General features: G+C 52.8%; 58 protein-coding genes, 1 pseudogene and 1 CRISPR repeat array (2 of these 60 only partly in view). Of the genes and pseudogenes, 21 read left to right on the top strand and 38 right to left on the bottom strand.

Annotation, left to right across the window (positions count from 1 at the left end):
* The 11 genes from D9597_RS02535 to hycA all read right to left on the bottom strand — a co-directional run.
* A protein-coding gene (locus D9597_RS02535; RefSeq protein ID WP_000547557.1) for a type II toxin-antitoxin system HigB family toxin crosses the window boundary here: on the bottom strand, positions 1 to 77 show its 5' end (the start). 235 nt of this gene lie to the left of the window's left edge; only the first 77 of its 312 coding nucleotides appear in the window; the start codon lies at positions 75 to 77; its stop codon lies off the left edge, out of view.
* 161 nt (positions 78 to 238) lie between these two features.
* Positions 239 to 994, bottom strand: a complete 756-nt coding sequence (locus D9597_RS02530) for a hypothetical protein (RefSeq protein ID WP_130221587.1) — start codon at positions 992 to 994, stop codon at positions 239 to 241.
* A gap of 42 nt (positions 995 to 1,036) precedes the next feature.
* Positions 1,037 to 1,504: a hydrogenase maturation peptidase HycI gene (hycI, locus tag D9597_RS02525; RefSeq protein ID WP_130221547.1), complete on the bottom strand. Its 468-nt coding sequence runs from the start codon at positions 1,502 to 1,504 to the stop codon at positions 1,037 to 1,039.
* Entirely contained in the window at positions 1,497 to 1,907 is a 411-nt protein-coding gene (gene hycH, locus D9597_RS02520) for a formate hydrogenlyase assembly protein HycH (RefSeq protein ID WP_130221546.1), read from the bottom strand. Before hycH ends, hycI begins: the two co-directional genes overlap by 8 nt.
* Complete coding sequence (hycG, locus tag D9597_RS02515) at positions 1,904 to 2,671, bottom strand: formate hydrogenlyase subunit HycG (protein WP_000067399.1); 768 nt, start codon at positions 2,669 to 2,671, stop codon at positions 1,904 to 1,906. Before hycG ends, hycH begins: the two co-directional genes overlap by 4 nt.
* The gene (hycF, locus tag D9597_RS02510; RefSeq protein ID WP_000493785.1) at positions 2,671 to 3,213 is read right to left on the bottom strand and encodes a formate hydrogenlyase subunit HycF; all 543 of its coding nucleotides are present in this window, start codon (positions 3,211 to 3,213) and stop codon (positions 2,671 to 2,673) included. The genes hycG and hycF overlap by 1 nt, the downstream gene beginning before the upstream one ends.
* A gap of 9 nt (positions 3,214 to 3,222) precedes the next feature.
* Positions 3,223 to 4,932, bottom strand: a complete 1,710-nt coding sequence (gene hycE, locus D9597_RS02505; protein ID WP_001288122.1) for a formate hydrogenlyase subunit HycE — start codon at positions 4,930 to 4,932, stop codon at positions 3,223 to 3,225.
* A 17-nt stretch (positions 4,933 to 4,949) separates the two neighbouring features.
* On the bottom strand, positions 4,950 to 5,873 hold the full coding sequence (gene hycD / locus D9597_RS02500; protein WP_130221545.1) for a formate hydrogenlyase subunit HycD: 924 nt from the start codon (positions 5,871 to 5,873) through the stop codon (positions 4,950 to 4,952).
* A 2-nt stretch (positions 5,874 to 5,875) separates the two neighbouring features.
* Complete coding sequence (gene hycC, locus D9597_RS02495; RefSeq protein WP_130221544.1) at positions 5,876 to 7,702, bottom strand: formate hydrogenlyase subunit 3; 1,827 nt, start codon at positions 7,700 to 7,702, stop codon at positions 5,876 to 5,878.
* Complete coding sequence (gene hycB / locus D9597_RS02490; protein ID WP_059268566.1) at positions 7,699 to 8,310, bottom strand: formate hydrogenlyase subunit HycB; 612 nt, start codon at positions 8,308 to 8,310, stop codon at positions 7,699 to 7,701. The genes hycC and hycB overlap by 4 nt, the downstream gene beginning before the upstream one ends.
* A 124-nt stretch (positions 8,311 to 8,434) precedes the next feature.
* Entirely contained in the window at positions 8,435 to 8,896 is a 462-nt protein-coding gene (gene hycA, locus D9597_RS02485) for a formate hydrogenlyase regulator HycA (RefSeq protein ID WP_130207632.1), read from the bottom strand.
* Positions 8,897 to 9,107: 211 nt separating this feature from the next.
* Between hycA and hypA the strand changes: the two genes are divergently transcribed.
* From hypA to D9597_RS02450, 7 genes are all read left to right on the top strand, one after another.
* Complete coding sequence (gene hypA / locus D9597_RS02480) at positions 9,108 to 9,458, top strand: hydrogenase maturation nickel metallochaperone HypA (protein WP_130207634.1); 351 nt, start codon at positions 9,108 to 9,110, stop codon at positions 9,456 to 9,458.
* A 3-nt stretch (positions 9,459 to 9,461) separates the two neighbouring features.
* A complete protein-coding gene (gene hypB / locus D9597_RS02475) occupies positions 9,462 to 10,334 on the top strand; it encodes a hydrogenase nickel incorporation protein HypB (protein ID WP_064528082.1) in 873 nt (290 codons plus the stop codon).
* Positions 10,325 to 10,597 (top strand): hydrogenase 3 maturation protein HypC, encoded by a 273-nt coding sequence (gene hypC / locus D9597_RS02470; protein WP_000334874.1) that lies wholly within the window; start codon positions 10,325 to 10,327, stop codon positions 10,595 to 10,597. The genes hypB and hypC overlap by 10 nt, the downstream gene beginning before the upstream one ends.
* A complete protein-coding gene (hypD, locus tag D9597_RS02465; RefSeq protein ID WP_130214459.1) occupies positions 10,597 to 11,718 on the top strand; it encodes a hydrogenase formation protein HypD in 1,122 nt (373 codons plus the stop codon). Before hypC ends, hypD begins: the two co-directional genes overlap by 1 nt.
* Entirely contained in the window at positions 11,715 to 12,725 is a 1,011-nt protein-coding gene (gene hypE, locus D9597_RS02460; protein ID WP_130207638.1) for a hydrogenase maturation carbamoyl dehydratase HypE, read from the top strand. Before hypD ends, hypE begins: the two co-directional genes overlap by 4 nt.
* Before the next feature lie 71 nt (positions 12,726 to 12,796).
* Positions 12,797 to 14,875, top strand: coding sequence for a formate hydrogenlyase transcriptional activator FlhA (gene flhA, locus D9597_RS02455; protein ID WP_130221543.1), 2,079 nt, complete (start codon positions 12,797 to 12,799; stop codon positions 14,873 to 14,875).
* A 44-nt stretch (positions 14,876 to 14,919) separates the two neighbouring features.
* Complete coding sequence (locus D9597_RS02450) at positions 14,920 to 15,348, top strand: TOBE domain-containing protein (protein WP_130221542.1); 429 nt, start codon at positions 14,920 to 14,922, stop codon at positions 15,346 to 15,348.
* A 40-nt stretch (positions 15,349 to 15,388) separates the two neighbouring features.
* Here the strand turns inward: D9597_RS02450 and D9597_RS02445 are convergent, their stop codons facing one another.
* Positions 15,389 to 15,733 carry a nitrous oxide-stimulated promoter family protein gene (locus D9597_RS02445; RefSeq protein WP_021560470.1) on the bottom strand — a complete coding sequence of 115 codons (345 nt, stop codon included), beginning with the start codon at positions 15,731 to 15,733 and terminating at the stop codon, positions 15,389 to 15,391.
* A 286-nt stretch (positions 15,734 to 16,019) separates the two neighbouring features.
* Here D9597_RS02445 and mutS point away from each other — a divergent pair, with 286 nt between their 5' ends.
* Both mutS and pphB read left to right on the top strand, forming a co-directional pair.
* Positions 16,020 to 18,581: a DNA mismatch repair protein MutS gene (mutS, locus tag D9597_RS02435; RefSeq protein WP_130221540.1), complete on the top strand. Its 2,562-nt coding sequence runs from the start codon at positions 16,020 to 16,022 to the stop codon at positions 18,579 to 18,581.
* Positions 18,582 to 18,686: 105 nt separating this feature from the next.
* Positions 18,687 to 19,343: a protein-serine/threonine phosphatase gene (gene pphB, locus D9597_RS02430; RefSeq protein ID WP_130221539.1), complete on the top strand. Its 657-nt coding sequence runs from the start codon at positions 18,687 to 18,689 to the stop codon at positions 19,341 to 19,343.
* A gap of 50 nt (positions 19,344 to 19,393) precedes the next feature.
* On the opposite strand, the gene ygbI is transcribed toward pphB, so the two are convergent.
* A complete protein-coding gene (ygbI, locus tag D9597_RS02425; protein ID WP_130214467.1) occupies positions 19,394 to 20,161 on the bottom strand; it encodes a DNA-binding transcriptional repressor YgbI in 768 nt (255 codons plus the stop codon).
* A 195-nt stretch (positions 20,162 to 20,356) separates the two neighbouring features.
* On the opposite strand from ygbI, the gene ltnD reads away from it, so the two are divergent.
* From ltnD to D9597_RS02400, 5 genes are all read left to right on the top strand, one after another.
* Complete coding sequence (gene ltnD, locus D9597_RS02420) at positions 20,357 to 21,265, top strand: L-threonate dehydrogenase (protein ID WP_130214469.1); 909 nt, start codon at positions 20,357 to 20,359, stop codon at positions 21,263 to 21,265.
* Positions 21,262 to 22,524 (top strand): 3-oxo-tetronate kinase, encoded by a 1,263-nt coding sequence (otnK, locus tag D9597_RS02415; RefSeq protein ID WP_130221538.1) that lies wholly within the window; start codon positions 21,262 to 21,264, stop codon positions 22,522 to 22,524. Before ltnD ends, otnK begins: the two co-directional genes overlap by 4 nt.
* Positions 22,521 to 23,159: an aldolase gene (locus D9597_RS02410; protein ID WP_130221537.1), complete on the top strand. Its 639-nt coding sequence runs from the start codon at positions 22,521 to 22,523 to the stop codon at positions 23,157 to 23,159. The genes otnK and D9597_RS02410 overlap by 4 nt, the downstream gene beginning before the upstream one ends.
* Positions 23,160 to 23,163: 4 nt before the next feature.
* Positions 23,164 to 23,940: an HPr family phosphocarrier protein gene (locus D9597_RS02405; protein ID WP_130221536.1), complete on the top strand. Its 777-nt coding sequence runs from the start codon at positions 23,164 to 23,166 to the stop codon at positions 23,938 to 23,940.
* Positions 23,941 to 24,028: 88 nt separating this feature from the next.
* A complete protein-coding gene (locus D9597_RS02400; RefSeq protein WP_130221535.1) occupies positions 24,029 to 25,393 on the top strand; it encodes a GntP family transporter in 1,365 nt (454 codons plus the stop codon).
* A gap of 38 nt (positions 25,394 to 25,431) precedes the next feature.
* Here the strand turns inward: D9597_RS02400 and D9597_RS02395 are convergent, their stop codons facing one another.
* From D9597_RS02395 to D9597_RS02385, 3 genes are read right to left on the bottom strand one after another with little or no spacing between them, the layout of a single operon-like run.
* Positions 25,432 to 25,668 carry a non-oxidative hydroxyarylic acid decarboxylases subunit D gene (locus tag D9597_RS02395; RefSeq protein ID WP_130221534.1) on the bottom strand — a complete coding sequence of 79 codons (237 nt, stop codon included), beginning with the start codon at positions 25,666 to 25,668 and terminating at the stop codon, positions 25,432 to 25,434.
* 10 nt (positions 25,669 to 25,678) lie between these two features.
* Complete coding sequence (locus tag D9597_RS02390; protein WP_046081190.1) at positions 25,679 to 27,106, bottom strand: non-oxidative hydroxyarylic acid decarboxylases subunit C; 1,428 nt, start codon at positions 27,104 to 27,106, stop codon at positions 25,679 to 25,681.
* A complete protein-coding gene (locus D9597_RS02385) occupies positions 27,106 to 27,699 on the bottom strand; it encodes a non-oxidative hydroxyarylic acid decarboxylases subunit B (protein WP_130221533.1) in 594 nt (197 codons plus the stop codon). Before D9597_RS02385 ends, D9597_RS02390 begins: the two co-directional genes overlap by 1 nt.
* A 146-nt stretch (positions 27,700 to 27,845) precedes the next feature.
* Between D9597_RS02385 and D9597_RS02380 the strand changes: the two genes are divergently transcribed.
* Entirely contained in the window at positions 27,846 to 28,253 is a 408-nt protein-coding gene (locus tag D9597_RS02380; protein WP_130221532.1) for a MarR family transcriptional regulator, read from the top strand.
* Between the two features lie 119 nt (positions 28,254 to 28,372).
* On the opposite strand, the gene rpoS is transcribed toward D9597_RS02380, so the two are convergent.
* The 12 genes from rpoS to cysD form a co-directional block, all read right to left on the bottom strand.
* Positions 28,373 to 29,365, bottom strand: coding sequence for an RNA polymerase sigma factor RpoS (gene rpoS, locus D9597_RS02375; protein ID WP_000081550.1), 993 nt, complete (start codon positions 29,363 to 29,365; stop codon positions 28,373 to 28,375).
* A gap of 62 nt (positions 29,366 to 29,427) precedes the next feature.
* Positions 29,428 to 30,567 carry a murein hydrolase activator NlpD gene (gene nlpD / locus D9597_RS02370; RefSeq protein WP_130214482.1) on the bottom strand — a complete coding sequence of 380 codons (1,140 nt, stop codon included), beginning with the start codon at positions 30,565 to 30,567 and terminating at the stop codon, positions 29,428 to 29,430.
* 141 nt (positions 30,568 to 30,708) lie between these two features.
* Entirely contained in the window at positions 30,709 to 31,335 is a 627-nt protein-coding gene (gene pcm, locus D9597_RS02365; RefSeq protein ID WP_130221531.1) for a protein-L-isoaspartate O-methyltransferase, read from the bottom strand.
* A complete protein-coding gene (gene surE, locus D9597_RS02360; protein WP_001516955.1) occupies positions 31,329 to 32,090 on the bottom strand; it encodes a 5'/3'-nucleotidase SurE in 762 nt (253 codons plus the stop codon). The genes pcm and surE overlap by 7 nt, the downstream gene beginning before the upstream one ends.
* Positions 32,071 to 33,120, bottom strand: coding sequence for a tRNA pseudouridine(13) synthase TruD (gene truD / locus D9597_RS02355; RefSeq protein ID WP_130214484.1), 1,050 nt, complete (start codon positions 33,118 to 33,120; stop codon positions 32,071 to 32,073). The genes surE and truD overlap by 20 nt, the downstream gene beginning before the upstream one ends.
* Positions 33,117 to 33,596, bottom strand: a complete 480-nt coding sequence (gene ispF / locus D9597_RS02350; protein ID WP_001219242.1) for a 2-C-methyl-D-erythritol 2,4-cyclodiphosphate synthase — start codon at positions 33,594 to 33,596, stop codon at positions 33,117 to 33,119. Before ispF ends, truD begins: the two co-directional genes overlap by 4 nt.
* Positions 33,596 to 34,306 (bottom strand): 2-C-methyl-D-erythritol 4-phosphate cytidylyltransferase, encoded by a 711-nt coding sequence (ispD, locus tag D9597_RS02345; RefSeq protein ID WP_130221530.1) that lies wholly within the window; start codon positions 34,304 to 34,306, stop codon positions 33,596 to 33,598. Before ispD ends, ispF begins: the two co-directional genes overlap by 1 nt.
* Before the next feature lie 18 nt (positions 34,307 to 34,324).
* The gene (gene ftsB, locus D9597_RS02340) at positions 34,325 to 34,636 is read right to left on the bottom strand and encodes a cell division protein FtsB (protein ID WP_000517476.1); all 312 of its coding nucleotides are present in this window, start codon (positions 34,634 to 34,636) and stop codon (positions 34,325 to 34,327) included.
* A gap of 193 nt (positions 34,637 to 34,829) precedes the next feature.
* Positions 34,830 to 35,153: a DUF3561 family protein gene (locus D9597_RS02335; RefSeq protein WP_130221529.1), complete on the bottom strand. Its 324-nt coding sequence runs from the start codon at positions 35,151 to 35,153 to the stop codon at positions 34,830 to 34,832.
* A gap of 49 nt (positions 35,154 to 35,202) precedes the next feature.
* The gene (gene cysC / locus D9597_RS02330) at positions 35,203 to 35,808 is read right to left on the bottom strand and encodes an adenylyl-sulfate kinase (protein ID WP_130221586.1); all 606 of its coding nucleotides are present in this window, start codon (positions 35,806 to 35,808) and stop codon (positions 35,203 to 35,205) included.
* On the bottom strand, positions 35,808 to 37,235 hold the full coding sequence (gene cysN / locus D9597_RS02325) for a sulfate adenylyltransferase subunit CysN (RefSeq protein WP_130221528.1): 1,428 nt from the start codon (positions 37,233 to 37,235) through the stop codon (positions 35,808 to 35,810). The genes cysC and cysN overlap by 1 nt, the downstream gene beginning before the upstream one ends.
* A gap of 1 nt (position 37,236) precedes the next feature.
* On the bottom strand, positions 37,237 to 38,145 hold the full coding sequence (cysD, locus tag D9597_RS02320) for a sulfate adenylyltransferase subunit CysD (protein WP_130214490.1): 909 nt from the start codon (positions 38,143 to 38,145) through the stop codon (positions 37,237 to 37,239).
* Positions 38,146 to 38,395: 250 nt separating this feature from the next.
* On the opposite strand from cysD, the gene iap reads away from it, so the two are divergent.
* Entirely contained in the window at positions 38,396 to 39,433 is a 1,038-nt protein-coding gene (gene iap, locus D9597_RS02315; RefSeq protein ID WP_130214491.1) for an alkaline phosphatase isozyme conversion aminopeptidase, read from the top strand.
* 82 nt (positions 39,434 to 39,515) lie between these two features.
* Positions 39,516 to 40,399: direct repeats of the CRISPR family, unit length 27 nt; unit sequence GTTTATCCCCGCTGGCGCGGGGAACAC.
* Between the two features lies 1 nt (position 40,400).
* Here iap and cas3 read toward each other — a convergent pair.
* The 5 genes and pseudogenes from cas3 to cysJ all read right to left on the bottom strand — a co-directional run.
* Positions 40,401 to 42,531: pseudogene (gene cas3 / locus D9597_RS02310) on the bottom strand (CRISPR-associated helicase Cas3'); the annotation flags it as partial.
* A gap of 194 nt (positions 42,532 to 42,725) precedes the next feature.
* The gene (locus D9597_RS02305; protein ID WP_000956458.1) at positions 42,726 to 42,878 is read right to left on the bottom strand and encodes a Hok/Gef family protein; all 153 of its coding nucleotides are present in this window, start codon (positions 42,876 to 42,878) and stop codon (positions 42,726 to 42,728) included.
* A 264-nt stretch (positions 42,879 to 43,142) separates the two neighbouring features.
* Positions 43,143 to 43,877 (bottom strand): phosphoadenosine phosphosulfate reductase, encoded by a 735-nt coding sequence (gene cysH / locus D9597_RS02295; protein WP_032222508.1) that lies wholly within the window; start codon positions 43,875 to 43,877, stop codon positions 43,143 to 43,145.
* A gap of 84 nt (positions 43,878 to 43,961) precedes the next feature.
* Positions 43,962 to 45,674, bottom strand: a complete 1,713-nt coding sequence (gene cysI / locus D9597_RS02285; protein ID WP_130221527.1) for an assimilatory sulfite reductase (NADPH) hemoprotein subunit — start codon at positions 45,672 to 45,674, stop codon at positions 43,962 to 43,964.
* Positions 45,674 to 47,473: an NADPH-dependent assimilatory sulfite reductase flavoprotein subunit gene (cysJ, locus tag D9597_RS02280; protein ID WP_130221526.1), complete on the bottom strand. Its 1,800-nt coding sequence runs from the start codon at positions 47,471 to 47,473 to the stop codon at positions 45,674 to 45,676. Before cysJ ends, cysI begins: the two co-directional genes overlap by 1 nt.
* A 315-nt stretch (positions 47,474 to 47,788) precedes the next feature.
* On the opposite strand from cysJ, the gene queD reads away from it, so the two are divergent.
* From queD to D9597_RS02260, 4 genes are all read left to right on the top strand, one after another.
* A complete protein-coding gene (queD, locus tag D9597_RS02275; RefSeq protein WP_016159619.1) occupies positions 47,789 to 48,154 on the top strand; it encodes a 6-carboxytetrahydropterin synthase QueD in 366 nt (121 codons plus the stop codon).
* A gap of 77 nt (positions 48,155 to 48,231) precedes the next feature.
* Entirely contained in the window at positions 48,232 to 49,503 is a 1,272-nt protein-coding gene (locus D9597_RS02270) for an FAD-dependent oxidoreductase (RefSeq protein WP_130221525.1), read from the top strand.
* Positions 49,494 to 49,754 carry a ferredoxin family protein gene (locus tag D9597_RS02265; protein WP_130214503.1) on the top strand — a complete coding sequence of 87 codons (261 nt, stop codon included), beginning with the start codon at positions 49,494 to 49,496 and terminating at the stop codon, positions 49,752 to 49,754. Before D9597_RS02270 ends, D9597_RS02265 begins: the two co-directional genes overlap by 10 nt.
* 16 nt (positions 49,755 to 49,770) lie before the next feature.
* On the top strand, positions 49,771 to 50,346 hold the full coding sequence (locus D9597_RS02260) for a glycerol-3-phosphate responsive antiterminator (protein WP_130221524.1): 576 nt from the start codon (positions 49,771 to 49,773) through the stop codon (positions 50,344 to 50,346).
* Between the two features lie 139 nt (positions 50,347 to 50,485).
* Here D9597_RS02260 and D9597_RS02255 read toward each other — a convergent pair whose 3' ends face one another.
* The 5 genes from D9597_RS02255 to D9597_RS02235 all read right to left on the bottom strand — a co-directional run bounded on the left by D9597_RS02255 (position 50,486) and on the right by D9597_RS02235 (position 55,840).
* A complete protein-coding gene (locus D9597_RS02255; RefSeq protein WP_130221523.1) occupies positions 50,486 to 51,346 on the bottom strand; it encodes an electron transfer flavoprotein subunit alpha/FixB family protein in 861 nt (286 codons plus the stop codon).
* On the bottom strand, positions 51,343 to 52,122 hold the full coding sequence (locus tag D9597_RS02250; protein ID WP_130221522.1) for an electron transfer flavoprotein subunit beta/FixA family protein: 780 nt from the start codon (positions 52,120 to 52,122) through the stop codon (positions 51,343 to 51,345). Before D9597_RS02250 ends, D9597_RS02255 begins: the two co-directional genes overlap by 4 nt.
* Positions 52,100 to 53,509: an MFS transporter gene (locus D9597_RS02245; RefSeq protein ID WP_165383526.1), complete on the bottom strand. Its 1,410-nt coding sequence runs from the start codon at positions 53,507 to 53,509 to the stop codon at positions 52,100 to 52,102. Before D9597_RS02245 ends, D9597_RS02250 begins: the two co-directional genes overlap by 23 nt.
* Before the next feature lie 21 nt (positions 53,510 to 53,530).
* Positions 53,531 to 54,985 (bottom strand): FAD-binding oxidoreductase, encoded by a 1,455-nt coding sequence (locus D9597_RS02240; protein ID WP_000059300.1) that lies wholly within the window; start codon positions 54,983 to 54,985, stop codon positions 53,531 to 53,533.
* Positions 54,986 to 55,054: 69 nt separating this feature from the next.
* Positions 55,055 to 55,840, bottom strand: a complete 786-nt coding sequence (locus D9597_RS02235) for an SDR family oxidoreductase (RefSeq protein ID WP_000021321.1) — start codon at positions 55,838 to 55,840, stop codon at positions 55,055 to 55,057.
* A gap of 318 nt (positions 55,841 to 56,158) precedes the next feature.
* Between D9597_RS02235 and D9597_RS02230 the strand changes: the two genes are divergently transcribed.
* Positions 56,159 to 56,613, top strand: the start of a protein-coding gene (locus D9597_RS02230; RefSeq protein ID WP_130221520.1) for an MFS transporter. It continues 823 nt past the right edge of the window; only the first 455 of its 1,278 coding nucleotides appear in the window; the start codon lies at positions 56,159 to 56,161; its stop codon lies beyond the right edge, outside the window.

The raw sequence follows: 56,613 nt of genomic DNA, 5'->3' as shown, positions 1-56,613 counted from the left end.
AATGAGTGTAGAGCCAGAGCGTCGTTAGGATATTTGCGCGCACACTCTTCAAATGGCGCTTTAGAAATGATGTGCATTTTTAAGTTTTAACTTCCTTATAGTAAGTAAACAGCCACATCTGCGAGTTCTATCCTTATGTGTTCGGAAACTATAGCTCATCAAATCCAAGTTCACAATATGTAAACACTTGTGCGCTATATAATTACCCCCAAAATCCTCATAGCCACTCTGCAAAACGTCAGTTCTGGTTCACCCCATCAAGCACATCCCCCTTTATCAAGCAACGCTGCGTCTGCGCCAGATCCTCCGTTTGCGGATCGCGCCCGGCGATGGGTTTGAGGACGAGTTTACGGTTGGGGGTATAAGTAAAACGCGTGAGCGCGGGATAGCTTAACTTGCCAAACCAGCCGTGAACATGCTGCCATTTGGCGTCTTTTACCTGATACAGACTGGTTATCCAGTAACCGGAATCAAACTGCATATCCAGCAATTGCGTGTGACCATTGCCTTGTAAATCCAGCAAATCATCTACGCCAGTTTTGCTTGCGGTGTAGAATCCCCAGGGTTCAAAGACACAGGGACGACCTTCGCGCGTGAACGTCATGAGAATTAAATGTGCATAAGGAGCCAGACCATTACCGGCACTTGGCAACCAGATAACCAGATCCTGGATGCCGTTACGATCCAGATCGGCGCGATAGAGCTGCCCTTTGCCCGCTATGTTTGCCAGCATACCCACAGGCACAGCCCAGGATTTACCGGCGCGGTCTTTAGCGGTTAATTGCCAGTAATCTTCTTCATTTGGCATCTTCTCAAGCGTCACGCCAGCAACGCCCACTTTCCTAAAATGCCAGTTTTGATCGGTAAAATAAGGCATGGTCAGGAGAGGTTTAAGCACCCGCTTTTGCGCGTATTCGCTGTCACTCATCGGCAGATATTCGGTAAAGCTGGTGGCCTGTGCAGGCAGCACTAAGCTCAATAAAAAAGCGCACATCCCTGTTTTGATGTTCAATTCCCTGAATTCCCTAATGAAGAATTATTCTTCCACCGCTAACTGCGTAAATCCGCCGTTCCCTTCCCAGCCTTCCAGTCGTTGATAAACGGTTTCAACCGCATCTTTAATCGGCTGGGTCATCGGGTAGTAAAAGCCGACGATATCCGGCTGGATGCCGAGAAAAATCACTTCGCCAATATCTTCTTTCAACTGGTCGATAAGGTAGTTCAGAGGCATGTTATGGGTAGTCATCATAAACATCTCGGCGATATCATCCGGGTCGATGATGCGGATCTCGCCGGGGTTTAACCCCATATCCGTGGCGTCGACAATCAGTAACCGCGTAGGGCGCAGTTCACGGATGGCGACGATGTCGTTTTCCGGTGCGCTACCGCCGTCAATCACCACCCAGTTACCTTTCGGCGCGGCGGCGCACTTTTCCGCCAGCAGCGGGCCAGCGCCATCATCGCCCATCATGCTATTGCCAACACAGAGTAAAACGTCAGTCACGCAGTCTCCTCACCATCAAATAGATGGCGTTTTCCTGATGAATATCATGCAGCATACTTAACAACATTGTACTCCATTCTTTCTGCTGCGAAGTTTGCGCTGACCGGGCTTTATCGAATGCGTTGGCCAGCATCGGCACATGGTTAATGTCGATGACGATCTCACCATATTTCGGCACGCCTTCCATTTTGCGGCGGGCTTCGCTGCCCGCCTCCAGAGTGGCAATCCATGCCAGATAGTCATCCCACGGGCAGGTGAGCGCCGCTTCCAGGCAATCGATAACCCCAAGGTGGTGACCAATCGCCAGGCTGTAATAGACCACCTGCTGCGCCTCAGCGGGCGTGGCATCGTTCTCATCAATAAATTTACGGCTCAGTTGACTGAACACCACCTTTTCACTCATCGGATACGCGCCTCTTCAACAACATGATTCAGATGGCTGACAATCTCGTTCAGACGCGGATCGTTTTCCGCTTCCAGCCAGCGTGCAACCTGTTCTTCGCCCTGCCCTAACTGTGTCAGGAAATCATCGGCAATCTGGCGACCGTAACGGTAACCTGCCAGGCGGCGTGCTTCGCGATCCACTTTCACGCGCAGCGGCTGCACCATATCGCCATGCAGGATCTCAGCCGGTTGTTCATCCTGCTCACCCGGGCCACGGGCGTGAATTTTCTGCTCCAGCAGGCCGAGTGCCATTGCAAAGCCGTACAGCGTGGCGGCTGGTGTTGGCGGGCAGCCAGGGATATAAACATCCACCGGGACGATTTTATCCGTACCGCCCCACACGCAGTAAAGATCGTGGAAAATGCCGCCGCTGTTGCCGCAGGCACCGTAGGAGATACAGATTTTCGGGTCCGGCGCGGACTGCCACGCACGTAGCGCAGGGGATCGCATTGCACGGGTGACCGCGCCGGTAAACAGTAAAATATCCGCATGACGCGGTGACGGAACGACTTTAATGCCGAAGCGTTCTGCATCGAAAAGTGGCGAAAGCGTGGCAAAAATTTCGATTTCGCAGCCGTTGCAGCCGCCGCAGTCCACGCGGTAAACGTAGGCAGAACGTTTGATTTTTTTCAGTAACGACGCCTTCATGCTGGCGATGGACTCATCCACCGTCATCGGGACCGGAATGCCGTTGGCGTCACGGGGGCCTAATAAATTGCTCATCAGATGGCCTCTTTCATATGGCGAGTCAGTTCAATACGGTCGGACGGCACCAGGCATTTCTGGCGCTTACATTCCGGGCAAGTCTCAAAGCTTTCGCGGTGGTTTTCCGCGCGGCTGTCGCCGTTGTGCTTAAGCAGCGCAATGGCGTAGTCGATCTCTTTCTGAACGGCGAAAGGACGATTGCAGACGCGGCAGTTGCACAGCGCAAAGCGGGACTGTTGCAGGAAATCTTCTTTCTTCCACACCGCCAGTTCGTACTCTTGCGACAGTTTGATCGCCGCCGTCGGGCAAACTTCTTCGCAGCGTCCACAGAAGATGCAACGCCCGAGATTAAACTCCCACGCAAGCTCTCCTGTGGCGAGGTCAGTTTCAACCGTTAAGGCGTTTGACGGGCAGGCATTGACGCAGGCCGCGCAGCCGATGCACTGCTGCGGGTTCTGCTCTGGCTTACCACGGAAGTTTTTATCAACCGCAATCGGCTCCAGCGGATAAGACGAGGTCGCCGTGCCGGTTTTGATGACTTTTTTGATAAAGGTAAACATGGCGATTCCTTATTTCAGCGGCGAGTTTTTACGCTCAATGCTGTAGCGCTCGAGTTCTTTATACGGCACCACTTTGCTCTTCTTCTTACGGACATCGACCACGGTCATGCGGTCGGTACAGGAGTAGCAAGGGTCGAGGCTACCGATAATCAGCGGCGCATCGGAAACGGTATTGCCACGCAGCATGTAGCGCAGGGTCGGCCAGTTCGCGTAAGTCGCGGCACGGCAGCGCCAGCGGTACAGCTTCTGGTTGTCGCCGGTCATGCTCCAGTGGATATCGTCGCCGCGCGGCGCTTCGGCAAAGCCCAGCGCGAAACGGTGCGGAATGTAGGTAAAGCCTTCCACCATCAGCGGACCGCCCGGCAGGTTATCCAGACCGTAGTCGATCATGTTCAGCGCGGTATAGACTTCGTTGATACGCACTTTCAGACGGGAAATCACGTCGCAGCCCTGCTCGCTGTGCACTTCCATTGGCAGCAGGCCATAACCAACAAACGGATGATCGGCGCGGGTATCGCGGGCGTGACCGCTGGCACGGACCATCGGGCCGACGTTACTGAAGTCGCGAGCGATTTCCGGGTCCAGACGACCAATGCCGACAGTGCGCTGTTCCATGTTCGGTGTGCTCAGCAGCACATCCACCAGCTCCTGCACTTCACGACGCATCTGTTGCGCCAGCTGGCGGGTCTGGATCATGTCATCTTTCAGCAGATCGCGACGAATCCCGCCGATCAGGTTCAGGCCGTAGGTTTTACGCGCACCGGTGAGGATCTCTGCCATTTTCATGGAGGTTTCACGCACGCGGAAGAACTGCATAAAGCCGGAGTCGAAGCCGGTAAAGTGACAGGCGAGGCCGAGGTTGAGCAGATGCGAGTGCAGGCGTTCCACCTCCAGCAGAATGGCGCGGATCATCTGTGCGCGTTCTGGCACCTGAATACCCATCGCGTTTTCCACCGACGTGGTGTAGGCGGTGCTGTGAGCAAAGCCGCAGATCCCGCACACACGGTCAGAGAGGAAGGTCACTTCGTTGTAACCCATGCGGGTTTCCGCCAGTTTTTCCATGCCGCGATGGACGTAGAACAGGCGGTAGTCGGCGTCGATAATGTTTTCGCCATCGACGAACAGACGGAAGTGACCCGGTTCGTCGGAAGTGACGTGCAGCGGACCAATCGGCACGACGTTGTTTTTCTTGTCGCCCAGTTCGTTGATGAACTCGTAGGTTTCAGCATCGGTGGTCGGCGCCGGACGCTGACGATAATCCATGCTGTCTTTACGCAGCGGATAAAGTTCATCCGGCCAGTCATCCGGCAGCACCAGACGACGTTCATCAGGTAAACCAACCGGAATCAAACCGTACATATCGCGCACTTCGCGCTCGCCCCACACCGCCGCCGGAACGCGTGGCGTCACGGACGGATACTCCGGTTTGTTGGCGTCAACTTCGACGCGAACCGTAATCCAACATTTGGTGCCCTTCTCCATCGACAGCACGTAGTAAACGGCGTAATGACCGTTCAGTTTGCGTTCGTCGTTACCAAACAGCACCGACAGCCAGCCGCCCTGTTTGTAGTAGAGGAACTCCACCACTTCCGGCAGATAGTTCACCTTCACGGTGACAGTCAGCTGATCTTTGGTCTGCCAGGCGTGGTCCAGCACGACGCCCGGAAATGCCTCATTCAGCGCGGCGAGATAATGTTGACCTAATTTTTCTTCAGACATGCTCAAACTCTCTTTAATCACGCCGCCAGCAAGGAGACGAACGCTAAAAATGCAAAACCAAAACCAGCCCAGGTAATGCGCGGAGTAATATCAAGACGCAGACGGGCCATGCTGTTTTCGAATAGCGCGATAACCAGTACGCCGACCACCAGTTTGACGATGGCAATCACCAGCGCCAGCAGCAGCCCACCAGCGGTGAAGGTTTCCATTTGTCCCCACGGAATAAACACCCCGACGAACATCTGCAACACCACCAGCTGTTTCAGGCTGATACCCCATTTCATTACGCAAAAACCGCTACCGCTGTATTCAGAGAGCGGGCCTTCCTGCAACTCCTGCTCGGCTTCCGCCAGGTCGAACGGCAGTTTGCCCATTTCGATAAAAGTGGCGAACGCACAGGCACAAAGCGCCAGCACCAGCGGGATGCTCTGACTCAGCGGCCAGTGATAAACGGTGTCGGTGATGTTGCTGACGTTGGTGGAACCGGCAACCTGTGCGGCAACCCACAGACCAAGCAACAGCATCGGCTCAACCAGCACACCCAGCATCGCTTCACGGCTCGCGCCGATAGCGGTAAACGGGCTACCGGTATCCAGACCGGAAATGGCAAAGAAGAAACGCGCGATGGCAAAGAGATACAGTAAAGTGATCAAATCGCCCAGTTGCGGCAGCGGAGAACCGACGGTCACCACCGGCAGCGCAGTAGCGATAGTCAGCATGACGCCCACCATCACATACGGCGTCAGGCGGAACACCCAGCCGGAGGCATCCGGGCCAACGCTCTGACGCCCCAGCAGTTTGATAATGTCGCGATACTCCTGCAACACGCCCGGCCCGCGACGGTTATGTAAGCGGGCGCGCGCCACGCGGGTTATACCGGAGAGCAGCGGCGCAACGGCAAATAACACCAGCGCCTGAATTAACGGATATAAAACACTCATTCTCAGGCTCCTCGTGAAACAATAATCACCACCAGTACCGCCAGTTCAACCAGCGCCATCCGGCGGAACAGCAACGCACTGCCTTCGCACTGCCAGCCCGGCACCAGCGACACCGGATTCAGCCATTTGCGCAGTTTCAGCACTGGCGCAAACGCCTGTTTAACCGGCATGGCAAAACCGTGAGCGGTAATCACCATTGATTTTTCGTGGTCGTAGCCGCACACCCAGGCCGCACCGCGGGAACGCGGCGGCAAACGATCGCCTTTGCAAATCACCATAATGATGAATGGCAGCAGCGGGCAGGCAATCAGCAGCAACGTGATCATTGGTTGAGAAACGGTGGTGTTAGCAGGCTCCAGCGGCAGAGGTACAGCAGCAGACAGCATCGGCAGCAGCCACGGCGCAGCAACACCGCCAATTACGCAGCAAATCGCCAGTGCCACTACGCTTACGCTCATCAGGAGTGGCGCACAGGTGGCGTTTTCGGCTTCTTTGGTACGCGGCGCACCGAGGAACGTGACGCCATAGACTTTCGCCATACACATCACCGCCAGCGCACCGGTAATTGCCAGACCCACAGCGAGCAGCGGCCCCAGCAGACGGGCAACAAACGCGCCACTATTGCTCAATTTGAAGAAGGATTGATAGATAACCCATTCCCCGGCAAAACCGTTCAGCGGCGGCAGCGCAGCCATTGCCATCAGCCCGACTAACATGGCGATGGAGATAACCGGCATTTTCTTGCCAATACCACCGAGTTTTTCGATATCGCGATGACCGGTACGGAACCAGACGCTCCCCGCCCCGAGGAACAGTACGCTTTTGAACAGGCTATGGTTAAGCAGATGGTACAGACCACCGACCAGGCCAAGAGCAATCAGCGCCGGTTGTTCGAGCGCGATACCCGTTACGCCAGCTCCCAGCCCCAGCAGGATAATGCCGATATTCTCCAGGGTGTGGTAAGCCAGCAGACGTTGGATATTGTGTTCCATCAACGCATACAGACCGCCGACGAACGCGGTGATCATGCCGAGCACCAGCAGCGCGATCCCCCACCACAGCGGCGCGTTACCGCCCAGCAGCGACAGGGTTAAAATGCCCAGCAGGCCAATTTTCATGACTACCGTAGAAAACAGCGCGGCAGCTGGCGCAGAGGCGTTAGCATGTGCCTGTGGCACCCAGCCGTGCAGCGGGATAATCCCGGCCAACAGGCCAAAACCAATCACGCCGAGCAGCCAGATATCGGAACCGAGCGGCAGTTGCTGCACACGCATATCCAGCAGGCGCAGATCCAGCGTGCCGTAACGCTGCCAGACCAGCCAGCAGGCAATCGCCAGCAGCAAAGTACCAAGACGCCCCAGCGCAAACCACAGTTTGCCCTCTTTACTGTTGCTGGTGAGGAACACCGCGCACAGGGCCATGATTTCGGCCATTACCACGAACATGCCGAGGTTGCTGGCGATGACGGCGCAGACGGCGGCAGCCATCAACATATTGATCTGCAAGCCGTTGCACTTCACCTGCGCGTGGCGATGCCAGTCAATGTTGTAGAGGCTGACAAACAGACCGCACAGGCCGAGCGTAATCAGCCAAATCGCATTAAGCGGAGAGATTTGCACATCGTAGCTTACCAGTGACAGCGCACCGCTCACGCCGACCGCGCCAGTCAGCACAATGAAGCCCGCTGCTGCCGTGTACAGGCTACCGACTGCGCCACCAATTCCGGCAATCCAGCCGCTTAGTGCCTTATGAAAAGAAAAGAGAAATGCCAGAACAGCGGCGGCGGCAAACCACGCCACGCCACTATTGATCAGGGAAATTGCGCTCATTTAGCCTCTCCACTTTGAGCCTGCTGAAACAAGGTGAGATCGCCAAAGTCCGTGTTAAAGGTCAGCTCACGCTTACGTTTGCTAACGCGGGCGATATCGGTGTTATCCACCAGATGCAGGGCTTTGGTTGGGCACATCCGCACGCAGGCCGGACCTTGTTCATCAAAGCTACAAAGGTCACATTTGACGGCGATCGCGCGAATACCCGGCACCCAGTCAAGCAATGTGCTGACACGCGCCGGAGCAGGCGGTGCCGGTGGCGCTTTCGGGGTATTGGCATTTGCAGGAATATCCAGCGGACGGCTACCGGAAAATTCGATTGCGCCGAACGGACAGGCGATGCCGCACAGTTTGCAGCTTACGCACAGGCTTTCATTCAGCTGCACGGCCCCATCAACGCGGGTGATGGCGTTAACCGGGCAGACCACCGCGCAGGGTGCATCTTCACAGTGGTGACAGAGCTGCGGCGCAGATTCTTTATCATTTAGCATCACTCTCAGGCGCGGCATAGACTGAAGGCCGTGCTGGCGATGCGTCTCTGAACAGGCGGCCTCACAGGTGTGGCAGCCGATACAGAGCGTGGAGTCAGCAATTACAAAACGATTCACCGGGCATTCCTCAGGTGATTGTCATTTTTGACGAAAACATGCCGATGAAATGTCATTTTCGACACTCATCGACACGCCCATCCCCAAACAGGCATGATGCCTGCAAACCGGACAAAGCCTCAGCTCATGCTGCTGAGCTTTGTCCCTTTACCAGTTGGCTTAAATTCACCGGCGTGTTGTTCTCAATGGCGGTGTATAAGTTGTCGTAAACACCAGCGATTTTTTCGAGATAGTGTTCCAGAACCTGTTCGCGATTGCGGATGTTGACCTTGCCATCAATCATGCCGTCAATGCTTAACTGAGCCTGTGCAATCAGCTGCTTGTCTTCGCCGTCTTTCGTTTCGACGTAGTACTCGATGGTGTGGCTGTTAAAACCATCCGCCAGGGTGACGTAGATGCGAAAATGTTCAAAAAGTACGAAACAGAGTTCTTTATCTGGCGCGCAACTCATGGCGTGGTGCAGACGCGCTTTTGATAACGTGATCCCCTGAACCAGCGAATTGCAGTAGATATGCCACTGGTCCTGTAGGCGACGATGCCGCTGTGCGATGTAATCGGCTTTCTCGCTTATTTCCCAAATAGTCATTGTCAGGTTACCCGTTTAACAGAGATGCCTGCCTTAAGCATTTTTTGTGCCAATTTTTATCTCATTGTTATTTATATATTTTTCATAAGACAACCGACTTTCGACGCCATGACGACGTGTCATTTCGACATCATCGACATTGTTCACATCAGGGATAATCAACACTGGCATAATTATTGCTTGTCACGGGCAACAGTTAATGGGAGGCGATATGCACGAAATAACCCTCTGCCAGCGGGCACTGGAATTGATCGAACAGCAGGCCATACAGCACGGCGCAAAACGCGTAACTGCGGTCTGGCTCAAAATTGGCGCATTTTCTTGTGTCGAAACCAGCTCTCTTGCCTTTTGTTTTGATCTGGTTTGCCGCGGCAGCGTGGCAGAAGGTTGTAAACTGCACCTCGAAGAACAAGAGGCCGAGTGCTGGTGTGAAACATGCCAGCAGTATGTGACGCTACTGACCCAGCGCGTCCGCCGCTGTCCACAGTGTCATGGCGACATGCTGCGCATTGTGGCAGACGACGGTTTACAGATTCGGCGGATAGAAATAGACCAGGAGTGAGCGATGTGTACAACATGCGGTTGCGGTGAAGGCAACCTGTATATCGAGGGTGATGAACATAACCCTCATTCCGCGTTTCGTAGCGCGCCATTTGCCCCGGCGGCACGGCCGAAGATGAAAATCACCGGCATTAAAGCGCCTGAATTTACCCCGAGCCAGACCGAAGAAGGCGACCTGCATTATGGTCACGGCGAAGCGGGCACTCATGCGCCAGGTATGAGCCAGCGTCGGATGCTGGAAGTCGAAATTGACGTACTGGACAAAAACAACCGTCTGGCTGAACGCAACCGCGCGCGCTTTGCTGCCCGCAATCAGTTGGTACTCAACCTGGTTTCCAGCCCTGGTTCCGGTAAAACCACCCTGCTGACGGAAACTTTAATGCGCCTGAAAGATAGCGTTCCGTGTGCGGTGATTGAAGGCGACCAGCAAACTGTGAACGATGCCGCCCGCATTCGCGCTACCGGCACACCAGCGATTCAAGTGAATACCGGTAAAGGCTGCCATCTTGATGCCCAGATGATCGCTGATGCCGCACCGCGCCTGCCACTGGACGATAACGGTATTCTGTTTATCGAAAACGTTGGCAACCTGGTATGCCCGGCCAGCTTCGATCTCGGTGAAAAACACAAAGTGGCGGTGCTTTCCGTTACCGAAGGTGAAGACAAACCGCTGAAATATCCGCATATGTTTGCCGCCGCCTCGCTGATGCTGCTCAACAAAGTTGACTTGCTGCCGTATCTCAATTTCGACGTTGAGAAGTGCATCGCCTGCGCCCGCGAAGTCAATCCAGAAATTGAAATCATCCTTATTTCCGCCACCAGCGGCGAAGGGATGGACCAGTGGCTGAACTGGCTGGAGGCACAGCGATGTGCATAGGCGTTCCTGGCCAGATTCGCACCATTGACGGCAACCTGGCGAAAGTCGACGTCTGCGGCATTCAGCGCGATGTCGATTTAACGCTAGTCGGCAGCTGCGATGAAAACGGTCAGCCACGCGTGGGCCAGTGGGTACTGGTTCACGTTGGCTTTGCCATGAGCGTAATTAATGAAGCCGAAGCGCGCGACACTCTCGACGCCTTACAAAATATGTTTGATGTTGAGCCGGATGTCGGTGCGCTGTTGTATGGCGAGGAAAAATAATGCGTTTTGTTGATGAATATCGCGCGCCGGAACAGGTGATGCAGTTAATTGAGCATCTGCGCGAACGTGCTTCACATCTCTCTTACACCGCCGAACGCCCTCTGCGGATTATGGAAGTGTGCGGCGGTCATACCCACGCCATCTTTAAATTCGGCCTCGACCAGTTACTGCCGGAAAACGTTGAGTTTATCCACGGACCTGGTTGCCCGGTGTGCGTACTGCCGATGGGCAGAATCGACACCTGCGTGGAAATTGCCAGCCATCCGGAAGTCATCTTCTGTACCTTTGGCGACGCCATGCGCGTACCGGGGAAACAGGGGTCGTTGTTGCAGGCAAAAGCACGCGGTGCTGATGTGCGCATCGTCTACTCGCCAATGGATGCGTTGAAACTGGCGCAGGAGAATCCAACTCGTAAAGTGGTGTTCTTCGGCTTAGGGTTTGAAACCACCATGCCGACCACCGCAATCACGCTGCAACAGGCAAAAGCCCGCAATGTGCAGAATTTTTACTTCTTCTGCCAGCACATTACGCTGATCCCCACGCTGCGCAGTTTGCTGGAACAGCCGGACAATGGCATCGACGCGTTCCTCGCGCCGGGCCACGTCAGTATGGTAATTGGCACCGACGCCTATAATTTTATCGCCAGCGATTTTCATCGCCCGCTGGTGGTCGCTGGTTTCGAACCACTTGATCTACTGCAAGGCGTGGTGATGCTGGTAGAGCAGAAAATAGCGGCCCACAGCAAGGTAGAGAATCAGTACCGGCGAGTGGTGCCAGATGCGGGTAATTTGCTGGCACAACAGGCGATTGCTGACGTCTTCTGCGTCAATGGCGACAGCGAATGGCGCGGCTTAGGCGTGATTGAATCTTCTGGTGTGCACCTGACGCCGGATTATCAACGATTCGATGCCGAAGCACATTTCCGCCCGGCACCGCAGCAGGTTTGCGATGACCCGCGCGCACGTTGTGGTGAAGTATTGACCGGCAAATGTAAGCCGCATCAATGCCCGCTGTTTGGTAACACCTGTAATCCTCAAACCGCGTTCGGCGCACTTATGGTTTCCTCCGAAGGAGCATGTGCCGCATGGTATCAGTATCGTCAGCAGGAGAGTGAAGTGTGAATAATATCCAACTCGCCCACGGCAGCGGCGGCCAGGCGATGCAGCAATTAATCAATAGCCTGTTTATGGAGGCGTTTGCTAATCCGTGGCTGGCAGAACAGGAAGATCAGGCTCGTCTTGACCTGGCGCAATTAATGGCAGAAGGCGATCGTCTGGCCTTCTCCACTGACAGCTACGTCATCGACCCGCTGTTCTTCCCTGGCGGTAATATCGGCAAGCTGGCGATTTGCGGCACGGCCAATGACGTTGCGGTCAGCGGCGCTATCCCACGTTATCTCTCCTGTGGATTTATCCTCGAAGAAGGATTGCCGATGGAGACGCTGAAAGCGGTAGTGACCAGCATGGCAGAAACCGCCCGCGCGGCAGGAATCGCCATCGTCACTGGCGATACTAAAGTGGTACAGCGTGGGGCGGCAGATAAACTGTTTATCAACACCGCAGGCATGGGCGCAATTCCGGCGAATATTCACTGGGGAGCACAAACTCTCACCGCAGGCGATGTTCTGCTGGTTAGCGGTACGCTCGGCGACCACGGAGCAACTATCCTTAACCTGCGCGAGCAGCTGGGGCTGGACGGCGAACTGGTCAGCGATTGCGCGGTACTGACGCCGCTGATTCAGACGCTGCGCGACATTCCCGGCGTGAAAGCGCTGCGCGATGCTACCCGTGGTGGAGTGAACGCGGTAGTTCATGAGTTCGCGGCAGCCTGCGGTTGCGGTATTGAACTTTCAGAAGCAGCGCTGCCGGTTAAACCTGCCGTGCGTGGCGTTTGCGAATTGCTGGGCCTGGATGCCCTCAACTTTGCCAACGAAGGTAAGCTGGTGATTGCTGTAGAGCGTAACGCGGCAGAGCAAGTGCTGGCGGCGCTGCGTTCCCACCCACTGGGACAAGATGCGGCATTAATTGGCGAAGTGGTTGAGCGTAAAGGTGTTCGTCTCGCTGGGCTTTATGGCGTGAAACGAACTCTCGATCTACCACACGCCGAACCGCTACCTCGTATATGCTAATAAAAATCTAGCCCCTGGAATTTGTCATTTACCTTTTGCACCGCTTAGCGGTGCTTTCCTGGAAGAACAACATGTCGTATACACCGATGAGTGATCTCGGGCAACAAGGGTTGTTCGACATCACTCGGACACTATTGCAGCAGCCCGATCTGGCCTCGCTGTGTGAGGCTCTTTCGCAACTGGTAAAGCGTTCTGCGCTCGCCGACAACGCAGCTATTGTGTTGTGGCAAGCGCAGACTCAACGTGCGACTTATTACGCGTCGCGTGACAAAGACAATCCCATTAAATACGAAGACGAAACCATTCTGGCACATGGTCCGGTGCGCAGCATTTTATCGCGCCCTGACACACTGCACTGCAGCTACGAAGAATTTTGTGACACCTGGCCGCAACTGGCTACGAGTGGGCTATACCCCAAATTTGGTCACTATTGCCTGATGCCGCAGGCCGCGGAAGGACATATTTTTGGCGGTTGTGAATTTATTCGTTATGACGATCGCCCGTGGAGCGAAAAAGAGTTCAATCGACTGCAAACATTTACGCAGATTGTTTCTGTTGTCAGCGAGCAAATTCAGAGCCGCGTCATCAACAATGTCGACTACGAACTGCTATGCCGGGAACGGGATAACTTCCGCATCCTGGTTGCCATCACCAACGCGGTACTTTCTCGCCTGGACATGGACGAGCTGGTCAGCGAAGTGGCTAAAGAAATCCACTACTACTTCGATATCGACGATATCAGCATCGTTTTACGCAGCCACCGCAAAAACAAACTCAACGTTTACTCTACTCACTATCTCGATAAACAGCATCCCACTCACGAACAGAGTGAAGTTGATGAGGCGGGAACCCTCACTGAGCGCGTATTTAAAAGCAAAGAGATGCTGCTGCTTAATCTCCACGAGCGAGACGATTTAGCCCCCTACGAACGCATGTTGTTCGACACCTGGGGCAACCAGATCCAGACGCTGTGCCTGCTACCATTGATGTCTGGCAACACCATGCTGGGCGTGCTGAAACTGGCGCAGTGCGAAGAGAAAACCTTTACCACCACTAACCTGAGTTTGCTGCGCCAGATTGCGGAACGTGTGGCGATTGCCGTGGATAACGCCCTCGCCTATCAGGAAATCCACCGTCTGAAAGAGCGCCTGGTTGACGAAAACCTTGCTCTGACCGAACAGCTCAATAATGTGGATAGCGAATTTGGCGAGATTATTGGTCGCAGCGAAGCCATGTATAGCGTGCTCAAGCAGGTTGAGATGGTAGCGCAAAGCGACAGTACCGTACTCATTCTCGGTGAAACGGGGACGGGTAAGGAACTGATTGCCCGCGCGATCCACAATCTTAGCAACCGCAATGGTCGGCGAATGGTGAAGATGAACTGCGCCGCCATGCCTGCGGGATTACTGGAAAGTGACCTGTTTGGTCATGAGCGTGGTGCCTTTACTGGTGCCAGCGCTCAGCGCATTGGTCGTTTTGAACTGGCGGATAAAAGCTCGCTGTTCCTCGATGAAGTGGGCGATATGCCGCTGGAGTTACAGCCGAAGTTGCTGCGCGTATTGCAGGAACAGGAGTTTGAACGCCTCGGGAGCAATAAAATCATTCAGACGGACGTGCGTTTAATCGCCGCGACTAACCGCGATCTGAAAAAAATGGTCGCCGACCGCGAGTTCCGTAGCGATCTCTACTACCGCCTGAACGTCTTCCCGATTCATCTGCCGCCGCTGCGCGAGCGCCCGGAAGATATTCCGCTGCTGGCTAAAGCCTTTACATTTAAAATTGCCCGCCGCCTGGGTCGTAATATTGACAGCATTCCTGCCGAGACTCTACGCGCATTGAGCAATATGGAATGGCCAGGTAACGTGCGCGAACTGGAAAACGTCATTGAGCGCGCGGTGTTGCTGACTCGCGGTAACGTTCTACAACTCTCTTTACCAGATATCCCTCTGTCAGAACCTGAAACACCACCGACCGCGACGGTCGTCGCCCAGGAAGGCGAGGATGAATATCAACTGATTGTCCGCGTATTAAAAGAGACGAACGGCGTGGTTGCCGGGCCAAAAGGCGCTGCACAACGTCTGGGGTTAAAACGCACCACTCTGCTGTCACGGATGAAGCGGCTGGGGATAGATAAAGCGGCATTGGTTTAACAGATGTGGTTATACTCGATCAACATTCAATGAAAGGAGGCAGTATGGCAGTTTCAGCAAGAAATCAATTAACCGGAACAGTTAGCGCAGTCGCAATGGGCGCGGTGAATGATGAAGTAGAACTGACGCTGGCAGGTGGTGCAAAGCTGGTGGCAATTGTTACACACAGTAGCCAGCAAGCCCTGGGGCTGGCAAAAGGGAAAGAAGCGATTGCCCTGATTAAAGCCCCGTGGGTAACGCTGGCAACGGAAGACTGTGGACTGAAATTCTCCGCTCGCAACCAGTTTGCTGGCAGCGTGTCGAAAATCACCGAAGGCGCAGTGAATGCCACTGTCCATATCAAAACAGATGCGGGTTTTGAAATTGTGGCTGTGGTAACCAATGAAAGCCAGGATGAAATGAAACTCACCACAGGATCGCGCGTTATTGCATTGATCAAGGCATCAGCAATCCTGATTGCGACCAAAGCGTAAGCGCCGTATTTGCCGGAGAGAATAAATTCCTCCGGCAAATTTATTTCTTCCGGCGATATTTTTCCGGCAGTTCTGGCACTGGACGTTTATCATCAATCAGATGACGCACGGTTAAGATCGGATGACGCCACAGCATTCTCGGCCCCGCCCACCGCATAATCTGCTTCATCTCTTCACGCTTCGCAGGCTGGTAACAGTGCACCGGACACTGTTTACAGGCAGGTTTCTCTTCGCCAAACACACATTTATCCAGCCGCTTTTGCGCGTAAGCAAACAACGCCTCGTAATGCTCCGGCTCCGCTGACGCCTGCGGGCATTTCGCTTGATAAAGATCGATCATTTTTTTAATCGTCAGTTTTTCACGAGAGATACGCTTGCCGGACATGCTGCCTCCATACTCTTAAGGTGCATTTATATTACAACTTAATTTTAAAGGGGACTATGGCTCTGAAGGAGGAGGTTTCTTCAACCGATGTAATTTTGCGATCTTGTTTCATAGTCATCACGCAAAAGCTGCAAAGCAGCATTTTTCGCGGAACCGGCATCAAGAACTGACCTTTCGCGTCTTCCCCTGAAATGATTAACTCCGGTATCATGTGCGCCTTATGTGATTACAACGAAAATAAAAACCATCACACTACATTTAACATCAGGGAACCGGATCTATTTCCATGAGTGTAATAGAAAATTTCGATGCCCATACACCAATGATGCAGCAGTATCTCAAGCTGAAAGCCCAGCATCCGGAGATCCTGCTGTTCTACCGGATGGGTGACTTTTACGAGCTGTTTTATGACGACGCAAAACGGGCGTCGCAGCTGCTGGATATTTCGCTGACCAAACGCGGCGCGTCTGCGGGCGAGCCGATCCCGATGGCGGGTATTCCCTACCATGCAGTGGAAAACTATCTCGCCAAACTGGTGAATCAGGGCGAGTCCGTCGCTATATGCGAACAGATTGGCGACCCGGCGACCAGCAAAGGTCCGGTTGAGCGCAAAGTTGTCCGTATCGTTACGCCAGGCACCATCAGCGATGAAGCCCTGTTGCAGGAGCGTCAGGATAACCTGCTGGCGGCTATCTGGCAGGACAGCAAAGGTTTCGGCTACGCGACGCTGGATATCAGTTCCGGTCGTTTTCGTCTGAGCGAACCGGCTGACCGCGAAACGATGGCGGCAGAGTTGCAACGCACCAATCCGGCGGAACTGCTGTATGCAGAAGATTTCGCCGAGATGTCGCTGATTGAAGGTCGTCGCGGCCTGCGTCGTCGCCCGCTGTGGGAGTTTGAAATCGACACCGCGCGCCAGCAGTTGAACCTGCAATTTGGCACTCGTGATCTGATTGGTTTCGGCGTCGAGAACGCGCCACGCGGGCTTTGTGCTGCCGGTTGCCTGTTGCAGTATGCGAAAGATACCCAACGTACGACTCTGCCGCATATTCGTTCTATCACCATGGAACGTGAGCAGGACAGCATCATTATGGATGCCGCGACGCGCCGTAATCTGGAAATTACCCAGAACCTGGCAGGCGGTGCGGAAAATACGCTGGCTTCTGTGCTTGATTGCACCGTCACGCCGATGGGTAGCCGTATGCTGAAACGCTGGCTGCATATGCCAGTGCGCGATACCCGCGTGTTACTAGAGCGCCAGCAAACTATTGGCGCATTGCAGGATTTTACCGCTGAGTTACAGCCTGTGCTGCGTCAGGTGGGCGACCTGGAGCGTATTCTGGCACGTCTGGCGTTGCGTACCGCTCGCCCGCGCGATCTGGCCCGTATGCGTCACGCTTTCCAACAACTGCCGGAACTGCGCGCGCAGTTAGAAACTGTCGATAGTGCACCGGTACAGGCGCTGCGTGAGAAGATGGGCGAGTTTGCCGAGCTGCGCGATCTGCTGGAGCGGGCAATCATCGACACACCGCCAGTGCTGGTACGCGACGGCGGTGTTATCGCACCGGGCTATAACGAAGAGCTGGATGAGTGGCGGGCGCTGGCTGACGGCGCGACCGATTATCTGGAGCGTCTGGAAGTCCGCGAGCGTGAACGTACCGGCCTGGACACGCTAAAAGTTGGCTTTAACGCGGTTCATGGTTATTACATTCAGATCAGCCGTGGACAAAGCCATCTGGCACCAATCAACTACATGCGTCGCCAGACGCTGAAAAACGCTGAACGTTACATTATTCCAGAGCTGAAAGAGTACGAAGATAAAGTTCTCACCTCAAAAGGCAAAGCACTGGCACTGGAAAAACAGCTTTATGAAGAGTTGTTCGACCTGCTGTTGCCGCATCTGGAAGCGCTGCAACAGAGCGCGAGCGCGCTGGCGGAACTCGACGTGCTGGTGAACCTGGCGGAACGGGCCTATACCCTGAACTACACCTGCCCGACCTTCATTGATAAACCGGGCATTCGCATTACCGAAGGCCGCCATCCGGTGGTTGAACAGGTACTGAATGAGCCGTTTATCGCTAACCCGCTGAACCTGTCGCCACAGCGTCGGATGTTGATTATTACCGGTCCGAACATGGGCGGTAAAAGTACCTATATGCGCCAGACCGCACTGATTGCGCTGATGGCCTATATCGGCAGCTATGTACCGGCACAAAAAGTCGAGATTGGCCCGATTGACCGTATCTTTACCCGTGTGGGCGCGGCAGACGATCTGGCATCCGGGCGTTCAACCTTTATGGTGGAGATGACCGAAACCGCTAATATTCTGCATAACGCCACCGAGTACAGTCTGGTGTTGATGGATGAGATCGGGCGCGGGACGTCCACTTACGATGGTCTGTCGCTGGCATGGGCGTGCGCGGAAAATCTGGCGAATAAGATTAAGGCATTGACGCTGTTTGCCACCCACTATTTCGAGCTGACCCAGCTACCGGAGAAAATGGAAGGCGTCGCCAACGTGCATCTCGATGCGCTGGAGCACGGCGACACCATCGCCTTTATGCACAGCGTGCAGGACGGCGCGGCGAGCAAAAGCTACGGCCTGGCGGTTGCTGCTCTGGCGGGCGTGCCAAAAGAGGTTATTAAGCGCGCACGGCAAAAACTGCGTGAGCTGGAAAGTATTTCGCCGAACGCCGCCGCGACGCAGGTAGATGGTACGCAAATGTCTTTGCTGTCAGTACCGGAAGAAACCTCGCCAGCGGTCGAAGCTCTGGAAAATCTCGACCCGGATTCACTGACTCCGCGTCAGGCGCTGGAATGGATTTATCGCTTGAAGAGTCTGGTGTAATAACAATTCCCGATAGTCTTTTGCTATCGGGAGTATTAACGACAACTGACGAATCAAATAAAAATACCCTGTATAATAGTAGATATTATTTTACAGGGTAAAACCATGCCATCTACACGCTATCAAAAAATCAATGCCCATCACTATCGCCATATATGGGCCGTTGGTGATATTCATGGGGATTATCAATTATTACAATCCCGTTTACATCAATTATCTTTTTGTCCCGAAACTGACTTGCTTATTTCCACAGGCGATAACATTGATCGTGGGCCTGAGAGTCTTAATGTGCTGCGCATGTTAAACCAGCCCTGGTTTACCACCGTAAAAGGCAACCACGAAGCGATGGCGCTTGATGCGTTCGCTACAGGTGATGGTAATATGTGGTTAGCCAGCGGCGGCGACTGGTTTTTTGATTTAAATGATTCAGAGCAACAAGAGGCAATAGATCTGTTACTGAAATTTCATCACCTTCCGCATATTATTGAAATCACTAACGACATAATAAAATATGTCATCGCACATGCGGATTATCCGGGTGATGAATATCTCTTTGGTAAAGAAATAGCGGAAAGTGAATTACTCTGGCCTGTTGAACGTGTGCAGAAATCGCTTAATGGCGAGTTACAAGAAATAAACGGCGCTGATTATTTTATATTTGGACATATGATGTTTGATAACATTCAGACGTTCGCTAACCAGATTTACATTGATACCGGATCGCCGAAAAGCGGACACCTGTCATTTTATAAAATAAAGTAGTCTCATGCTTCTTCTGTGAAGCATGAGTAACCCGGTGTTATTGCAGGCCATTATTCATTTTTCGCTACCAGCAAAGAGAGATCCTGCTTCGCCAGCGCGCGACTGGCACTCTCCGGCAGACCGTCGTCAGTAATGATCTGATCAAACTCGCTTAATGGTAACGCCAGCCATGTCGCCACCTGACCATATTTCGTCGCATCACAGACCAAAACTCGCTGGCGGCTGGCACTGGCAATCGCCCGTTTCACCGTGACTTTATCTTCTGCTGGCGTAGAGATCCCCCGCACACTCCATGACGATGCAGAAATAAAAGCCTGATCAATCATCAGGCTGCGCAGCATGGTCGCAGCGGCTTCCCCGACACAGGAACGGTTTTCCCGACACACTGCACCGCCAGTGTGAATAATTGTGCAATTACTGTTGTCGAGCAAGTAGTCCGCAATAACGAAGTCGTTAGTAACCACTGTGAGTGGCTCCATGTGAATCAGATGCTGTGCTATCGCTAACGTGGTCGTTCCCGCATCCAGATAGATACAACTTCCCGGCTGAACAAGACTTGCCGCCAGCTTGCCAATCGCCGCTTTTTGCGTCATTGCCAGCGCAGTTTTTACCTGATGAGAAGGTTCATGCGCCACGCGTCCCGGAGACTGAACGCCTCCGGACACCAGCACAACGGCGCCCTGCTGCTCCAGTTTTTGTAAATCCCGACGAATGGTCATATGTGACACATTCATTCTGTCCGTCAGTTCAGCAATACTGACAATGCCTTTTTCAGCTACCATCTCAAGGATGATTTGGCGACGCTCTACGGGTATCAACTTTTGCTCCTTCCTTTGTCCTGCGGACATTCTACGCTATTTGCCTGCGAAACATGCGCAGCGCAACTATCGCTTAGTTCACATAAAATAACACACATTGTTAATTTTTGTGAATCAGCTCACCATATCGTTATCTCCTGGCGCTTATATTCACAATATCAAACAAAATATCACTTAAATTAACAAGGAGAGCAGATGAAGACGGGATCTGAGTTTCATGTCGGAATCGTTGGTTTGGGATCAATGGGAATGGGAGCGGCGCTGTCATGTGTCCGCGCAGGTCTTTCTACCTGGGGCGCAGACCTGAACAGCAATGCCTGCGCTACGTTGAAAGAGGCTGGTGCTTGCGGGGTTTCTGATAACGCCGCGACGTTTGCCGAAAAACTGGACGCTCTTCTGGTGCTGGTGGTCAATGCGGCCCAGGTTAAACAGGTGCTGTTTGGTGAAAAAGGTGTTGCACAACATCTGAAACCCGGTACGGCAGTAATGGTTTCTTCCACTATCGCCAGTGCTGATGCGCAAGAAATTGCTACCGCTTTAGCTGGGTTCAATCTGGAAATGCTGGATGCGCCGGTTTCTGGTGGTGCGGTAAAAGCTGCTAACGGTGAAATGACCGTCATGGCCTCCGGTAGCGATGTTGCCTTTGAACGCCTGGCTCCCGTGCTGGAAGCCGTTGCCGGAAAAGTTTATCGCATTGGCGCAGAACCGGGACTAGGTTCGACCGTAAAAATTATCCACCAGCTGTTAGCGGGCGTGCATATTGCGGCCGGAGCCGAAGCGATGGCGCTTGCTGCCCGTGCGGGAATCCCACTGGATGTCATGTATGACGTCGTGACCAATGCCGCCGGAAATTCCTGGATGTTCGAAAACCGGATGCGTCATGTGGTGGATGGCGATTACACCCCGCATTCAGCCGTCGATATTTTTGTTAAGGATCTTGGTCTGGTTGCCGATACCGCCAAAGCCCTGCACTTCCCGCTGCCATTGGCCTCGACAGCATTGAATATGTTCACCAGCGCCAGCAACGCGGGTTACGGGAAAGAAGACGATAGCGCAGTCATCAAGATTTTCTCTGGCATAACCCTACCGGGAGCGAAATCATGATCAAGATTGGCGTTATCGCCGATGATTTTACCGGCGCGACGGATATCGCCAGTTTTCTGATGGAAAACGGTCTACCAACGGTACAAATCAACGGTGTTCCAACAGGTGAAATGCCGGAGGCAATCGACGCGCTGGTAATCAGTCTGAAAACACGCTCCTGTCCGGTGGCTGAAGCTACACAGCAATCGCTGGCAGCTCTACGCTGGTTGCAACAGCAAGGCTGCAAACAGGTCTATTTCAAATACTGCTCCACTTTCGACAGTACGGCGAAAGGTAATATCGGCCCGGTTACCGATGCATTAATGGATGCTCTCGACACGCCGTTTTCGGTCTTCTCTCCGGCTCTGCCGGTCAATGGACGCACGGTTTATCAGGGGTATTTGTTCGTGATGAATCAACTGCTGGCCGAATCCGGGATGCGCCATCATCCGGTAAATCCCATGACCGACAGCTATCTTCCCCGTCTGGTTGAAGCACAATCCACAGGTCGCTGCGGCGTCGTTTCGGCACATGTTTTCGAACAAGGTGTGGAAGCCGTTCGTCAGGAACTGGCCCGTTTACAGCAAGAGGGCTATCGCTACGCGGTGCTTGATGCACTGACCGAGCGCCATCTGGAAATTCAGGGAGAAGCTTTGCGCGATGCCCCACTGGTAACAGGCGGTTCTGGTCTGGCTATTGGCCTGGCCCGGCAGTGGGCGCAAGAAAACGGTAACCAGGCTCGCGAAGCAGGGCGTCCACTCGCAGGGCGCGGCGTAGTGCTCTCCGGTTCATGCTCACAAATGACCAACCGCCAGGTGGCACATTACCGCCAAATTGCTCCAGCTCGTGAAGTTGATGTGGCTCGTTGCCTCTCTACGGAAACTCTGGCCGCTTATGCACACGAACTGGCGGAGTGGGTTCTGGGTCAGGAAAGTGAACTTGCTCCTCTGGTTTTTGCTACCGCCAGTACTGACGAACTGGCAACAATTCAACAGCAATATGGCGCACAAAAAGCCAGTCAGGCGGTAGAAGCGTTGTTTTCGCAACTGGCTGCCCGGTTAGCGGCGAAAGGAGTGACGCGCTTTATTGTCGCAGGCGGTGAAACATCTGGCGTAGTCACGCAGAGCCTGGACATAAAAGGGTTTCATATTGGTCCAACAATTTCTCCCGGCGTGCCGTGGGTCAATGCGCTCGATAAACCTGTCTCACTCGCCCTTAAATCCGGCAACTTCGGCGATGAAGCCTTTTTTTCACGAGCCCAGAGAGAGTTTTTATCATGAGCGATTTCGCAAAAGCAGAGCAGTCTTTGCGAGAAGAGATGACGCGGATTGCCAGTTCATTCTTTCAGCGCGGCTATGCCACCGGTTCGGCAGGCAATCTTTCGCTGCTTTTACCTGACGGGAATTTACTGGCGACACCGACAGGTTCATGCCTGGGCAATCTCGATCCGCAGCGGCTTTCCAAAGTTACCGCTGATGGTGATTGGCTAAGTGGTGACAAACCATCAAAAGAAGTGCTCTTTCATCTGGCGCTGTATCGCAACAATCCGCGCTGTAAAGCGGTGGTGCATTTGCATAGCACATGGTCGACGGCGTTGTCCTGCCTGCAAGGGTTGGACAGCAATAACGTTATTCGCCCGTTCACGCCATACGTCGTGATGCGGATGGGAAACGTCCCACTAGTGCCCTATTACCGCCCGGGCGATAAACGCATCGCGCAGGATCTGGCGGAACTAGCAGCAGATAATCAGGCTTTTTTACTGGCAAATCATGGCCCAGTCGTTTGCGGTGAAAGCCTGCAAGAAGCCGCCAACAATATGGAAGAACTGGAGGAAACGGCAAAGCTGATTTTTATTCTCGGTGACCGCCCGATCCGTTATCTGACCGCAGGTGAAATTGCGGAATTAAGGAGTTAATGCAATGCCTCGTTTTGCAGCTAATTTATCCATGATGTTCACCGAAGTGCCTTTTATTGAACGCTTCGCCGCAGCGCGAAAAGCCGGGTTTGATGCTGTGGAATTTCTGTTTCCCTATGACTACTCCACCCAGCAAATCCGGCAGCAACTGGCGCAAAATCATCTGACGCTGGCGCTGTTCAATACCGCTCCCGGAGATGTTAATGCGGGGGAATGGGGATTATCCGCCTTTCCCGGACGTGAGCACGAAGCACGCGCAGACATCGACCTGGCACTGGAATATGCATTGGCGCTCAATTGTGAACAAGTCCATGTGATGGCAGGCGTCGTGCCCGCAGGCGAAGACGCTGAACGGTATCGGGCTGTTTTTATCGATAATCTCCGCTACGCTGCCGACCGCTTTGCGCCGCACGGCAAGCGAGTTTTGGTTGAAGCACTCAGCCCCGGCGTTAAACCTCATTATCTCTTCTCCAGCCAGTATCAGGCACTGGCTATTGTTGAAGAGGTTGCGCGAGATAACGTGTTTATTCAACTAGATACTTTCCATGCGCAAAAAGTGGATGGCGACCTGACGCATTTAATCCGTGATTACGCCGGGAAATATGCCCACGTACAAATTGCCGGACTGCCCGATCGACATGAACCGGACGATGGTGAGATCAACTATCCGTGGCTGTTCCGCCTGTTCGATGAGGTGGGATATCAGGGCTGGATCGGTTGTGAATACAAACCTCGTGGCCTCACCGAAGAAGGGCTTGGCTGGTTTGACGCCTGGCGCTAATTCGCTCAATCCATAATTACAACGTACCCATACATCCCCCCATCTACGGATGGGGTAGGTTAACTATAACTTTCAGACAGGGTTTTCCATGTCCACAATTACATTGTTATGCATTGCGTTAGCTGGCGTAATCATGCTGTTGCTGCTGGTCATCAAGGCAAAGGTACAACCATTCGTTGCTCTGCTTCTCGTCAGCCTGTTAGTCGCACTTGCGGCGGGTATCCCGGCGGGCGAAGTGGGTAAAGTGATGATCGCCGGGATGGGCGGTGTGCTTGGCTCCGTCACCATCATTATCGGCCTTGGTGCCATGCTGGGTCGCATGATTGAACACTCTGGCGGTGCAGAGTCGCTGGCTAATTATTTCAGCCGCAAGTTAGGAGACAAACGGACTATTGCCGCACTGACTCTGGCAGCGTTCTTCCTCGGTATTCCTGTTTTCTTTGATGTCGGCTTTATTATTCTTGCGCCAATCATTTACGGTTTTGCCAAGGTTGCCAAAATATCGCCGCTTAAATTTGGCCTGCCGGTCGCCGGGATAATGCTTACTGTTCACGTGGCAGTACCGCCGCATCCAGGCCCCGTTGCCGCTGCCGGGCTACTCCACGCAGACATCGGCTGGCTGACCATAATCGGTATCGCAATTTCTATTCCTGTAGGCATTGTCGGCTATTTTGCAGCGAAAATAATCAATAAGCGCCAATATGCGATGTCGGTGGAAGTACTGGAACAGATGCAGCTGGCACCAGCCAGTGAGGAAGGCGAGACAAAATTAAGCGATAAAATAAATCCGCCGGGCGTCGCGCTGGTCACCTCATTAATTGTTATTCCTATCGCGATTATTATGGCGGGTACGGTTTCCGCAACGCTAATGCCAGCCTCGCATCCCCTGCTTGGTACGCTGCAACTGCTCGGCTCACCGATGGTGGCTCTGATGATTGCGCTGGTGCTGGCATTCTGGTTACTGGCCTTACGTCGCGGCTGGAGCTTACAACACACCAGCGACATTATGGGCTCAGCCCTTCCCACTGCGGCGGTAGTGATTCTGGTTACTGGTGCCGGTGGGGTATTTGGCAAAGTGCTGGTGGAGTCTGGCGTCGGTAAAGCCCTTGCCAATATGTTACAAATGATTGACCTGCCTCTGTTGCCTGCGGCATTTATTATTTCTCTGGCGCTGCGCGCATCGCAGGGTTCAGCCACCGTAGCAATCCTGACAACCGGTGGATTACTCTCGGAAGCGGTGATGGGATTGAATCCGATTCAGTGCGTACTGGTGACACTGGCGGCCTGCTTTGGTGGGCTTGGCGCGTCACATATTAATGACTCAGGGTTCTGGATTGTGACCAAATATCTGGGGTTGTCGGTAGCAGACGGTCTGAAAACCTGGACAGTGTTAACGACCATTCTCGGTTTTACCGGATTCTTAATTACCTGGTGCGTATGGGCGGTAATTTGACCTTAATAAAAAGGTCCGATGGGCATCGGACCTTTTATTTAGCGCTTATCTTCCGCCAGCAGCGGCGGAATGCTCGGCACCATCGGCGCGTCATCAATATCTTTTTGCGTCATGTGGAACGCTTCCGGATAATGTTCACGGCTGGTGCGGCGTAGCGGTTCTGTATCGCGCCAGGTATAAAGGCAATGCTGGCACTGGTAGACCGTCCAGACATCTTTCACGGGCGATTTTGCCATCACTTCAATCTGTTCATCGGCACAACGTGGACAAATCATCTTGTTCTCCTTATTTACGTGCGGCCAGCATAGCGGTCAGTTTTTCAGCCCAGGCTTTAGTTTCCGGCAAATCCACCACCGGCTGGCTGTAGTGACCACGGTTGTCCGGGGCGACAGGCGTGGTAGCGTCGATAATCAGCTTGTCGGTGATCCCCGCCGGGCTTGAGCCTGGGTCGAGTTCCAGCACGGACATATTCGGCAACTGCACCAGGTCGCCCGCCGGGTTCACTTTCGAGGAGAGCGCCCACATCACCTGCGGCAGGTTGAACGGGTCAACGTCTTCATCGACCATAATCACCATCTTCACGTAGCCCAGACCGTGCGGCGTGGTCATCGCACGCAGGCCCACCGCGCGGGCAAAGCCGCCGTAGCGTTTTTTGGTGGAGATAATCGCCAGCAGGCCGTGGGTGTACATTGCGTTTACCGCCTGCACTTCCGGGAACTCGGCTTTCAGTTGTTGATACAGCGGCACGCAGGTGGCAGGCCCCATCAGGTAGTCGATTTCGGTCCACGGCATACCGAGATAGAGCGATTCGAAAATCGGTTTCGTGCGGTAAGAGACTTTATCGATGCGCACCACGGTCATGTTACGCCCGCCGGAGTAGTGGCCGGTAAACTCACCGAACGGCCCTTCAATCTCGCGTTTGCGGCTTTCGATAACCCCTTCGAGGATTACTTCCGAGCCCCACGGCACATCAAAACCGGTCAGCGGGGCGGTAGCGATCGGGTATGGGCTTTCGCGCAGTGCGCCCGCCATTTCGTACTCAGACTGATCGTATTTCAGCGGTGTAGCGCCCATCAGCGTGATGATCGGATCGTTACCAAGGGTGATGGCAATCGGCAAATCTTCGCCACGCTCTTCCGCTTTATGCAGATGCAGGGCGATATCGTGCATTGGCACCGGTTGCAGGCCGAGCTTACGCTTGCCCTTCACTTCCATACGGTAGATGCCGACATTCTGCTTGCCGAAGTTATCCGGGTCGAGCGGATCGCGGGAAACCACGCAGGCTTTATCGAGATAGAAACCGCCATCGCCATCGTTCAGGCGAAACAGCGGCAGAATATCGAACAGGTTAATCTCTTCGCCATCGACAGTGTTCTGCGCCCAGGCTGGATTCGCGCGGCGCTCCGGGGCAATCGGGAAGTTATCCCAGCGGCGGATAAACTCATCAATCTGTTTTTTAACCGGCGTGTTCGGCGGCAGGCCGAGGGAAATCGCGTGGTTCTGCCAGGAACCGATGGTGTTCATCGCCACTCGCGCATCGGTAAAGCCGCGAATATTATCAAACCACAGCGCGGGTGCGCCGTCGCCGATACGCCCGGTGGCGTTGGCAGCAGCGGCCAGATCTGGCTCGGCGTTAACCTCTTCACTGATTTTCAGCAATTGCCCCTGGTCGTCGAGTGCCTGTAAAAAGCTGCGTAAATCATCAAAAGCCATTATTCATTCTCCAGAGAAAAACTCCCGGACTGCGGCAATCCTTGCCAGCGCCTGGCTTGAGGATGTTCGAGGCCAAACTGATCCATCACGCGGGCAACCACGTGGTGGACAATGTCATCTACCGTTTCGGGATGGTTATAGAAGGCAGGCATGGGCGGTATCATCGCCACGCCCATACGGGAAAGCGCGAGCATATTTTCAAGGTGGATAGTACTGAGCGGCATTTCACGCGGCACCAGCACCAGCTTGCGCCCTTCTTTGAGAACAACATCAGCAGCGCGCCCCACCAGCCCATCGGCATAGCCAGCACGGATACCAGCCAGCGTCTTCATGCTGCACGGAATAACGATCATGCCATCGGTACGAAAGGAACCTGAGGAGATAGTCGCCGCCTGATCCGCCGGGTTATGGCAATAGTCTGCCAGGGCAGCGACATCGTGGACGCTGTAGGGCGTTTCCAGTTCAATGGTAGTTTTCGCCCACTTCGACATCACGAGATGTGTTTCAACACCGGGCATCTTCTTTAGTGCTTGCAGTAATGCCACACCAAGAGGCGCACCTGTAGCCCCAGTCATCCCGACGATCAGTCTCATTTTTTATTCCCTTAATTGTTCGTACACGAACGTTATTATTAACATACCCTTCTATTCACGTAGCGGCAAGTGCAGAAAAGTAACAACATCTTCTTCGTCACTAAAAAACCGCTATGATAACGGCAGAGAATTAGCCCGGAGTTTACATGGCGTTACGAAATAAAGCGTTCCATCAGTTACGACAGCTTTTTCAGCAACACACGTCTCGCTGGCAGCATGAGTTACCTGATCTGACCAAACCGCAGTACGCGGTAATGCGCGCTATTGCTGAACACCCCGGTATAGAGCAGGTTGCGCTGATAGAAGCAGCTGTCAGCACTAAGGCAACGCTGGCGGAAATTCTGGCAAGAATGGAAAATCGTGGCCTGGTCAGACGAGAGCATGACACCGTCGATAAGCGGCGTCGCTTTGTCTGGCTGACTGCGGAAGGAGAAAAGGTACTTGCGGCAGCTATCCCCATTGGTGACGGCGTGGATGAAGAATTTTTGGGGCGTTTGAGTGCAGAAGAGCAGGAACTGTTTATGCAGCTGGTGCGAAAAATGATGAACACATAGGGTGCAAATTGCCGGATGCGACGATATCGCGTCTTATCCAGCCTGCAAACACACCGACTCACCAACCAAAAGAAAAAGGCCAGCCTCATATGAGACTGGCCTTTCTGACAGATGCTTGCTTATTCGCGGAACAGCGCTTCGATATTCAGCCCCTGAGTCTGCAAAATCTCACGCAGACGGCGCAGGCCTTCAACCTGAATCTGGCGAACACGTTCACGGGTGAGGCCAATTTCACGACCTACATCTTCCAGTGTTGCCGCTTCGTACCCCAGCAAACCGAATCGACGTGCCAGCACTTCACGCTGCTTGGCGTTCAGTTCGAACAGCCATTTGACGATGCTTTGTTTCATATCGTCATCTTGCGTGGTGTCTTCCGGACCGTTCTCTTTTTCATCAGCCAGGATATCCAGCAACGCTTTTTCGGAATCACCACCCAGCGGGGTGTCTACCGAGGTAATGCGCTCGTTAAGACGAAGCATACGGCTGACGTCATCAACTGGCTTATCCAGTTGCTCTGCGATCTCTTCCGCGCTCGGTTCGTGGTCCAGCTTATGGGACAACTCACGTGCGGTTCGCAGGTAAACGTTCAGCTCCTTTACGATGTGAATCGGCAAACGAATAGTACGGGTTTGGTTCATAATGGCCCGTTCGATCGTCTGGCGAATCCACCAGGTTGCGTAAGTTGAGAAGCGGAAACCACGTTCCGGGTCAAACTTCTCAACAGCGCGGATCAGCCCCAGGTTACCCTCTTCGATAAGGTCCAGCAGCGCCAGACCACGATTGCCATAACGGCGGGCAATTTTTACCACCAGACGCAAGTTACTCTCGATCATCCGGCGGCGAGAGGCGACATCACCACGCAGTGCGCGACGCGCAAAATAAACTTCTTCTTCGGCCGTTAACAGTGGCGAATAACCAATCTCACCAAGATAAAGCTGAGTCGCGTCCAGCACACGCTGTGTTGCGCCCTGCGATAACAGCTCCTCTTCGGCCAAATCGTTATCACTGGGTTCCTCTTCAACTAAGGCCTTTTCGTCAAAAACCTCAACTCCATTCTCATCAAATTCCGCGTCTTCATTTAAATCATGAACTTTCAGCGTATTCTGACTCATAAGGTGGCTCCTACCCGTGATCCCTTGACGGAACATTCAAGCAAAAGCCTGGTTCCGCCGATTTATCGCTGCGGCAAATAACGCAGCGGGTTTACGGATTTCCCCTTGTAACGAATTTCAAAATGCAAGCGTGTTGAACTGGTTCCGGTGCTACCCATGGTCGCTATTTTTTGCCCCGCCTTAACTTCTTGTTGTTCCCGGACCAGCATTGTGTCGTTATGGGCGTAGGCACTCAGGTAATCATCATTATGTTTGATGATAATCAGATTACCGTAGCCGCGCAGCGCATTACCGGCATAAACAACGCGGCCATCTGCGGTCGCGATAATTGCCTGTCCTTTGCTACCTGCGATATCAATCCCCTTGTTGCCTCCCTCAGAAGCACCAAAGGTTTCAATCACTTTGCCCTCAGTCGGCCAGCGCCAGGTGGAGATCGGCGTACTGGTTGTTGTACTGCTGACAGTTGGCTCGGTTGTGCTTGCTGTTGGTACCGTTACAGGCGCTGTGACCGTTGTCGCAGTTGGCTTGTTGTTCGGCAACATTTTGTTAGCACTCTGTTCACCCGAAGACTCAGAATACGTAATTGTCGGTTGCGACGCAACAGCAACGGTGGAATTTTGTGCAGGCTTGATCACAACTCCTTGCTCTGCTGCGTCGGCCTGGGTAATGGCATTTCCGCCAGTGATTGGCGTACCGGAAGCATTCCCCACCTGTAAGGTCTGACCTACGTTCAGAGCGTAAGGCGCCTGAATATTATTGCGTTGGGCAAGGTCACGGAAATCGTTGCCGGTAATCCAGGCGATATAGAAAAGCGTGTCGCCTTTTTTCACGGTGTAAGTACTGCCGCTATAACTGCCTTTCGGAATATTCCCGTACTGACGGTTATAGACGATGCGTCCGTTTTCCATTTGCACAGGTTGTTGGGCAACAGGCTGTACCGGTTGGATTTGCGGCTGTTGAGCCGATTGAATTTGTGGCTGTTGTACCGGCTGAATTTGCGGTTGCTGCGTTGTAGACGTCGTCCCCATTTTCGGTGGCGGCGTAATCAACATACCAGAATTGGTATTTGCAGGCGCATTGCCATTGACGGAGCTGACCGGTGCCGGTGGATTTGAAGTGTCAGAACAGCCAGCCAACCATAACGAAACCAGTGACAAAGCCGCAATACGGCGAACGGTGAATTTTGGGCTTCCCGCGCTCATTTATCCCCCAGGAAAAAATTGGTTAATAACCAGTGACATAATTACCGTGCAAGGCACCCTACTGAACACTGGAAAAGATGTTCACGATACGCTGACCTGCTGCAAAATAACCAGGAAAATTCCAGGTATTTTCCTCACGCGCTAAGCCAGCTCCCCCTTTACTAAGGGAACAAAGCGCACAGCCTCCACGGTGTCGATAATAAATTCGCCTCCCCGACGACGCACCCGCTTTAAATACTGGTGCTCTTCCCCTACGGGTAAGACGAGAATGCCGCCCTCATCCAGTTGCGTCATTAACGCTGTCGGGATTTCGGGCGGTGCAGCCGTTACAATGATAGCGTCAAACGGCGCACGTGCTTGCCAACCTTGCCATCCATCACCGTGACGGGTTGAAACATTGTGTAAATCAAGATTTTTCAGACGTCTGCGCGCCTGCCACTGCAATCCTTTAATCCGCTCGACCGAGCATACATGCTGGACAAGATGTGCCAGAATTGCTGTTTGATATCCTGAACCAGTGCCGATCTCCAGCACTCGCGACTGCGGCGTCAGTTCGAGTAATTCAGTCATTCGCGCCACCATATACGGCTGCGAAATTGTCTGCCCCTGACCTATCGGCAACGCGATATTGTCCCAGGCTTTTTGTTCAAACGCTTCATCGATGAATTTTTCACGCGGCACGGCAGCAAGTGCATTAAGCACCAGCTCATCCTGAATACCTTGCGCACGTAATTGATCCAGAAGTGCTTGTACGCGTCTGCTTACCATTGCGTGCCAACTCCCACGCTGTTTAACCAGTCTGAAACCACATCTTGCGCGTTGTGCGCGGTTAAATCTACATGCAGCGGCGTGATGGAGACGTAGCCTTCATCTACCGCAGCAAAATCGGTCCCCGGACCGGCATCACACTTACCGCCCGGCGGGCCAATCCAGTACAGCGTATTACCGCGCGGATCCTGCTGCGGAATCACTTGATCTGCCGGATGTCGTGTACCGCAGCGAGTCACGCGGATACCTTTAATCTGATCCAGCGGTAAATCAGGTACGTTGATATTGAGAATACGTCCGGTACGCAGCGGCTCTTTACACAGTGCGCGCAAAATGGAGCAGGTGACTGCTGCAGCAGTGTCGTAATGTTTATGCCCGTCAAGTGAAACGGCCAGCGCCGGAAAGCCTAAATGACGGCCTTCCATCGCGGCGGCTACCGTGCCGGAATAAATAACATCATCACCCAGATTCGGTCCGGCGTTAATACCCGAAACCACAATATCCGGGCGCGGACGCATCAGAGCATTCACGCCAAGATAGACACAATCGGTCGGGGTTCCCATTTGCACGGCAATATCACCATTTTCAAAGGTAAACGTGCGCAGGGAGGATTCCAGCGTCAGGGAATTTGAAGCGCCGCTGCGATTACGATCGGGGGCGACCACCTGAACGTCAGCAAACTCACGCAGAGCTTTCGCCAGCGTTTGTATACCGGGCGCATGTACCCCGTCATCATTACTCAGCAATATGCGCATAATCACCTGTTGTGTTGATAAGTTCCCTGACAACGCTGGTTGCAAAGCTTCCTGCCGGAAGCCAGAAACGGATTTCGACGGTGACGTCATCCCACCAGTTCCAGCTTAATTGTTGCGGATATAACAGCATCGCTCTGCGCGCCGCCTCAACTTTTTCGCGCACCAGTAAGGCTTGTAATTCAGTTTCTTCGGCGACAGCTGCTTGTTCGAATGCCAGCGCCTCACGCTGGGTTCCCCATTCGCCGCTACCCGGCATTGCAGCTGTAATTAACAGCTCTTTATCGTTCACGCGACGCTGTAATTCCGCCAGTTCTTCGTTAGTGGCAACAAACCAGCTGCCGCGCCCGGCTAATTGTAGCGCATCACCGTCAACAACCTGATTAACTTCTGCTTTTTTGAGACGCTCAGCAACAATCTGATTAAACAACGCACTACGAGCTGCCGACAACCAAAAACTACGCTTATTGCGATCGCGCACCGGAGTATTGGTTTGCGCCCAGCGCAACGCGCCCTGCAAATTACTACCACCAATACCAAAACGTTGCGCGCCAAAGTAATTCGGTACACCTTTCACGCAAATATCGATCAGTCGCTGTTCTACGTCATCACGATTGCTCACTTCTCGCAGCACCAGGGTAAAGGCATTGCCTTTCAGCGCCCCTAAACGCAGTTTACGTTTGTGGCGCGCATACTCCAGTACCTGGCAGCCTTCCAGTTGAAACGCGCTCAGATCAGGCATCTCTTTGCCCGGTACCCGAGCGCATAACCATTGTTCCGTAACGGCATGTTTGTCTTTTTGCCCAGCGAAGCTGACTTCACGGGCATGAATTTTCAGGAATTTCGCCAGTGCGTCGGCCACAAAACGGGTATTGCAACCGTTTTTGAGGATTCGCACCAGGATATGCTCACCTTCACCATCAGGCTCAAAGCCTAAATCTTCCACCACCACAAAGTCTTCCGGGTTGGCTTTCAGCAGCCCGGTTCCTTGCGGTTTGCCGTGGAGGTAAGTGAGATTATCAAATTCAATCATTTTGTTGCCTTAATGAGTAGCGCCACCGCTTCACAGGCAATCCCTTCCCCACGTCCGGTAAATCCGAGTTTTTCCGTAGTAGTGGCTTTCACGTTAACATCATCCATATGGCAGCCGAGATCTTCGGCAATAAACACGCGCATTTGCGGAATATGTGGCAGCATCTTCGGTGCCTGAGCGATGATAGTGACATCGACGTTGCCGAGGGTATAGCCCTTCGCCTGAATGCGTCGCCAGGCTTCGCGTAGCAGCTCGCGGCTGTCAGCGCCTTTAAATGCGGGATCTGTATCCGGGAATAGCTTGCCAATATCCCCCAGCGCCGCTGCACCAAGTAATGCATCGGTCAGCGCGTGCAGCGCCACGTCGCCATCAGAATGTGCCAGCAGCCCTTTTTCATAAGGGATGCGCACGCCACCAATGATAATTGGGCCTTCGCCGCCAAAGGCGTGAACATCAAAACCGTGTCCAATTCGCATTATGTATTCTCCTGATGGATGGTTCGGGTGAGGTAAAATTCGGCAAGCGCCAAATCTTCCGGGCGCGTGACTTTAATGTTATCCGCTCGGCCTTCGACAAGCTGCGGATGAAAACCGCAGTATTCCAGCGCTGAGGCTTCGTCGGTAATGGTAGCGCCTTCATTTAGAGCGCGCGTCAGGCAGTCATGTAACAGCTCACGAGGGAAAAATTGCGGCGTAAGCGCGTGCCACAAACCGTTGCGATCAACGGTATGAGCAATGGCATTTTTGCCTGGCTCGGCGCGTTTCATCGTGTCGCGCACCGGCGCGGCGAGGATCCCTCCCGTGCGGCTGGTTTCGCTCAACGCCAACAGACGCGCGAGGTCATCCTGATGCAGACAAGGACGAGCGGCGTCATGCACCAGTACCCACTGCACATCGCCAGCGCCTTTCAGACCTGCCAGCACGGAATTAGCACGCTCTTCACCACCATCAACAACGGTGATTTGCGGATGATTCGCCAGAGGAAGTTGAGCAAAGCGGTTATCGCCAGGGCTTATTGCAATGACGACACGCGTCACCCGGGGATGCGCCAGCAGCGCATGCACCGAGTGTTCAAGAATGGTTTTATTACCGATTGAGAGATATTGCTTAGGACATTCCGTTTGCATTCGGCGGCCAAATCCGGCCGCCGGAACCACGGCGCAAACATCCAAATGAGTGGTTGCCATGTTAATTCCTGGGCTGATTTATCGATTGTTTTGCCCCGCAGACTGCGCGCGCTTCGACGCGTCAGGCACCAGACGATAAAAAGTTTCGCCCGGCCTGGTCATGCTGAGTTCATTACGCGCACGCTCTTCGAGCGCCTCCTGGCCGCCATTGAGATCGTCAATTTCGGCAAAAAGCTGATCGTTTCGCGCTTTAAGTTTCGCGTTTGTAGCTTGCTGTGCCGCCACATCATCATTGACGCGGGTATAGTCATGTATACCGTTCTTACCGAACCACAGCGAATACTGTAGCCAGACCAGAATAGCCAGCAACAGCAGCGTTAGTTTACCCATCCTGCCCCCTGAAAAACGGCATCCTCATCCCATGCATCCGAAGACGACTCTACATCCTCTGTTGGGGATACCGCGACAACGCGGGCAAATGTACCACATTTGTCCACTGTTACGTATACCCAGGGCGCGCAGAACATAATCTCATTATTGGTTACGGTTTGAATTATGGACAGAATGAACAGGAAAGAACAGATTAGCCCAACAACCACATAAACAGTGCACCAAACATAATGCCAACGGTGATAAAAGTGAAAACAATACTGTAGCGTAATTTCCCGTCCATCAAGGAATGCAGCGCAATACCTACCACCACCGCAACAGGCATCAGCGCCAGAAAGAAAGGCCAGGTGTAGATAAAGAAAAACAGCGTGTTAGAGCCATAAATCAACATCGGAATCGCCAGTGCACACAGCCAGGACACAAAACCGACCACGGCCCCAGGTAGCGACCATGTGGTTTCTTCGTCCTCGGTAAGGCTAGCACTATTTGTTAGTGTAATGTTATGGCTATTACGCATATCTGATCCTGTTACTTTGACGAACCGGGCATGAAAACCCGATGGTGTCTCAGGATCTGATAATATCGTTCTGTCTCAGTAGATCTAATAATTGCTGAACCAAATTTGTTACTAATTGTTCACCATTGAGATGAATTTCTGCCGATTCAGGCGCTTCGTAAACGGAATCTATTCCGGTAAAGTTACGCAGTTCACCAGCGCGTGCTTTTTTATATAAGCCTTTTGGATCGCGAGACTCACAAATCGCCAGCGGCGTATCGACAAACACTTCGATAAACCGCCCTTCTCCTACACGTTCGCGAACCATCTGCCGTTCGGCGCGGTGTGGTGAGATAAATGCCGTCAGCACCACCAGTCCGGCTTCGACCATTAAATTCGCCACCTCACCGACCCGACGGATATTTTCTTTGCGATCGGCATCGCTAAAACCGAGATCGCTGCATAAACCGTGGCGGACATTGTCGCCATCCAGCAAATACGTACTGACGCCGAGTTTATGCAATGCTTCTTCCAGCGCGCCCGCGACGGTTGATTTACCGGACCCGGAGAGGCCGGTAAACCACAGTACAACACCACGATGGCCGTGGTGTTGTTCACGCTGTTGCGGAGTTACTGGGTGGCTATGCCAGACGACGTTTTCGTCATGCAGCGCCATCATTTACCTCCCAGTAAATCGCGCGCGCCCCAGTGCGGGAAGTGGCGGCGTACTAACGCATTCAGTTCCAGCTCGAACGCGCTAAATTCCGACGGCGCAACGGCGGCCTCGTTTTTCGGCTCATGCACCATACCGGCACCAACAGTCACGTTGCTCAGGCGATCGATAAAAATCAGCCCACCCGTCACCGGATTTTGTTGATAACGATCTAACACCAGCGGCTCGTCAAAGGTGAGATCCACGAGGCCTATCCCATTCAGCGGCAGGTTTTCAACTTCGCGTTGGGTAAGGTTATTAATATCAACCTGATAACGAATGCCATCAACACGAGCACGCGTCTTCTTACCGGCAATTTTGATGTCATAACTCTGGCCTGGGGAAAGCGACTGTTCCGCCATCCATACCACATCAACTGACGCGCTCTGCACCGCCGGTAACGCTTCGTCTGCCGCCAGCAGCAGATCGCCACGGCTGATATCGATCTCGTCCGTCAGCACCAGGGTGATCGCTTCTCCGGCAAAGGCTTCTTCGCGATCGCCATCAAAAGTGACGATCCGCGCGATGCTTGACTCCACACCAGAGGGCAGCACTTTGACACGTTGCCCGACTTGCACGCTGCCGGAAGCCAGCGTTCCGGCGTAGCCACGAAAATCGAGATTCGGGCGGTTAACGTACTGCACCGGGAAGCGCATTGGCTGGGCATCCACCACTCGCTGGATCTCCACGGTTTCCAGCACTTCGAGTAATGTTGGGCCGCTGTACCACGGCATTCTTTCACTTTGCGAAGCTACATTGTCGCCTTCCAGCGCAGAGAGCGGCACAAAGCGAATATCCAGATTGCCCGGCAATTGTTCGGCAAAAGTCAGGTAGTCTTCACGAATGCGGGTGAATGTCTCTTCACTGTAATCCACCAGATCCATTTTGTTGATCGCTACGACCAGATGTTTGATCCCCAACAGCGTGGAGATAAAACTGTGACGACGGGTTTGATCGAGCACGCCTTTACGGGCGTCGATCAATAAGATCGCCAGCTCACACGTTGACGCGCCAGTCGCCATATTGCGGGTGTACTGCTCGTGCCCAGGGGTATCGGCGATAATAAATTTACGCTTCTCGGTGGAGAAATAGCGATAAGCCACATCGATTGTGATGCCCTGTTCGCGTTCCGCTTGCAGGCCATCCACCAGCAACGCCAAATCCAGTTTTTCGCCCTGGGTGCCGTGTCGTTTGCTGTCGTTATGCAGCGATGAGAGCTGATCTTCGTAGATTTGGCGGGTATCGTGCAGCAGGCGACCAATCAGGGTACTTTTGCCGTCATCGACGCTACCGCAGGTCAGAAAACGCAGCAGGCTTTTATGTTGTTGCGCAATCATCCAGGCTTCGACGCCGCCTTCATTGGCGATTTGTTGTGCAAGTGCGGTGTTCATCTTAAAAATACCCCTGACGTTTTTTCAGCTCCATAGAGCCTGCCTGGTCGCGGTCAATCACGCGCCCCTGACGCTCACTGGTGGTGGAGACCAGCATCTCTTCGATGATCTCCGGCAGCGTTTGTGCATTTGACTCCACCGCACCGGTCAGCGGCCAGCAGCCCAGCGTGCGGAAGCGAACCATCCGTTTTTTAATCACTTCACCCGGTTGCAGGTCGATACGGTCGTCATCAATCATCATCAACATACCGTCGCGTTCCAGAACCGGACGTTCCGCAGCGAGATACAGCGGAACAATGTCGATATTTTCCAGCCAGATGTATTGCCAGATATCCTGCTCGGTCCAGTTAGAGAGCGGGAAGACGCGGATACTTTCGCCTTTGTTGATCTGCCCGTTATAGTTGTGCCACAACTCCGGACGCTGGTTTTTCGGATCCCAGCGATGAAATCGGTCACGGAAAGAGTAGATTCGTTCTTTGGCGCGGGACTTCTCTTCATCGCGACGTGCGCCACCGAAAGCGGCATCAAAACCGTATTTATTCAGTGCCTGTTTCAAACCTTCGGTTTTCATAATGTCGGTATGTTTCGCGCTGCCGTGCACGAATGGATTAATCCCCATCGCCACGCCTTCCGGGTTTTTATGCACCAGCAGCTCGCAGCCGTAAGCTTTCGCCGTACGATCGCGGAACTCATACATCTCGCGGAATTTCCAGCCGGTATCGACATGCAGCAGCGGGAACGGCAGCGTACCTGGATAAAACGCCTTGCGCGCCAGATGCAGCATGACGCTGGAATCTTTACCGATAGAGTAGAGCATCACCGGATTTGAGAATTCTGCCGCCACCTCGCGAATGATGTGGATGCTTTCCGCCTCCAGTTGCCGCAGGTGGGTAAGTCGTTTTTGATCCATAACCGTTCCTTTGCAATACCGCTATTTTCTTGCCATCAGATGTTTCGACTATAGGGAGCGCAGGAGAACGAATGAAATTACCAATTGGAATGAGTAGTTCCTTAACGGAATAACGCTTTGGCAAAGCAAATATCAAAAAGTGCTTAAGCTACCGAATTTCGGGCGTTTAGGAAGATTTGAAATTGTTTTAGCGCAGCGGCAGTTTCATACTATGGCGGTAAAAATTTTGCATGGTATTTAAGGACTCACTATGTTTTCCGCATTGCGCCACCGTACCGCTGCCCTGGCGCTCGGCGTATGCTTTATTCTCCCCGTTCACGCCTCATCACCTAAACCTGGTGATTTTGCCAATACACAGGCGCGACATATTGCCACTTTCTTTCCGGGACGAATGACCGGAACACCCGCAGAAATGTTATCTGCCGATTATATTCGGCAACAGTTTCAGCAAATGGGTTACCGCAGTGATATTCGAACATTTAATAGCCGATATATTTATACCGCACGCGATAACCGTAAAAACTGGCACAACGTGACGGGAAGTACGGTGATTGCCGCTCATGAAGGCAAAGCGCCGCAGCAGATCATCATTATGGCGCATCTGGATACCTATGCCCCGCAGAGCGACGCAGATGCAGATGCCAATCTCGGCGGGCTGACGTTACAAGGAATGGATGATAATGCCGCAGGTTTAGGTGTCATGCTGGAGCTGGCTGAACGCCTGAAAGATATTCCGACTGAGTATGGGATTCGTTTTATTGCCACCAGTGGTGAAGAGGAAGGGAAATTAGGCGCTGAGAATTTACTCAAGCGCATGAGTGATACCGAAAAGAAAAATACTTTATTGGTGATTAACCTCGATAATCTGATTGTTGGCGATAAGCTGTATTTCAACAGTGGCGTAAAAACACCTGAAGCAGTAAGGAAATTAACGCGCGACCGGGCGCTGGCAATTGCCCGCAGTCATGGAATTGCCGCCACCACAAATCCAGGTTTGAATAAAAACTATCCGAAAGGCACCGGGTGTTGTAATGACGCAGAAATATTCGACAAAGCGGGCATTGCTGTACTTTCGGTGGAAGCGACAAACTGGAATCTTGGGAATAAGGATGGTTATCAGCAACGAGCAAAAACAGCCGCATTCCCTGCAGGAAATAGCTGGCATGACGTAAGACTGGATAATCAACAGCATATAGATAAGGCACTTCCTGGAAGAATAGAACGCCGCTGCCGTGATGTTATGCGGATAATGCTACCGTTGGTGAAGGAGCTGGCGAAGGCGTCTTGATGGGGTTGAAAATGGGGGTTGGGAGTTCTACCGCAGGGGCGGGGGAACTCTTCAGCGCGGTGCGCAAACTATGCGCGGAGCGCGGTTTATCCCCGCTGACGCGGGGAACACGCTTTTCCCCACGCGTCCAGATCTTCGACTGGCGGTTTATCCCCGCTGACGCGGGGAACACGGCGATATTGCCTACCGCAACAAAGAAAACACGGGTTTATCCCCGCTGGCGCGGGGAACACAACCCTAAAAATGATTTGCTGGATTCAGTTGCCGGTTTATCCCCGCTGGCGCGGGGAACACCACGACGGGCAGGCAATCACCGGCATGACCCACGGTTTATCCCCGCTGACGCGGGGAACACTGACGCCCGGAACTTGGCATTCCTCGTTGTTTCGGTTTATCCCCGCTGACGCGGGGAACACCCCACCAGGCCGCCCATTGAATTAGCGAGGCGCGGTTTATCCCCGCTGACGCGGGGAACACCCTCACCCCGACGCTACTAACCGGGTCTTTCCCGGTTTATCCCCGCTGACGCGGGGAACACGCAGCAATACTACTCACAGTGTCTGCAAATCCACGGTTTATCCCCGCTGGCGCGGGGAACACTAAAGGCGCGCATCTTGAAACAGGCGCGGAATCGGTTTATCCCCGCTGGCGCGGGGAACACTCATCAGCCAGAATATTTTCTGCGTGAAGCTGCGGTTTATCCCCGCTGGCGCGGGGAACACTTGAGCTGACGTCAACGTGACCGAGTTTTTTTCGGTTTATCCCCGCTGGCGCGGGGAACACTTTATTTATGCCCTGGCGGGCAGGGATAACCACAGTTTATCCCCGCTGGCGCGGGGAACACCGTTTCGGCTGATTTGTTCGCCGCGTCGGTGCCAGTTTATCCCCGCTGGCGCGGGGAACACCCAGATTGGTTGCCAGTTCGTTCAGTCGATAGCAGTTTATCCCCGCTGGCGCGGGGAACACCACTGCCAAACCATTCGTCACCCGGAGAGTCGTCCCAGACGGGTGCCAGAATCAGCAATTCAGGAGGGGAACGCTCGTCTTTTCCATCACGCTTTAACTGACCATTAATATCGCGAATATGCCGCTGTAATCGCCCCGCTCGCTGAATCAGCAAATCAACAGGGGCCAGGTCGGAGATCATTTCGTCCAGGTCGCAATCGACACTCTGCTCTAATACCTGGGTACAGATGAGTACTTTTCCGGCGCGTTGTGAGCAGCCCTCTTTACCAAAGCGCGCGAGCGTTTCCGTTTCAATTCGCTGGCGATCGCTAAAAGCAAAGCGGCTATGAAAAAGTGAAAGGCTGGAAGCAGGAATGACGCCACTGGCAAGTAACTGACGATAAACCTTAATAGCGTCATCGACAGAATTCCGGATCCAGGCGATGCATTTCCCCTGACTTACCGCCGATTCGATACGCGCAATACACTCTTGTTCACTATGGAGCCAACCCACGCTCACGCTACGTTCAACGTCTTTGCGCGTCGCTACCCGGTGCGAATGCACATCCGTTTGCGTGACATGCGTCAGCCAGGGGTAATCATCTTTTTCCAGCAATGGAGCTTCTTGCTGGCCCTCTGTGCCACGCGAAAAGGCAGCGACGAGTTTGTCGCGCTGCTGTTGAGATAACGTGGCAGAAAGCAAAATAACGCTGTTTCCGCCACGCGCCTGTCGCTCGATCAGACCTTCAAGAATGCACGACATGTAAGCGTCACAGGCGTGGATCTCATCAGCAAGCAGGATTTTGTAACTTAACCCCAGAAGCCGCAGACTATTATGCTTGAAAGGCATCACTGCCATCATCGCCTGATCCAGCGTGCCGACGCCAATTTCAGCCAGTAGCGCCTTCTTGTTACTGTCGGCAAACCAAGCCGCACATCCCTGACTGAACGTTTGTTCATCCGGTTCTTCTGACCCGACTAAATCACCGGACCAGAGTGATTCATTAAAGCGGTCCAAAAATGCGCGGGCACTGTGTGCCAGCACCAGGCTGGGGCGAGATTCTGGCGAATAGAAAGCAAGCCAGGTTTTGACCAGCCGATCGTACATGGCATTGGCCGTGGCCATTGTTGGCAGGCCAAAAAACAGCCCCTGAGCTTTACCCGCAGCCATCAACCTGTGCGCCAGGATAAGCGCCGCTTCCGTTTTACCTGCACCAGTTACATCTTCCAGAATAAATAACTGCGGTCCAGGCTGGCTGATATCCAGATCCAGTACCTTTTGCTGTAACGGTGTCGGGTGCTCAATAAAAGGAAACAGCGTATTAATTCCGGTGAAAGGTGCAGTTTCTGCTTTTGGAGGAAAGACGGTTAAGGCGTTTTGAGCCTGAACTAAAGTTTTCTGCCAGTAATCTTCAATATCCATAGCACGTGCGACGCGTGGAAAAAACCGCGTTGACGAACCCGTCCAGTCTGCGAGTACGACGGTTGCAGAGATATACCAGGAAAGGTGTTTTATAAGTTCAACACCCTCGTCATCACCCCAGAATGTAGGGATCTCTATAAGGGGAAACAGTGGTTTGATTGCAAGGAGAAAATCTCGCGCGGCAGCTTTGTCTTCAGGAAGAAAATTATCCAGTTCATCAATGCGGTCAGGTGGGCGACCATGATGCCCCGTAGTCATGGGCATCCACATCGCTATTACATGTGTAAGTTTGCGTGAAGAGAGTGAAGATGAAGGAAGCAACTCCTGGCATCCACTTAAATAATGATTCCACAACCAGTAGCCCAGCGTTGAATGAGAGATCTTTTCGTAATTCTTTCTGGCGCCTTCCGGAACCTTGAGTTTCGGGTGCAGGTAAAGTTGCTGAAAAGAGCGGGCAAATTTTCCGGTATCGTGCCAGCACAGCAACCAGGCGAAAAATTGTGCCGCCTGTTCCCTATCTGAAATACCTAATTGACGAAAATAGTCAGCCAGCCCGAAGCAATTGCTTTTGACCATTAAATAGCCCATCGCGGCTACATCGAGCGAATGCCAGCAAAGAAGATGATAGTCGTCGCCACCGTCTTTCTCGCCACGTCGGTTTTTTCCCCAGAAATCAAAGAAAGTCACAATGTTTTTATCCTTCAGTGAAACTTAAAGGATATTTACGCATATATTAAAAATTATCTGTGACATATATCGTTCAATAAAATATTTACATTGTGAATAATTAAATGATTTTCATCCGTAATATATATGAATAATAAATACAGGCATAATATTCACATAAACAATATAAATTAAAAAAGGGTGCAGGAGACCAAACCATCACAATTCAATACGCGGGGTTTTACCCCCGCGTGGTGGCTACTTCTTCGATTCGTAAGCGAGAACTGCCTTAAACTCCATACCACGTTCTCTGATGCTCAACTCACACAACGAGTCGCCTACCATCAGCGTGAATCCCAGTACTGTACAACACAGTACGATGATTGCCACAAGGGCATATTTTGTCAGCATGTCTTGCCTCCCTGCAAAGAAGAGACTAACATTCGAATTGTTTGGGTTCGAACGTAAGCCTCAGGTTGATAGAAATATCGCCTGGGGCTTTTGTCCATCTGGAACCTCGCGAATGCTTAACGCCAGACAGCCTCAAGCACCCAACGCCATTCTATACCTGTTAATTCTTCCAGCGGCGTTCACGTTTAAAATCAGGAATGCTGCTCGCAAAATAAAAACGCCCCCATCATTTCTGACAGAGGCGTTTAATTTATCCGGCAATATTTACCCTTCGTGTAACCCACATTCTCTTTTTAAGCCAAAGAAACGCGTTTCTTCTTCCGCCATGCCGGGTTCCCATTTACGGGTTGTATGGGTATCTCCCACCGATAAATATCCTTCGTCCCATAATGGGTGATATTTCAGGCCATGTTTTTGCAGGTACTGATAAATAGTTCGGTTATCCCAGTCGATAATCGGTAGCACTTTAAATACGCCACGCTGAATTGCCAGCACCGGTAAATTGGCGCGGCTGCCGGATTGTTCACGGCGCAGGCCAGCAAACCACGTTTGCGCATTCAGTTCTTTCAGCGCCCGGTTCATCGGTTCGACTTTGTTGATGTCATTGTATTTTTCAATGCCTTCAACGCCCTGCTCCCACAGTTTGCCGTAGCGTGCTTCCTGCCAGGCGGCGCTTTCGGTAGCACGGTACACTTTCAGGTTGAGCTTGAGTTTGTCCGTTAACTCGTCAATAAAGCGGTAAGTTTCCGGGAACAAGTAACCCGTATCAGTGAGGATCACCGGAATATCCGGGCGAATCTGGTTCACCAGATGCAGGCTCACCGCCGCCTGAATGCCAAAGCTGGAAGAAAGCACATATTCACCGGGCAGATTATCCAGCGCCCAGGCAACGCGGCCTTCAGCGTCCAGTTTTTCCAGTTCGGCGTTAGTTTGGGCCAGCGCCAGAATCCGGTCTACCTTTGGCAGTTCGTTCAGGGTGTTTAGATCGAGTTTGGACATAAGTTCCTCACTGTTTGCCTTGCCTGATGCGACGCTGTCGCGTCTTATCAGGCCTACAAGACCGGGCAGAAGCGGCAATTCATGTTAATCCCACAAATCCCGCGCCGGGTCGAGCACCGGGCGAATGATGCCCGCACGCACCGTAAAGTCGCCGAAGCCTTCACCCGCTTCACGCTCTTTCGCCCAGCGCCCTATCAGTTCATCAAGCGACGCCAGGATTTCCGGCTCGGTGATGTTTTCTTTATACATCCGTGGGATACGTGTCCCCATGCGGTTGCCGCCAAGATGCAGGTTGTAGCGACCCGGCGCTTTACCCACCAGACCCACTTCCGCCAGCATCGCGCGACCACAACCGTTCGGGCAGCCTGTTACACGCATTACAATATGCTCATCGCTGACACCATGTTTCGCCATTAAATTGTCGATGTTGTCGATAAAAGACGGCAGGAAACGCTCCGCTTCCGCCATCGCCAGCGGGCAAGTCGGGAATGACACGCAGGCCATTGAGTTTTCACGCTGCGGCGTGACGGCATTCATTAACCCGCTCTCTTTGGCGATCTTCTCGATCTTCGCTTTCTCGCTTTCCGGTACACCCGCGATGATCAAATTCTGGTTCGCCGTAATGCGGAAATCGCCTTTGTGGATCTTCGCGATCTCCAGCAGGCCGGTTTTCAGCGGACGCCCCGGATAATCAAGGATGCGACCATTTTCGATAAACAGCGTCAGGTGCCAGTTATCATCAATGCCCTTAACCCAGCCAATACGATCTCCGCGTCCGGTGAACTCATACGGACGGATCGGTTCAAATTTGATCCCCGCGCGACGCTCCACTTCCGCTTTAAACGTCTCAACCCCCACGCGCTCCAGCGTGTATTTGGTTTTGGCATTTTTACGATCGGTTCGGTTACCCCAGTCACGCTGAGTTGTCACGACGGCTTCCGCCACCGCCAGCGTATGCTCCAGCGGCAGATAGCCAAACTCGCTCGCCGTGCGGGCGTAGGTTTTCTTGTTGCCGTGTTCGATGGAAAGCCCACCGCCCACCAGCAAGTTAAAGCCTAACAGCTTGCCGTTTTCGGCGATCGCCACGAAGTTCATGTCGTTGGCGTGCAGATCAATATCGTTCTGCGGCGGGATCACTACCGTGGTTTTGAATTTACGCGGCAGATAGGTCTGGCCGAGGATCGGTTCTTCATCAGTGGTAGCGACTTTTTCCTGATCGAGCCAGATCTCCGCGTAAGCGCGAGTACGCGGCAGCAGATGTTCAGAAATTTTCTTCGCCCATTCATACGCTTCCGCATGCAGTTGCGACTCGAACGGGTTCGAGGTGCACAGCACGTTACGGTTCATGTCGTTGGCGGTGGCTAACGCATCCAGACCGACCGAGTGCAGCATCTGGTGCGCAGGTTTGACGTTCTTTTTCAGAATACCGTGGAACTGGAACGTCTGACGGTTGGTCAGACGGATGCTACCGTAAATGGTGTTTTCCACCGCAAATTTGTCGATCGCCTGCCACTGTTTGGTGGTAATAACGCCTCCCGGCAAGCGACAGCGGAGCATCATGGCGTGGCGCGGCTCCAGCTTCTGTTCAGCACGTTCGGCGCGGATATCGCGGTCATCCTGCTGATACATGCCGTGGAAGCGGATCAGCAGGAAGTTATCGCCCTTAAACCCACCGGTCAGGCCGTCATTTAAATCTTCAGCAATCGTGCCGCGCAGATAGTTGCTTTCAAGCTTCATGCGCTCGGCGTCTGCCAGTTTACCTTCGACCACTAAAGGCCCTGGATGTTTTTCGCTCATTAGTAGACATCTCGCTGATAACGGCGCTCTACGCGCAGCTCACTTAAAAATTCATCCGCCGCTTCGGTGTCCATGCCACCAAATTCGGCAATCACTTCCAGAAGTGCCTGTTCAACGTCTTTCGCCATGCGATTAGCGTCGCCGCAGACATAAATGTGGGCACCGTCATTGATCCAGCGCCACAGTTCTGCGCCCTGTTCGCGCAGTTTGTCTTGTACGTAAATTTTTTCTTTTTGATCGCGCGACCAGGCAAGATCGATACGTGTCAGCACGCCCTCTTTGACGTAGCGCTGCCACTCCACCTGGTAGAGGAAATCTTCCGTAAAGTGCGGGTTGCCAAAGAACAGCCAGTTTTTACCCGGCGCTTCGTCGGCAGCACGTTGCTGCATAAAGGCGCGGAACGGCGCAATACCGGTACCTGGGCCAATCATAATCACCGGGGTTTCCGGGTTAGCGGGCAGGCGGAAGTTGTCGTTATGTTCGATAAAGACGCGGACTTCGCCCTCTTCTTCCACGCGGTCCGCGAGGAAGCTGGAGGCACCACCGGCACGGGCGCGGCCTTCCACGTCGTAACGCACCACGCCAACGGTGACGTGTACCTCGTTCTCGACTTCCGCCTGCGAGGAGGCGATGGAATACAGGCGCGGGGTCAGCGGGCGCAGAAGATTAATCAGCGCTTCGGCATCCAGCTGTGCCGGAGAGAAACGCACCATGTCGACAATCGGCGTGGTCGCGGCGTAATGCTGCAACTTCGCTTTATCGCCCACCAGCGGCAGCAGCGTTTCGCTGCGCGTTAAGGTAGCGTAGTTCTCAACGATATTGGCGGTGTTGACGGTCAGTTCGAAGTGCCACTGTAGCGCCTCGTTCAACGGCAGGGTTTTGCCCTCAACGGTGACAGGTTCATCGCCTTTCAGCCACAGCAGTTCGACAAGTTCTTTCACCAGTGCCGGATCGTTCTGATACCAGACGCCCAGCGCGTCACCCGGCTGGTAACGCAGGCCCGAGTCACCTAAGTCAATTTCGATATGGCGAACGTCTTTTTCAGAGTTACGTCCGGTAATTTTCTGGTTAACCAAAAGGCTCGCCACCAGCGGCGCGTCTTTGCTGTACGGGCTGGTGTGGATTTCATTTACCGCGCCAGTAGCGACGGATTGTGAAGGTGCTGCGACAGGCGCGCGCGATTTAAGCGCATCAACCACGCGGGCGCGCCACTCGCTGGCAGCGGCCTGGTATTCAACGTCGGCATCGACACGGTCGAGCAGGCGTTCACCGCCAAGTTCCGCCAGCTTGCTGTCGAAATCTTTCCCGGACTGGCAGAAAAATTCATAAGAGCTATCGCCGAGGCTAAACACGGCAAATGCGGTGTTTTCCAGCTTCGGCGCTTTTTTGGAGAACAGAAACTTATGCAGCGCGACGGCTTCTTCCGGCGGTTCCCCTTCTCCTTGCGTTGACGTCACTACGATGAGCAGTTTTTCGCTGGCGATTTGTTTGAATTTATAGTCGCCCGCGTTCACCAGCTTAACGTTCAGTTTTACCGCTAATAAGTCATCGCGTAACGCTTCGGCGACCCGACGCGCATTGCCGGTTTGCGAAGCGGAGATAATAGTAATACCCGGCATTTCTGCGGCGGGCGCTGGCGTCGCTGCAAGCGTAGCAGGCTGCTGATTGAGCACGCCCCAGAAATAGCCAGAAACCCAGGCAAGCTGGGTGGGCGTTAAATCGGTAGTGGCCGCCTGAAGGCGTGCCAGTTGCTCCGGGTTCAACGGAAGCAACGCGGAAGGTGGGACCTGTGTCGTCATGCGTCGTTATGTTCCAGTAAGCAAAGCTGTTTATCGGCCCTGTCAGCGCCCATAAAACAGAAGAGAAGGTAAGGTTAACGGCGCGAAGGGGGTGGATTAAAGACGGGATAGCGATAACTAATAACCAAATCGACTAACCTGTTTTAGCAATAGTCTTTAACAACAAAATAGATTTATTAACTCAATGAAAAATAAATAAATATCGACCGCAATTAAGTTAAATCGGTCATTTTGCGCAACAAACCCGCTTTTAGTAATGCGAAAAAACAGGCTTTCCGGTACTCTACGGCGGTTTTATCGTCCTGTAGAGAAATTATGATGTCCACCACGTTATTTAAAGATTTCACCTTCGAAGCCGCTCACCGTCTGCCGCACGTCCCACAGGGACATAAGTGCGGGCGCTTACACGGGCATTCTTTTATGGTGCGCCTGGAAATTACCGGGGAAGTCGATCCGCATACGGGCTGGATTATCGATTTCGCTGAACTGAAAGCGGCTTTTAAACCGACCTACGATCGCCTCGACCACTATTACCTCAATGATATACCCGGTCTGGAAAACCCAACCAGCGAAGTTTTAGCAAAATGGATTTGGGATCAAGTTAAACCCGTTGTGCCGCTATTAAGTGCGGTGATGGTGAAAGAAACCTGCACTGCAGGCTGTATCTATCGCGGCGAATGATAAGAGTGTGTCGGCGGTCAATTTCCCTTAAGTAACGCTATGTTAGGGTGTTGTGTTCTGGATATCTGGGGCATGACATGGAAGACGACTGCGACATTATTATTATTGGTGCCGGTATTGCAGGCACCGCTTGCGCGTTACGCTGCGCGCGAGCGGGTTTATCCGTTTTGTTACTGGAACGCGCTGAAATCCCCGGCAGCAAAAATCTTTCCGGCGGGCGGCTATACACCCATGCACTCGCGGAACTCCTCCCTCAGTTTCACCTGACCGCGCCCCTTGAGCGTCGCATCACCCACGAAAGTCTTTCTCTGTTAACGCCGGATGGCGCAACGACGTTTTCCAGCTTACAGCCCGGCGGTGAATCCTGGAGTGTATTACGTGCGCGATTCGATCCGTGGCTGGTTGCCGAAGCCGAAAAAGAAGGTGTCGAGTGTATCCCTGGTGCGACGGTGGATGCACTGTATGAAGAAAACGGCAGAGTATGTGGCGTTATCTGTGGTGACGATATTCTCCGCGCCCGTTATGTCGTCCTGGCAGAAGGTGCCAATAGCCTCCTGGCAGAACGCCATGGATTAGTTACCCGCCCTGCTGGCGAATCAATGGCGTTAGGAATCAAAGAAGTGCTGTCGCTGGAAACATCCGCTATTGAAGAACGTTTTCATCTGGAGAATAACGAAGGCGCAGCGTTGCTGTTCAGCGGCGGAATCTGTGATGACCTTCCCGGCGGCGCATTTCTTTATACTAATCAACAAACGCTCTCGTTAGGGATTGTTTGCCCGCTCTCTTCCCTTACGCAAAGTCGTGTTCCGGCAAGTGAGCTGCTGGCTCGCTTTAAAACGCATCCGGCAGTGCGCCCGCTTATCAAAAACACGGAATCGCTGGAGTATGGCGCGCATCTGGTGCCAGAAGGTGGCCTGCACAGTATGCCGGTGCAATACGCCGGTAACGGCTGGCTACTGGTGGGCGATGCGTTACGCAGTTGCGTCAATACCGGAATTTCCGTACGCGGCATGGATATGGCGCTGACTGGCGCACAGGCGGCGGCACAAACGCTGATAAGCGCCTGCCAGCACCGCGAGCCGCAAAATCTGTTTCCGCTTTATCATCAAAACATAGAACGCAGTCAGCTGTGGGATGTTCTACAACGTTATCAGCATGTTCCGGCGCTTTTGCAACGCCCAGGATGGTACCGTGCGTGGCCTGCGTTAATGCAGGATATTTCCCGTGATTTATGGGATCAGGGTGATAAACCTGTTCCGCCGCTGCGCCAGTTACTCTGGCGTCATTTACGTCGTCACGGCTTGTGGCATCTGGCGGGCGATGTTATCAGGAGTCTGCGATGTCTGTAGCCCGTAATCTCTGGCGCGTTGCTGATGCGCCGCACATTGTTCCGGCAGACGCCGTTGAGCGTCAGACGGCAGAACGGTTGATTAACGCCTGTCCGGCTGGTCTTTTTTCGCTCACACCAGAAGGTGACTTATGTATTGATTATCGCAGTTGCCTTGAGTGCGGAACCTGCCGTTTGCTGTGCGACGAAAAAACACTACAACAGTGGCGCTATCCACCTTCCGGATTCGGCATCACCTACCGCTTTGGATAAATAACAAGGATAATTTATGTCCCTCTTACACCTGCTCCGCCAGAATCCGGTGATTGCTGCCGTTAAAGACAATGCCAGCCTGCAACTGGCAATTGACTCTGAATGCCGGTTTATTTCCGTGTTGTACGGCAATATCTGCACCATCAGTCATATCGTCAAAAAGATTAAAAATGCCGGGAAATATGCTTTTATTCATGTTGATTTGCTGGAAGGCGCATCGAACAAAGAAGTGGTGATTCAGTTTCTGAAACTGGTGACCGAAGCGGACGGCATTATCAGCACGAAAGCATCGATGCTGAAAGCGGCAAGAGCGGAAGGTTTTTTCTGTATTCATCGCCTGTTTATTGTCGATTCGATTTCGTTTCACAACATTGATAAGCAGGTTGCGCAATCGACCCCAGATTGTATTGAGATCCTCCCAGGCTGCATGCCCAAAGTGCTGGGCTGGGTGACGGAGAAAATCCGCCAACCGCTGATTGCTGGTGGGTTGGTGTGCGATGAAGAAGATGCGCGTAATGCGATTAACGCGGGTGTCGTGGCGCTTTCCACCACGAATACCGGGGTCTGGACGTTAGCGAAAAAATTGCTTTGACGGGATAACCGTAACGAATTGAATTTGTGTGATTTGTAGGCTGCACGCCAAATCTGGCATTCAGCGCCTGATGCGACGCTTGACGCGTCTTATCAGGCCTACAAGCCCGAAACCCGTCTACGCCGCATCCGGCTGTACGTTATTGGCAATCTGCGTGAATGTTTGTCACCAGTGCCTCCAGCACGGCTTTCCAGTCATCTACCACGCCAACATCTGCCTGCGAAAATACCGCCGCGCTGGCGTCATGATTAATCGCCACCACAAACTTACTATTACGTACGCCCGCCATTAACGCTGCCGCACCGGATGCGCCCGCCACAATGCAAACATCTGGCGCCAACAAATGCCCGGAAATACCAATGACCTTTTCGGCTTCAAAGCCACCGTTCATCACTCGCGCCCGACTGTAGCCCACTTCTGCCCCCAGCTTTTCAGCCAGCGTAGCGATGTCATGGCTATCTGCCTCGCCGCCCTGCCCCACTACCAGTACTCGTCTGGCCTCAGCTAATGGGTCACGGGTAACATTTTTCAGGTTTTCTATGTTAACCAGCCACTCTGGAAGCGCTCCGGGAACAATATTCAGTTGTTGCATACCAGAGGGCAACGTGACGTTTTTCGCCGCTCCAACCTGGCGCGCCAGGGAAAGACATAGCGGGCGTTTTTCTGTTTGCAGCGTCGCCGTTAGCGCATTTCCCCAGTGGGATTTGCGCACGCTTGCGGTCGGTATATCTAATGAAATCACCTGGCAGACACAGGCTCCATGTAAACGCCAGGCCAGCCGGGTCGACAGTTCATCACCAAACGTTCCCGGCGGAAAGAGAACAACGTCCACAGGCGTTCGCTGCCACTGTTCTACCAGCGCATCCAGCACCTGTTCCGCGACCATCGGCTGCGGCTCGATTTGCCAGTGCGTTAGTGTGCTGCCGCTGAAATCCTGCTCCGCCAGCCAGCCCGCCATTGCGGCATGTTCCTGATTGATTGTCACAATTGCGATATTCATGGCTGCATCCTTTGGCGTAAATAGTCCTGCCATAGCTTTTGCGCTTTTTCTGCTACCGTTTGCCCATCAATCAGCGTTGCTCTGCGTCGTTGCTCTGGCCTTGCCAGTTGCAGGCACTGCATCGCTGGCGATTCAGCAGCAACTGTTTTGCGGATAATTTCCGCTTTCCCCGCCGCCATTCGCTGGCGCATTCCCGGTACTGGCAAGGCCACTTCGCCACACTGGCGCACAGCAATCACTGCGGGCAAGCGGACACGACAACAGCGCACCCCATTTTCAGTACGCTGTTCGAGGGTGATAAACGGCGCGTCGAGTGTGAAACGCTCCACCTGGGTGAAACAGGGCCAGCACAGCATTTCCGCCAGCAAAAATGGCGTTTGCCCATTCTGCCCTTCGCTGCTTTGGCAGCCGGTAATGATCAGATCCAGCGGATTCTGGTACTGCCATTCGGCAATATGCCAGGCGACAAATTCCGGCGCAAAGCGCAGATCTGCCGCCGTCTCCAGCAATATAGCTTCCTCAAACCCAAGAGCCATGAGATAGCGCAGCCAGTGCAACGCCCGTTCATCGCCTATGCTCAACGCGGTTAAAGTCATCGGCGTGCCATTTTTTCTCTGCGCCAACAGCATCGCGGCAGCGGCCTGTTCATCAGCACCGAGTAAACTTCGCAGTAGCGAAACATCCGGTCCGCTATTACCCTGAGCCGCCGCCAGCCACTCTTTTTCCGCCAGCATCCCGGCATCCGGTTCGGCTTTAAACGCTAACAGTATGTTCATTCGCACCTCCTACATTTCCCGCCGCCACCAGCGGGAGGGCTTTAGTTTCTGGTGCCCATAGCCAGGTCACGACAAAACCAACTAACAACACTGCCGCCAGGAGCAATAAGGTGACTTGCATTCCCCACTGCGCCAGCACCCACGGCAGCAGGCCAGTACTTACCGCCGCGCCAAGTCGACTCATGGCGGTGGCAAAACCGACGCCCAGCGAGCGAATGTCAGTAGGAAAACTTTCCGCAGGCAAAATGCCCACCAGATTACTGACTGCCGAAATGGTGGTGCTGAAGAGAACAAAAAGCAGCAGCGTTAATGAACTGCCGGAAGGCAAACAGGCCATCACTACCAGCGTTGCCGCCAGCAGCAAAAAACTTCCCAGCAAAAATTTGCGATGTGCCAGCAGGTGCGTCAGAACTAATCCCAGTAGCGCGCCAACAATTAACAACGCATTAAGCATCAGACTGGCGGTCAGCGCATCTTCCAGACCAATAGTCTGGGCAATGGTCGGCAGCCAGGTATAAATCACAAACCATGGGATTACGAGGCAGACAAAGAAGACGCTGTTAAACGCTGTGCGCCGCCAGTAGCGCGAAGAGAACAAGGTTTTGATGTGTTTATGGGTCGCCGTTGCCACTTCATCGCCCAGTAAAACATGGGGACCAAAATAGCGATGCACGATAGCGTGAGCTTCTGCAAAACGCCCCTGGCGCAATAGCCAGCGTGGCGATTCTGGCGTTCCCCAGCGTAATAACGTAATCAACAACGCGGGCAGAGCTGCCGATGCCAGCAGCCAGCGCCAGGCTTCCGGGTTTTCGGAAATAAAGTGATGTCCGGCAATACTTGCCAGCACATAGCCTACGGTCCACACCACGCTGAATGCGCCCAGCAAAATACCGCGGTGGCGGCGCGGGGAAAATTCAGCCAGCAAGGTGTGACCGACTGAGTAATCGCCTCCCAGACCAATGCCAATCAAAATGCGCAGTCCAATAAGATGCTCTGGCGTGGTGGCAAAAAATTGTAAAAACGAAGCAAGCGTAATCAGCAAAAAGCTGAAGGTGAAGATTTTTTGTCGCCCAATATGGTCGGAGATCCAGCCCAGAACCAGGCTGCCAAGAAACAAACCAAGGAGTGCTGAGCCACCAATCATTCCCGCCATAAACGGCGTCAGTTGCATGGCTGGAGTAAGCTGAATAATGGCGTAACCAATGACGCCGAGGACATAACCGTCAGTCAGGTGCGCACCGAAAGTGAGCGCAGCAATGCGGCAGTGAAAACGGTTAAGTGGTAAATCATCCATTCGCACCGGTGAAGTGTTCATCTTTACCCCTTCATTGTCCGGTAATAAGAACGGCTTCTCGCCTGAGAAGCCGAAAAGGCAACGCCCCTTCATCGCGGAACGCTGCCTGATACATTATTTTTCAATCGGATAGATAGTACCCGTATTCATAATGCCATTAGGATCGAACTGCTTTTTCAGCCCTTCCAGCAACGCCCACGCGCTGCCGTGTTCCAGTTTGCTCCAGTGAACGCGATGTTTACCGATACCGTGGTGGTGCACCATCGAACCGCCGAGGCGAATGGTTTCTTCGCAGATGATTTTGTTGAGCGGATTGTGGTACTTGTCGATTTCCTCTTCCGGCTTACAGTCAACGACGTTGTAGTCGTAGACGAAGTACATGTTGGTGCCGTTCTGGTAGCTATGAGAGGAGTGACCGCCCAGCATGGTAATGTCGTCGGCGTGCGGGAACTCGGTACGAATACGGTTAATAACGCTTTCGTAGATTTCGTGGATGCAGCTCCAGCAGCCGGAGACTTCGGTGGTAAAGCCCATGTTGCCGGTTTTGAGGATCTGTACACGTTCGGCGGCAACTTTATCTGGTCCCCAGTTCAGATTGTTAAACCAGGTTTCAATCAGTTTGCTGTCTACACGCTGGCATTGCGGGTAGCGGGCAACGATTTCCGCAATCCCTTCGCCCGTCGCCTTCGCAATGCGAGGGTTACCTTCAGCCATAAAGATCAGCACGCATTTTCCGTCGGCAAAATGGGTGAAGTGTTGGGTGCCATCTTCGGCGTCATACAAACGAGCGATCGACGGACGATACCCTTCCACCATGATTTCACGCAGGATGTTGAAGCCGGTTTTCATGTCTTCCAGGATATAGCCGTAGAAGAGATTGTTTTCTGGGGTGAATTTAAAGATTTTCACTGTTACTTCAGTGATATAGCACAATGCACCTTCGTTGCCGATGATGATGTGACGAATGTCCGGGCCAGCCGCGCGACGTGGCACGTTTTTAATGCGTGTCACGGTGCCATCAGCCAATACTGCTTCCAGACCAACGACCATATCTTCGATTGCGCCGTAGAGTGTGGAGAACTGCCCAATACTGCGGGTTGCTACCAGGCCGCCCATCTGCGCCAGCGGTTTTGATTGCGGAGAATGCCCTGTGGTGTAACCTTTTTCACGCAACGCGTTTTCCAGCACTTCCAGCGGAACGCCACATTGCGCCGTCGCCTGCATATTCTCAATATCAATATTAATGATTTGATTCATGGCGGAGCCGTCGAGCACCACCGAGTTTTCCACAACGGTTTCCAACCCACCTTCAGTGGCGGAAGCGCCGGTACGCGGCACACCGTTAATTTTGTGCGCATTCATAAAATTCAGCACACGGGAGACTTGTTCTGTGGAACCGAGTTTTACGACCGCTGCCGGAATCGGCAAAGTATAAATGCCATGAATATCCGGAAATTTACGAAAACGGTCAATACTGTTTTTCTTTAATACTGTTTCATCGGTAATTACGCGATCTGCACCAACAATTTCCTTTAGCTGGTCGACAATCGCTGCGCGAGATAAAGACATAGTAATTCCTTCCTGATAATAAAAATGGAATAATCATTAATAAGAGAAAACAGAAACCACCGTTATGGATTAGCGCACTAAATAACCGCCATCAACCACTAATAAATGTCCGTTGACATAATTCGATGCCGGACTTGCGAGGAATACGGCTGCGCCCATTAAATCCTGAGTATCGCCCCAACGGTTTGCCGGAATATGATCAAGAACGCGCTGGTTAGTTTCTGGATTACTACGGGTCGCCAGAGTGATATCGGTAGCGTAATATCCCGGGGCAATACCATTCACCTGAATATTATATTGACCTAATTCATCGCAATAGGCTTTGGTGAATCCGGCAAGAGCATGTTTAGTGGCAGAATAAGCAGGTGACCATTGTCCACCTAGGTAAGAGAACAATGAACAGATATTAATGATTTTACCGCTTTTCTGCGGGATCATAATTTTTGCAGCTTCATAGCTTAACTCGAATGCGGCGGTCAGGTTCACATCAATCATTGGATCCCAGTCGGCACGACCGAAGTCCAGCACCTTATTCAGCTTACAAATACCGGCATTGTTAACCAGAATATCGACGGTACCGAAGCGCTCACAGCAGGCAGCGATAATCTTCTGCGGTGCGCCTTCTGCGGTGATATCCACCTGCATGAAGTCCACTTCAACACCCTGTTTTTCAATCATTTCCTTTGTTTCGCCGTTATCTTTGACAAAACTTGGAATAAAAATATTTGCGCCAGCTTTGGCCAACGCCATTGCAAATGCCTGACCTAAACCGCTATTCCCGCCGGTAACAATTGCTGTTTTACCTTTCAGGGAGAAAAAATCCATTGAGAACGCATTGAGAGATTCGATTGACATAGTTAGCTCCAATTTCCGTAAGGCAAAAAAAAAGAAAGGTAACTTCCCCCGCGAGAGGGAAGTTACCTTTCTCATTATCTCTGGTAACTGGAGATAATTTTTAGCATAAGGGCATAACTGCTAATGTGATCGTAATCACAGAGTGATGTTCGTATTATCAAATAGTTTTAAAAAGCAGAAGCGTGATTACTCTCACACAACACCTTTTCTTTCCATGTTATTTCTTATTGCAATTACTAGAGAGCTGAGAAAAGTAATCCACCTGAAAGGGCGGCTTACTTTTCTCTTTTTTTTGTCTATTACAAATGGGAATACGATATGCAACACAACTCATATCGCCGTTGGATAACCCTCGCGATAATTAGTTTTAGCGGCGGCGTTAGTTTTGACCTGGCTTATTTACGTTATATTTATCAAATTCCCATGGCGAAATTTATGGGATTCAGCAATACCGAGATAGGTTTAATAATGAGTACCTTTGGTATTGCGGCTATTATTCTTTATGCCCCCAGCGGCGTTATTGCCGATAAATTTTCACACCGCAAAATGATTACTTCCGCGATGATCATTACCGGATTACTGGGCCTGATAATGGCAACATATCCACCACTGTGGGTAATGCTCTGTATTCAGGTCGCCTTTGCGATAACCACTATTTTAATGCTGTGGTCGGTGTCGATAAAAGCCGCCTCATTGCTGGGCGATCATAGCGAGCAAGGGAAAATTATGGGCTGGATGGAAGGGCTGCGCGGCGTCGGTGTAATGTCGCTGGC

The sequence above is a fragment of the Escherichia sp. E13S3 genome (genome assembly GCF_004212325.1).
GTDB lineage: Bacteria > Pseudomonadota > Gammaproteobacteria > Enterobacterales > Enterobacteriaceae > Escherichia.
Note: the sequence above shows the minus strand (reverse complement) of the source record. Positions and strands in the feature narration are given on the sequence as shown.

Bases quoted from the DNA above. Each gene is read 5' to 3' on its own strand.
- D9597_RS02530 (WP_130221587.1), bottom strand. From the start codon at position 994: ATGTGCGCTTTTTTATTGAGCTTAGTGCTGCCTGCACAGGCCACCAGC.
- hycH (WP_130221546.1), bottom strand. From the start codon at position 1,907: ATGAGTGAAAAGGTGGTGTTCAGTCAACTGAGCCGTAAATTTATTGAT.
- hycG (WP_000067399.1), bottom strand. From the start codon at position 2,671: ATGAGCAATTTATTAGGCCCCCGTGACGCCAACGGCATTCCGGTCCCG.
- hycF (WP_000493785.1), bottom strand. From the start codon at position 3,213: ATGTTTACCTTTATCAAAAAAGTCATCAAAACCGGCACGGCGACCTCG.
- hycE (WP_001288122.1), bottom strand. From the start codon at position 4,932: ATGTCTGAAGAAAAATTAGGTCAACATTATCTCGCCGCGCTGAATGAG.
- hycD (WP_130221545.1), bottom strand. From the start codon at position 5,873: ATGAGTGTTTTATATCCGTTAATTCAGGCGCTGGTGTTATTTGCCGTT.
- hycC (WP_130221544.1), bottom strand. From the start codon at position 7,702: ATGAGCGCAATTTCCCTGATCAATAGTGGCGTGGCGTGGTTTGCCGCC.
- hycA (WP_130207632.1), bottom strand. From the start codon at position 8,896: ATGACTATTTGGGAAATAAGCGAGAAAGCCGATTACATCGCACAGCGG.
- hypA (WP_130207634.1), top strand. From the start codon at position 9,108: ATGCACGAAATAACCCTCTGCCAGCGGGCACTGGAATTGATCGAACAG.
- hypB (WP_064528082.1), top strand. From the start codon at position 9,462: ATGTGTACAACATGCGGTTGCGGTGAAGGCAACCTGTATATCGAGGGT.
- hypC (WP_000334874.1), top strand. From the start codon at position 10,325: ATGTGCATAGGCGTTCCTGGCCAGATTCGCACCATTGACGGCAACCTG.
- hypD (WP_130214459.1), top strand. From the start codon at position 10,597: ATGCGTTTTGTTGATGAATATCGCGCGCCGGAACAGGTGATGCAGTTA.
- flhA (WP_130221543.1), top strand. From the start codon at position 12,797: ATGTCGTATACACCGATGAGTGATCTCGGGCAACAAGGGTTGTTCGAC.
- D9597_RS02450 (WP_130221542.1), top strand. From the start codon at position 14,920: ATGGCAGTTTCAGCAAGAAATCAATTAACCGGAACAGTTAGCGCAGTC.
- D9597_RS02445 (WP_021560470.1), bottom strand. From the start codon at position 15,733: ATGTCCGGCAAGCGTATCTCTCGTGAAAAACTGACGATTAAAAAAATG.
- mutS (WP_130221540.1), top strand. From the start codon at position 16,020: ATGAGTGTAATAGAAAATTTCGATGCCCATACACCAATGATGCAGCAG.
- pphB (WP_130221539.1), top strand. From the start codon at position 18,687: ATGCCATCTACACGCTATCAAAAAATCAATGCCCATCACTATCGCCAT.
- ltnD (WP_130214469.1), top strand. From the start codon at position 20,357: ATGAAGACGGGATCTGAGTTTCATGTCGGAATCGTTGGTTTGGGATCA.
- otnK (WP_130221538.1), top strand. From the start codon at position 21,262: ATGATCAAGATTGGCGTTATCGCCGATGATTTTACCGGCGCGACGGAT.
- D9597_RS02410 (WP_130221537.1), top strand. From the start codon at position 22,521: ATGAGCGATTTCGCAAAAGCAGAGCAGTCTTTGCGAGAAGAGATGACG.
- D9597_RS02405 (WP_130221536.1), top strand. From the start codon at position 23,164: ATGCCTCGTTTTGCAGCTAATTTATCCATGATGTTCACCGAAGTGCCT.
- D9597_RS02400 (WP_130221535.1), top strand. From the start codon at position 24,029: ATGTCCACAATTACATTGTTATGCATTGCGTTAGCTGGCGTAATCATG.
- D9597_RS02395 (WP_130221534.1), bottom strand. From the start codon at position 25,668: ATGATTTGTCCACGTTGTGCCGATGAACAGATTGAAGTGATGGCAAAA.
- D9597_RS02390 (WP_046081190.1), bottom strand. From the start codon at position 27,106: ATGGCTTTTGATGATTTACGCAGCTTTTTACAGGCACTCGACGACCAG.
- D9597_RS02385 (WP_130221533.1), bottom strand. From the start codon at position 27,699: ATGAGACTGATCGTCGGGATGACTGGGGCTACAGGTGCGCCTCTTGGT.
- D9597_RS02380 (WP_130221532.1), top strand. From the start codon at position 27,846: ATGGCGTTACGAAATAAAGCGTTCCATCAGTTACGACAGCTTTTTCAG.
- rpoS (WP_000081550.1), bottom strand. From the start codon at position 29,365: ATGAGTCAGAATACGCTGAAAGTTCATGATTTAAATGAAGACGCGGAA.
- nlpD (WP_130214482.1), bottom strand. From the start codon at position 30,567: ATGAGCGCGGGAAGCCCAAAATTCACCGTTCGCCGTATTGCGGCTTTG.
- pcm (WP_130221531.1), bottom strand. From the start codon at position 31,335: ATGGTAAGCAGACGCGTACAAGCACTTCTGGATCAATTACGTGCGCAA.
- surE (WP_001516955.1), bottom strand. From the start codon at position 32,090: ATGCGCATATTGCTGAGTAATGATGACGGGGTACATGCGCCCGGTATA.
- truD (WP_130214484.1), bottom strand. From the start codon at position 33,120: ATGATTGAATTTGATAATCTCACTTACCTCCACGGCAAACCGCAAGGA.
- ispF (WP_001219242.1), bottom strand. From the start codon at position 33,596: ATGCGAATTGGACACGGTTTTGATGTTCACGCCTTTGGCGGCGAAGGC.
- ispD (WP_130221530.1), bottom strand. From the start codon at position 34,306: ATGGCAACCACTCATTTGGATGTTTGCGCCGTGGTTCCGGCGGCCGGA.
- ftsB (WP_000517476.1), bottom strand. From the start codon at position 34,636: ATGGGTAAACTAACGCTGCTGTTGCTGGCTATTCTGGTCTGGCTACAG.
- D9597_RS02335 (WP_130221529.1), bottom strand. From the start codon at position 35,153: ATGCGTAATAGCCATAACATTACACTAACAAATAGTGCTAGCCTTACC.
- cysC (WP_130221586.1), bottom strand. From the start codon at position 35,808: ATGGCGCTGCATGACGAAAACGTCGTCTGGCATAGCCACCCAGTAACT.
- cysN (WP_130221528.1), bottom strand. From the start codon at position 37,235: ATGAACACCGCACTTGCACAACAAATCGCCAATGAAGGCGGCGTCGAA.
- cysD (WP_130214490.1), bottom strand. From the start codon at position 38,145: ATGGATCAAAAACGACTTACCCACCTGCGGCAACTGGAGGCGGAAAGC.
- iap (WP_130214491.1), top strand. From the start codon at position 38,396: ATGTTTTCCGCATTGCGCCACCGTACCGCTGCCCTGGCGCTCGGCGTA.
- D9597_RS02305 (WP_000956458.1), bottom strand. From the start codon at position 42,878: ATGCTGACAAAATATGCCCTTGTGGCAATCATCGTACTGTGTTGTACA.
- cysH (WP_032222508.1), bottom strand. From the start codon at position 43,877: ATGTCCAAACTCGATCTAAACACCCTGAACGAACTGCCAAAGGTAGAC.
- cysI (WP_130221527.1), bottom strand. From the start codon at position 45,674: ATGAGCGAAAAACATCCAGGGCCTTTAGTGGTCGAAGGTAAACTGGCA.
- cysJ (WP_130221526.1), bottom strand. From the start codon at position 47,473: ATGACGACACAGGTCCCACCTTCCGCGTTGCTTCCGTTGAACCCGGAG.
- queD (WP_016159619.1), top strand. From the start codon at position 47,789: ATGATGTCCACCACGTTATTTAAAGATTTCACCTTCGAAGCCGCTCAC.
- D9597_RS02270 (WP_130221525.1), top strand. From the start codon at position 48,232: ATGGAAGACGACTGCGACATTATTATTATTGGTGCCGGTATTGCAGGC.
- D9597_RS02265 (WP_130214503.1), top strand. From the start codon at position 49,494: ATGTCTGTAGCCCGTAATCTCTGGCGCGTTGCTGATGCGCCGCACATT.
- D9597_RS02260 (WP_130221524.1), top strand. From the start codon at position 49,771: ATGTCCCTCTTACACCTGCTCCGCCAGAATCCGGTGATTGCTGCCGTT.
- D9597_RS02255 (WP_130221523.1), bottom strand. From the start codon at position 51,346: ATGAATATCGCAATTGTGACAATCAATCAGGAACATGCCGCAATGGCG.
- D9597_RS02250 (WP_130221522.1), bottom strand. From the start codon at position 52,122: ATGAACATACTGTTAGCGTTTAAAGCCGAACCGGATGCCGGGATGCTG.
- D9597_RS02245 (WP_165383526.1), bottom strand. From the start codon at position 53,509: ATGAAGGGGCGTTGCCTTTTCGGCTTCTCAGGCGAGAAGCCGTTCTTA.
- D9597_RS02240 (WP_000059300.1), bottom strand. From the start codon at position 54,985: ATGTCTTTATCTCGCGCAGCGATTGTCGACCAGCTAAAGGAAATTGTT.
- D9597_RS02235 (WP_000021321.1), bottom strand. From the start codon at position 55,840: ATGTCAATCGAATCTCTCAATGCGTTCTCAATGGATTTTTTCTCCCTG.